The following is a 55553-nucleotide window of genomic DNA, read 5'->3' as shown; positions in this document are numbered from 1 at the left end:
CTGCCCAATTAGATTGGGGCGCAACAGCTACCGAACGGCTGATGCGGCTGCCCGGCGATGACATCGTCGGGGACGTGATGAGTCATCACACCAGGGCGGTGACCATCAACGCAGCGCCGTCAGCGGTCTGGCCCTGGCTTATACAGATGGGGGACCACCGCGCCGGCTTCTACAGCTATGACTGGGTTGAGCGTTATTTGTTCCCCGGCACCGTGCACTACGTCGAAGGGCACCATTCCGCGACACGCATTCACCCAGAACTGCAGGATCTCCGGGTGGGCGACCGGATCAACACCGGGTCGATAGGTCGGGTGCGGATCGGAAACGCGGTGACGGTTCTCGAGCCGAACCGTGCACTGGTCATCGGGACCTGGGCATTCGTCCTCGTGCCGATCAATGAAAGTCGCACCCGTCTGCTGGTTCGCGAGCGGGACGCCGGATGGTTGCGGCTGCTGGCCCCGCGAGGCTCCGGACTGCTGCGCGCACTGGGTGCGGTCATCGACTACGCGGTGGGGGAGCCGCTGCACTTCGCAATGGTCCGCGGGATGATGCTGGGCATCAAGCAACGCGCCGAGACTACCTACGGCGACGGATAGCTCAGTTGCCCTGGGCCGCAACGCTTGCCGGACGCAACCGCGGAAACAGCAGGCCGGTTCGGGCCTTGTAGGCGGCAAAGCCGGGATGGTGCGTCATCGTCCGGTCCTTCTTGATCATGTTGCGGACGAAGAATCCGAAGATCCACGCCGCGTTAACCAGAAACGGTATTGGGTTCCAGGAGATGACCGCAAAGCCCAGGTAGGTCAGGATCTCGCCCAGGTAATTGGGATTTCGGGTGTAGGTGAACAGGCCATCCTCGATGAGGCCGGGGCGAACCCTCAGCGTGTAGTACTTCTGGGCGTCCGAAACGTAGTGCAGAAAGATCCCAAATACGTAGAAGGTGACTCCGATGCAGACGGCGTAGCCGGGGACATCTGGTTTGAGCCAAGCCAACAGAATTGGCGCGGCGTAGTAGCCGGCGAGCGGCAGGAAAACGAACACGATCCCAATCCAGATGGCCACCGGTTCGGCGAACCGCCGGTCGGGATAGGTGCGGCCTTTGATTAGCCACAGGATTGAGTAGGTCCCGTGCATGGCGAGGTAGAGCCAGACGATCGTGCCGTAGTTGGCAAAGGTAACCATCGCTGCCACCGTCACCGGGATGACGAGGGCCTTGTGCAGGTTGATGAAGAAGCCGGTGGGTTTCATGATTCCTCATTTGGTGCAATCTCGCGGGGTCCCAGCCGCCTCAACTCGAAGGGGAGAGGATCGGGGTCCCTGGTGCTGGATAGTAGTACTATCCAGTCTGCTGACACAAGTGTCGACCGAGTGTGCTCCCATCGCGGCGGTAGGAGGAACGACTGTGCGGGTATCCGAATTGGCCAACGAGGCGCAGGTCTCGGTGCCAACCGTGAAGTACTACATCCGCGAAGGCATGCTCGCGGCCGGTGATGCGGCCGGCCCGCGGCGCGCGGTGTACGACGACTCGCACGTGCGGCGTATTCACCTCATCAAGGCGCTGACCGGTCCGGCGGGCCTCTCGCTCTCCCAGGCCAAAGCCATCCTGCGGAGCATCGATGAGCCCAACTCGGGCCCGATCGATCGGCTTGCGAGCGCCACCCGGGTGATAGCCGACGCGGCAGGCGCAGATATGGACGCCGACGGCAAGTCCTATCCGCGCGCCGAGGAAGTCGTCGGTTGGCTTGGCGAACCTTACCGGGTCGAAGCCCCCGCTGCCGCACTTCTCGAGAGTGCGCTTCGCGCAGTCGAAGCGGCCGGTTTCCAACTTCACCGAGACCAATTAGCCCGCTACGGCGAACACATGCTTGCGATCGCCGCAAGTGAGATCGCAAACCTCCCAACCGATCCTGCCGAAGCCGTTCAATACGCGGTCCTAGGCACGGTACTTTTCGAACCCGTCCTAACCGCAATCCGCCGGCTGGCCCAACAGAGCCTCGTCAAAGGACGCTTCGGCCGCTAGTGACTCCGTGATGTGCCCAGTGTCCCTTGGGAAAGGGACTACCGACCCTAGGGCTGGGCAATCCTCGAATCGACAATCGCACTATGTCAACTGTTGACGCTGAAAGCATGCTGATCGAATCGGCGGTTCCGACGTTCGATGCGATGATCGCCGAGCATGTAGTCGTAGCCGCTGACCCGCCGACCACCTTCCAAGCAGCCAGGGCCCTCGACCTGCTCACCGTGCGCACGCCACTGCTGGTGGCATCCATGTGGATCCGCGGATTGCCGGCACGTTTGCGAGGACAGGCCGCGCCAAACCCACGACGCTTGGTGATCGCCGAGGACGGGCTGCCGGGCTGGTTGGTGTTGGGCGAACGACCGAACTGCGAGTTCGCATTCGGCGCGGTGGGGAAGTTCTGGCAGCCGGTGATCGAGTGGCGCGACGTTGCAGCGGTTGATTTCACCGGCTTCGCCGAACCCGGATGGGGAAAGATCGCGGCTAACTTTTCGGTGGCGCCCTACGGCGAAAGTCACACGCTCCTCAGTTACCAATGCCGAACTGTGACAACCGATCCCGTCGCACGTCAGCACTTCGTGCGTTATTGGTGGCTGATCCGGCCGTTCGTCGCACATATCATGCGCGCGACGCTGAACACGATCAAAGCGAATGCCGAGGCGGCTGCGGGACTAGGGAGCAGATGATGCGCGTCCTGGTAAGTTTCGGATCTAAGCGAGGCGGGACAGCGGGGTTGGCCGCGATGATTGGTGAAGCGTTGACCGCGGCTGGTTGCGAGGTGTTCGTAAGCCCCGCCAAAGACGTTGATGACCTCATCGGTGCCGACGCGGTAATCGTGGCCGGCGCGTTGTACGCGAACCGGTGGCACCGCGACGCGCGACGCTTTGTCCGCCGAAATGCCGCAGCGTTGCGCGAGCTGCCGGTGTGGCTGGTGAGTAGCGGACCACTGGACGGCTCGGCGGAGGACAACGACGTCCCACCCACGGCACAGGTCGCGAAGTTGGCCCGACGTGTCGGCGCACGCGGACACGTCACGTTCGGTGGTCGGCTGGCACCCGATGCAAAGGGGTTTCCCGCCAGTGCGATGGCGAAGAAGAAAGCCGGTGATTGGCGCAGTCCCGCGCATGTTCGGCGCTGGGTCGCCAGCGTGGTCGGCGAGCTAAACCGGCCGAAGGTCAGCCGCCCGACATAGCGGGGCCGCGCCCCGGTGCCCGGCGGAAGGCGGCGTTCATCCGTCGTTTGAATGCGTGGTCGAACCGGCGGTAAGTGGTGCGCAACGCGCCCCCCGGCCACGGCTTTGGCAGTAGAGCCAGGGGTAGCAGCGGGTCGCGCTGAAGATGGCGGACCACGGCGATCGATAAGTTGAAGTCGTAGGTGAGGCTTTCGGTCAAATCCTGGCCTGGACGTGACTTGAGCGCGACGTCCATCGCCTCGATGAGCACCGTGGCATCGTCCGTCCAGCCATCGAGGGCAAACACGGCTCGGACATTGTCGGGGGGGATATCGGTCTTCGCATTGTGAAAGTGTGTGCACTGCTGATCCAGTATCGCCCGCGACGCTGGAAGTCGCTGCGGATCAAGGTTTTCCGGACGTATCCAGACACCTTCCCGAAGCTCCGCGAGGTGGAGCTCCGTCGCTGCCTTCCGTAGCTCGAGGCGATCAGCCGCGGAACGGCGATCGAGCGAGACGATCGCGAGCTCCCATGTTCCGTCCCACCGGGGGTCGGCCGCATCGCCGATCCGGGACGCTTCGTCTACGCGCCGACGCCGCTCCAGCAAGCGCCCCGCGAGCGCGTAGCTGCCGTCGTCCGCGGTGAGTTCGCCGTTCGAGACCATCCGCCACAGGCAGGTGCGGGCCGCACCGGCGCTGATGCCGAACAGGGCGGCCACGGCGACCAACTCCGCCACCGGGAGGCGAGCATCCTCGGACCCCAGCAGTGCCGACGCGAGTACCGATCGCGCGCTGAGCGGCCGGATGTCGAGCAGATCGCCGATGCGAGGCTGGGAAGCGGCGGGCACGCAGCAAACTTTATCACCAAATTATTGACGCGTGACATCCTTAGTGTGATACTGGCGCGTATGAGCGCTGCCACGGAACCGCTGATCGCGGATGATGTGGAAATCGCCAGGCGGATCTTGGCGCATATCGATGCCGGTACCACCGATGAGGGTGAGAGCTGGCGTGAGCCCGTCGAAAACTACATGAGCCCAAACAGATTCGCGGACGAACTGCGGATGCTGCGAACGATGCCGAGTGTATTCGTTCCCTCGGCGACCATCCCGCACCCCGGCGATCACGTCGAACGAACCGTCTTCGGTGTGCCCTTATTCGCGGTACGGGGACGCGATCAGCGCGCCCGGGTATTCCGCAATGCGTGTCGGCATCGCGGGTTTGCCCTTGTCGAGGGGGCCGGATGCTCCCACGCGTTGGTGTGCCGCTACCACGGCTGGACGTATCGTCTTGATGGCTCGCTGTCGCATGTGCCGCACGCAGAAGCGTTCCCTGATCTGGACCTGTCCACCCGCGGTCTGGTCGAGGTCACCAGCCGCGAGGTCGATGGCCTGATCGTCATCGGTCCGCTGGACTCCGCTGATGCGGGCTCGCCAGAGTCCGACGAAGCGATGGCGTGGCTCACCGACGGAAGTCCGTGGCGGGACAAGTTGGTCCCGGCTGAGAAACTCATCGTGGTGGACTCGACGCCGCGAGCGATGAACTGGAAGGTGCTCGCCGAGCAGTTCCTGGAGGGCTACCACATCCGGTCGACGCATAAGGAAACCTTTTTCCCGGTGCAGTACGACGATCTCAACGTGGTTGAGAGATTCGGACCGAACAGTCGAATCACGTTCCCGTATCAAAACATTGAACGGCTTCGCGGTCGTCCGGAAAGCACCTGGACGACGGATGCTCGGGTGACGTATCTGTATCAGTTGTTCCCTAATGTCATGTTGGCTACCTTTCCGGACGTGATATCCATGGTCGTGATCGACCCGGTGGATGTCGACCACAGCACAGTCACAACCTATTCGATGGTCAGGCCAGACGTTGCCGCGCGTGCTTCGCTCAGTCCGACCGACAGGCTGGTGGGCGCGGGTAGCTTCATTGAGCGCGGTCTGGTGGAAGACAACGAGATGTCCGCGGGTGTGCAACGCGGCTTACATTCCGGCGCAAACGAATTCGTGGAGTTCGGGCGACACGAGAGCGCGATTGGACACTTCCACGCAACACTGGACGAGCGTCTGGCTCGATCGGCGACCGCAACGGCGCCCACTCGACACTGACCTCACGAGTCGAATGGGGCCATCCGTACCGCTAACGGCAATCCACAGCGGACCAGGAGTCCAAAGCGTCCGCGCGGCACCGCCGCTGCCTCGGCGCGCATCATGCTCGCGAGCTCGCGTTTGAAATCGCCTCGTGGGTAACGTCGCAACACCTCGGCAACATTGCCTGGAGCGATGTCCCAAATGCGCAGTCCGGCGCCGTCGACCATCGCTCCCCACTGCAGGTAGCAGCCCATCGCACCGTCGACGTCGACCGTGATGCCCGGTGTCGTATGCACACAGATGCCGTCGGCCAGCAGGTCCGCGCGCGGAGCGTCCACGCCCGCAGCCTGTGCGCAGGCGAACATCCGTTCGGCGCTGCCCAGTGTGAAATCGCGCTCCGGCGTTGGCTTTACGATGCCGTAGTCGTGCAGCAGCGCCCCGCAATAGAAGAGCTCGTCGTCGAGTTCGCAGCCGTCCACCGTCGCGAGAGCATGCCCGAACAGCCAGGTGCGGTAGGAGTGGCCCAGCAGCGTCGGCGGCAATTCCGCGCACGCCTGTTCGGCCTCCCGCGCGAACCTGGAATCCGGTACCCGCAAGGTGTTCAGATCGACGCGCGTGGCCGCCTCCGGAATTCGACCCAGCGCCAGCTTGGCCCGACCCATCGCGTTCGTCCATTGCCCCACCGCAGTGGCGAGCAGTAGGCGGCGCCGCTCCGCTCCGGAGAGCCGGCCACCGGTGCGGCGCGCCCAGCCAAGCCCGCCAAGCCGCTGCGGGTCGGGCATATTGACAGCCAATCGTGTTGTCGCTAGGGCGTTCTCAAGAACACGTCATTGAGCGTGACAGTACGCAGGTTGCGGTCCCGGATCGTGTCGATGAGTTGCGGATACACGTGCGTGACGGGCAGGTGATTCAGATGGCCGATCACAATGTTCTGGGGTGTGAAGTACTCGTCGATCATCTTGAGGATGTATTCCTCGGTGATCAAGGTCGAGTCCGACAACGACCCAGACCACAGGGTCGGGACGGTGTAGCCGAGCTCGTTCGCCACGGCGTCGACGGTGCCGTTGTGCTTGCCATAGGGCGGTCGGTAGTACGGTTTGGCGCCGACGCCGTAGGTCTTCTTGAGGAACTCGTCATTGCGCTTGAGCTCCTCTTCGACCCTGCTCTGCGGCACCGTCGTCAAATCCGGGTGCGACCAGGTGTGGTTGCCGAGCTGGATCTGCCCGGACTCCACCAGTGGTCGCAGCAGATCCAGATTGTCGGTCCAGGAGTTATAGATCCCGTTGACGAAAAACGTCATTCGCACGCCGGTGTCCTTGGCGAGCTGCGTGTAGGCGCGCACGACGTCGCTGTTCACCCCGTCATCGAGGGTCAGCGCGAGCAGGTCGCCGTCGCCGGGGAGCTTCATCAGTGCGCCACCGCCGGGCAGCGGAATGCGCTCGCTGAGCGGCGGGGGAGGCAACAAGCCTGCCTGTGATGGTGCCGCGGGCCCGGGGGTCGGCATCGAATCCAGGGGCACCTGGGCAAAAGTTCGTGGTTGGGGATCGACGATCAGGCGTGCCGCACCGACCGCGGCGACCGTAGCTGCGGCGAGCGAGCCGAGGAAACGGCGGCGCTTCATCTCCGCGTCGTTTGCGGTGCTGTGGCGACGAGGCGAGCGCGCGTACCGGTCGCCTCTCCTGCCAAACTCCGCATCCACAGGAGCGAACCGTACCACTGCAAGCTGGGATATGTCGGTTTCGTTACGGGAGGGTCAGCTGTGAATTCCCGCCGAAAAAAGGCGTAGAGCTGCGAAGGTCACGATGCGATCACGACGCGCTATCGGATCAGTTCGGCTGGCCGCTGCCCCGCTGCGGTAACGGCACCGGCTCGACGTTCGGAGTTCTCAGCGTCGAGGCCAGCCAGGGCAACGATGCATCGAACGCCTCGGCGGCGAACGGCCAGTCGTGTTTGCCTGGCTGGGTCACCACCGCGCAGTTGATGCCGTTGGCTTCGGCGATGGTGCACAGCGCGTGGGCGGCCGCGTCCTGGCCCTCCGGATTGGCCGCGGCGGTACTCACCAGCGCGGGGTTGGCCGCCTGCGGGACGCTGTGCGCACCGGGCGGGGCGGGGATGTCGAACCATCCCGACAACCCGGTGTAGCGGCCGTGCCGGGTCATCACGGTGAGCGGGTCGTAATCGGCCCAGGCGGCGGTGTTGCCGCCGAACAACTCGGCGATGGTCTGTTCATTGCTGCCGATGTTGGGCCGGAAGTCGCCGGCGATGTCCACGAAGGCGCTGAACAATTCCGGGTGCATGACGGCCAGGGTGACGGCGCAGGTGCCGCCCATCGACCACCCGGCGACACCCCAATTCGCCCGGTCGGCGCTGACGCCGAAGTTCGAGACCATGAATGGCACCACATCTTTGGTCAGGTGATCGGCGGCGTTTCCGCGGCTTCCGTTTACGCACTCGGTGTCGTTGTCGAACGCGCCGGTGGGGTCGGGAAATACGAAGACCGGGGAGAAACCGTGATGGCGGGCGGCGAAACCGTCGATCGCGGTGAAGGCACCGCCGGGCCCCAGCCAGTCGCGGGGCAGATTGAACGCCGAGCCGAGCATCATGACCGTCGGGAGCCGGGGCGGCGGGTTGGTGTTGAACCACGCCGGGGGCAGGTAGACGAGTTCCTGGCGGTGCGGGAAGTGGGATGCGTTGGAGTCGATGTTGACCGGCACGACGACACCCTTGTCCGGCTTGGTCCCGGCGATCTGCATCGCGGTGACCTGCAGCCGGTCGATCTGGTCGGGAAGCGGCTCGGACGTCAGCTGATTCCACGCGGCGAGCACGGTGGGGAAATAGCCCACCCAGAGGTTCAAGGACATGCTCGCGCACACCACACACAGCGGTACCGACACGAAGGCGAGTCCGCGCCGCCACCAGCGGGCGCCTTTCCAACCCAGTACCAACACCGCGGCGGTCAATCCGCTCAGCGCTATCCACAGCCACAGGGACTTGGGTGCCGGGTCGCCGGCCACCCCGAGCGACACGATGTACCAGTACGCCAGCGCGGCGACCGCGGCCGCGACGACCAGGGCCACCGGCAGCGCGCGGCGCAGCCAGCTCGGCCTGCGCCAGTCGATCACGATCAACGCCACCAGCAGCGCGAGTGCTTGCGTCGCGAGGGGCAGCCAGCCGTGCAGCAACGACAGTTGTCCGAGGAATTGGGGCAAAACGTGCAGACCTTAAAGCTATGGAACCCGGTAGGCCAGACCAACTATCCCATATCGCTCGAGCGGATCGTGCTCGTGAAAGAGCGCAGTCGCAGGCTGTTGCCGACGACAAAGACGCTGGAAAAGGCCATCGCGGCGCCCGCGAGCATCGGGTTGAGCAGGCCCAGCGCGGCCAGCGGGATCGCGGCCGCGTTGTAGCCGAAGGCCCAGAACAGGTTCATCTTGATCGTGGCCAGCGTCTTGCGCGAGAGCCGGATCGCGTCGACGGCGGCACGCAGGTCGCCGCGGACCAGCGTCAGGTCGGCGGCCTCGATCGCCACGTCCGTGCCGGTGCCCATCGCGATGCCGAGATCGGCGGTGGCCAGTGCCGCGGCGTCGTTGACCCCGTCGCCCACCATCGCGACGACCTTGCCGTCGGACTGCAGACGTTGCACCACGGCGACCTTGTCCGCGGGCAGAACCTCGGCGATGACGTGCGCGATCCTGAGCTCTCCGGCGATGCGGTCGGCCACGACCTCGTTGTCCCCGGTCAGCAGGACCGGTGTCAGCCCAAGTTGCTTGAGCTGCCGGATGGCATCGGCGCTGGTGGGCTTGACGGTGTCGGCGATCACCAGGATCCCGCGGGCGCTGCCGTCCCAGCCCACGGCGACGGCGGTTTTGCCTTCGCTCTCGGCGCGAAGTTTGGCCTTGGAAAGCTCGGGGGTCAGTGCCGGATCCAGGTTCGGCGCCGAATCGGCCAGCAGGCTTACGCGGCCGACGACGACGGCGTGACCGTCGACGGTGCCTTGGACGCCTTTGCCTGCCACGTTCAGGAAGCCCTCGGCGGCCGGCAGCGAACCCAGTTCCGCGGTGGCGGCCTTGGCGATCGCTTGGGCTATCGGGTGTTCGGAGGCGTCCTCGAGCGCTCCCGCGTAGCGCAGCAGCGTGGCGCGATCGGTGTCGGGCGCCGCGATGACGTCGACGAGCGTCATCTTGCCGGTGGTCACGGTGCCGGTTTTGTCGAGCACGATCGTGTCGACCTTGCGGGTGGACTCCAACACCTCGGGTCCCTTGATCAGCACGCCGAGTTGGGCCGCGCGACCCGTGCCGACTAACAGCGCGGTCGGCGTGGCCAGACCCAGTGCGCACGGGCAGGCGATGATCAGCACCGCGACCGCGGCCGTGAACGCCGCGGCGACCGGGAATCCGGCGACGAGCCACGCCACCAGCGTGACGACGGCGATCGCGATGACGATCGGCACGAAGACCGCGGACACCCGGTCCGCGAGCCGCTGGACCTTGGCCTTGCCCGCTTGCGCGGCTTCCACCAGCCGGGCAATCTGCGCGAGCTGGGTGTCTTCGCCGACCCGGGTGGCGCGCACGACGAGACGCCCGCCCGCGTTGACGGTGGCGCCGGTGACGACGTCGCCCTCCCCCACCTCGATCGGCACCGACTCGCCGGTCAGCATCGAGGCGTCGACGGCCGACGACCCGGCGACGACGACCCCGTCGGTCGCGATCTTCTCGCCGGGACGCACGACGAACTCGTCGCCGACCTTGAGCTGCTCGACGGGGATGCGGATCTCGAGGCCCGGACCGTCGGGGCGCAGAAAATCGGGCCGCAGCACCGCGACGTCCTTGGCGCCGAGCTCCAGCAGGGCGCGCAGCGCCGCGCCGGCCCGCCGCTTGGAGCGGGTCTCGAAGTAGCGGCCGGCCAGAACGAACAGCGTCACACCCGCGGCCACTTCGAGATAGATGTTGCCGGCGCCGCTGCCGGGCGCGGTGGTTCGTGCCAAGGTCAGCGAGAAGCCGTGATGCAGGTGCGGGTGGCCGGCCGTCCCGAAGAACAGGGCATACAACGACCACAGGAATGCCGACAGGGTCCCGATCGACACCAGCGTGTCCATCGTCGCGCCGCCGTGCGTGAGGTTCCGCCACGCGGCGGCATGAAACGGCCACCCCGCCCACAGGACCACCGGCGCGGCCAGTGCCAGCGATGCCCACTGCCAATTGCGGAACTCCCATGCCGGGATCATCGCCATCGCGATCACGGGCGTGGCGAGCACGATCGCGGCGATCAGGCGGCTACGCAGCGAAGCCAGCTCGCGGTCGTTGTCGGCGGGCGCCGCCTGCGATTGCGGCAATGCGGCGGTGTAGCCGGCCTTTTCGACCTCGGCGACCAGCGACTGCGGGTCGTATCCCGCCGGGACCGTGACCGCCGCTCGCTCCAGGGCGAAATTCACGCTCGCCGTCACGCCGTCGAGTTTGTTCAGCGCCTTTTCCAGCCGGGCCGCGCAGGAGGCACACGTCATCCCGGCGATGTCCAACTCCAGGTTGCTGACCGCACTCGTGGTCATGACGCTCCTTCCGGATACCCCCAGGGGGTAGCCAAGCTCTACCACACTTATACACCCCTGGGGGGTATAGCCGTCAAGGCCGTGTGACCCGCGCCATTCTGCCTCGTCGGCGACTTGGGCCCGGGAGGGGGCGTCGGACCGCTACGGCTGCGACAACAACAGCATCACCCGGCCCTCCGATGGCGCCTCGGGAAAGGCGTTCGGATCGAAACCGTAGTACTTGCGCTGATCGGCGGTGATGGCGTCGATCACTTTGCCGCTGGCCGTGAGCCGGCCGCCGTGGACGCCGGCCATCATGCCCTTGAAATCGGGCACCGAAAGCGATTCGGCGAGTAGCAGCGCCTCACCACCGGAGGTCAGGGTGACCAGCACCCCGGCGCCCGCGTAGTTATTGCCGCCGCGGCCGGTGCCTCGCGGCGCCCAGTAGACGGGCTCGGACGCCACGGTGCCTTTCACCCGCCGGTATTCGCCCGGGTGGTCGGTGTCGGCAACGGTCACGACGGGCAGCGCGGCGATCGTGCGCTGTTCCTTGAACCACATTGCGCCCAAAGGGATGCAGACGATCGCGTACATCAACACCAGCAGGACGAGCACCGGCTTCCACGCGATCTCCCAGCCGAGCCGGCGTTGCGAGATCGGCAGGCCCTCCAGCCGCGCATCAAGCTTGTTGCGCCCGAGGCGAAAGACGTACCAGGCCAAGACGCGCGCCAGCGCCATGCAGCCGAGGATGATCAGGCCGACGATGCCGCAGATCCGCCAATAGAACGTGTCGTCGCCCTGATTGGTCGTAGCCGCCAGCATCACGGCCGGGATCGGCGCCGTAATCAGTAGCAGCAGTGCATAACTCGGGTGGCTGGTGAGATATGGATAGGTCACGGTCCACGCGCGGTTGCCGCCGTAGACGGTCAGCCCGCCGATGTCGGCGTGGACCGTCGGAGTCCACGACCCCTCCAACACCCGGGGCTTCACCAGGGAGCGCACGAAGAAGAAGCCGAAGACCAACGAGACCACCAGCGCGCCCCAGAACACCCCGTCGAGCCGCTCGCCCGTCCCCGGCACACCAAATGCCCCGCGAATGTCGATGACTTTGCCGATGAAGAACGTCAGCGGCATCACGAAGAAGAACTCAGTGAGCCAGATCTGGATGAGCTGGGGAATCCGCGAGCCGATCCGGTCGAACGCCAGCACACGTTGCCAGACGAAGCGCAGGACGCCCATGGCGGGTGACTTTACCTGGCAGTTGTGCCGTGAGGACTAGTTGAGCATCATTGCCGCAGATGCGATCCACCGCCGATGTACCACACCTGACCGGTGATCCACTCGGCCTCCTCGGAGAGCAGGAACGTGGTGATTGCGGCGAGGTCATCGGGTTTGCCCAGCCGGGTGGTCTTGCCGAACATCAGGAAGGCCTGCTGCAGCTGGAGGTCGTTCTGCCATTCCTGTGTCTCGCCCATCACCAGACCGGGCATCACGCCATTGCTCCGGATGTTGTGTTTGCCCCAGTTGACGGCGACGTGACGGGTCAGGTGATTCACGGCGGCCTTGGAGGCGCCGTAGGCGACATGTTGCGGGTCGCTACCCAGCGCGGCACCCGAGGAGGTGTTCACGATGCTGCCGCCGCCTGCATCCAGCAAGTGGGGCAGCACCGCTTGGATCGTTCGGACGTAGCCCAGCAGGTTGACGTCGAGCGTGCGCTGCCAGACATCCATGCCGGTATCGAGAATCGTGGTGTCGCGGCCGAGGTTGTCTTCCGAGAGATCGGCGCCGACGTTGTGAAGACCGTGGATTCCACCGAACTCGCGGATGGTTCGGTCGACGAGATCCTGCACGGATCGCGCGTCGGCAAGGTCGAATTGGATCGCGATGGCCCGGCCGCCGGAATCGGTGATCTGTTCGGCCGCGGCGGTGGCGCCGTCGATGTTGATGTCACCGATGGCCACCCGGGCGCCCTCGGCCGCAAGGCGTTTGGCGGTGGCAGCGCCGATCCCCGTGGCACCGCCGGCCACGATGAAGGTCTTGTCTATCAACCCGCGCATCAGATGTATCCGACGCCGATGTCGACGGAAACCTGGCTTGCGGTAACGAGTCTGGATTGGTCGGAGGCCAGCCAGGCGACGGCGTCGGCGATGTCTTCGGGCTGCGCGATGCCTTCGGGCAGCAGCGGCTTGTGCAAGCCGCGCAGATGCGGATAGTCGTCGGCCGCCGATTCCAGCGCCTCGCGCATCCGCCCGGTGCCCATCGGAGTGGCGACTGCTCCCGGGTTCAGGCTGTTGACGCGGATGTTGTACCGGCCGAGTTCGGCGGCGAATGCCCGCGCCATCCCCACGACGGCGTGTTTGCTTGCCGTGTAATGGATCATGAACGACTGCATCTTGATGCCGGCGGCCGATCCGATGAGGATGATCGACCCGCCGCGGCCGCCGTCGATGATGTGCTGGGCCCCGGCCATCACGGTGTTCCAGGTGCCAATCACGTTGGTGTCTATGGTGTCTCGAAACGCCTGCGCAGTGATCTGATCCCATGGGGCCGGGCAGCAGATCCCGGCATTGGCGACGATGACGTCGAGGCGACCCAGCTCGCCGACGGCCTCATCGACCGCGGCCTGGAGTGCATCGAGGTCGCGGATGTCGACCGCCGCGGTGACGACCTTTCGCCCGCTCGCGCTGACCAGTCGCGCCGTCTCCGCCAGGTCGTCGGGTGTCGGCGAATCGTAGGGAACGCTCGACGGCAACGGGCCGGCGATATCCACCGCGATGATGTCGGCTCCTTCGGCGGCCAGCCGCACGGCGTGCGCTCGGCCTTGCCCGCGTGCGGCGCCGGTCACCAGGGCGACCTTCCCTGGGATCAGTTGGCTCATGGGCCCTTCCTAGTCACGGGCGATCTTGTCGAGCGGGTTGGACCGTTCGAGCATTCCGTAGGTCTGTTCGCCGTCCCACGCATAGCGCACGCCGGCCTGCTGCAGCGCCGGAAAGCTCGGCATCTCCTGCTTGAGGGCGTTCATCGAGTACATGTCGTCGTCGTGGTGGATGTCGTGCGTGGAAAATACTGTTTGCCCGGCGATTTCGACGGTTCCGTCGACCGTCTCCAGCACCAGCGAGACGTCCTCGCCGAGTGGTTGCAGCCGGGTCAGCCACGGCGCCTGCACCACCCGTGCGGGTATCAGGGGGCCGTCGCCGGTGAAGACGAACCCCTCGTTGAAGGTGGGCTTCCCGTCGGGCCGCGGAGGATAGGCGATGTAGCCGAACGCCTTCCCGCTGGGAAACACGGCGGACTGCCAGCAATGTCCCCAGAATCCGGCCAGCTTGCGTACGCCGGTGCGACGTATGCGCAGCCCGCTGCCGGTGAACTTGTACTGTCGGCCTTCTGCACGCAATTCACCTATGGCGGTGAACAATTGCTCGTAGCGTGGCCCGCCCATGATGGCGCCCACGGAAGTGGTTTTCAGCTGGGTGTCGGCGTCGGGCTGCAAAGCTCCTTGCACCCACGGAGGCACGGTCATCTTGGCCTCGACATGGAATCGGACGTCGACGCCCGGACCGCCTTTCTTGCCTGTCACCAAATCAGCCGACGACGTCTTCACCGCCGGACCGTCGTAGGACATGGTCCAGGTGCGGAAGGGCTCGATGCATTGAAACGCCAGTCCCCCGGCGCCCAGTACGCTGGCGCGCCCGTCGGGACCCTGGGCAGCCAGAGACGGCTCGTTGGTGCGTAGCCGATACACCCGGCCGTCGGGAAGGGCGACGTTGACTTGAACGTCGTGCGAATCCCAATTCGCACCCACCGCTTCGATTCCGATGCGCGGCAGGCCGATCTCGCCGCGGTCATCGACAACCCAGAAACTCACCGAGTCCCGCATCTCCGGGTCCTGCGGTCGATGCGCCAGCATGTACTCGCGCGCCGGATCAATTCCCCCGGTCAGATCAACAGCCATCGAATTTCCTTTGCTCGTAGGCGTTTCAGTGCGCGGTCCAGCGTCGCGCGCTGGCCACGTAGCGGGCGAATCGGGGACGCACCTCGTCGAGATCGATGCCGAATTCGACCGGATCGGCATGCGAACTGGGTTCACGCTGGGCGCCGGCGTGCTCCCACCAGCTTTGCATCTGTGCTTTGAACCGGGCGCCCACCGGGATGCCCAGCCACGCATAGAGTCCCGTGACCTCGCCGATCGGATCGTCCTGCATGGAGCGAAAGTCGATGTCGTAGAACCGATTATCGGCGCCGTCGGCGCGGAACTGCAGAGCCCGCTGCATGCCCAGCGACCAGTGCTCGACATTGAGCCGTCCGATGTAGCGGCGGTCGATCTCGGAGCTGAAGGTCCCGATGATGTCGGCATACAGATCTGCGACGGACAAGATGACATCGGTCGGATCGCGATGCGTCATCACGAAGCGTGCGTCCGGGAACGCCGCATCCAGAGCGTCGAGCCACAACACATGTGACGGGCATTTCAGCCGCCAGGGTCGGTGCGGTTCGCCCCACGCCAGCAGCTTCATCACCCGGCGCTGATACCGCAAGGCGGGAGTGAGATCGGCGTGTTGGACCAACCATGTTGAATACGAGGGTATTTCGGCGAAAGACTGGAAGATGTGTGATTTGAAATCCAATGCCATCAGTTCATGACATTCCATCGGCCCATGCGTATCGCCGGGTACATGGCGGCGGGTGCCGACCATTTCGCCCTGATCGAGCGGGATACGGGGATCGACACCCTGCACCGTGGCGGGCGGTGGACACGGTTGCGACGATTCCCATCGCCGCAGATACCGCACGTCGGGATCCTGCGCCAGCAGCATCGACAGGGCGGTCGACCCGGTCCGGGGTAAACCCAAGCCGATCAACGGCGCAGTGATCGCCACCTCGTCGATCTCCGGATGGCGGCGATACCAATCCTCAACCTGCAGGCGCTGCGACAGGTAGCCCACGATGCGCTGATGCAGGAACGCTTGGCCGCGCTCGTTCAGCCGCGCCTCATCGCGCAGCGCGGCGAGCAGGACATCGAGGCCTTCGGCGTAGGAGTCCTCACCGAACTGGGCCAGCCCGGTCTGCGCACTCGCCTCTTCCAAAACCTGAGGGCTGGTTAGCATCTCAGCCCATCCACTGGCCGCCGGCGACATCGATGGTCTGGCCGCACATGTAGTCGGCGGCCTCGGAGGCCAGGAACGCGACCATGTTGGCGGCTTCCTCCGGCAGCGAGGCGCGCCCCAGCTGGACCTGGTTGGTGATCGCCTCGTGAATGGCGCCGCGGCCGGCGCGGTGCTGGTCGTTCTGCGGGTCGAGCAGGTACTGGCGCATATCGGCTTTGATCATGATGCCCGGGGCCACGCCCAACACGTTGACGCCGCGCAGGGCGACCTCGTGGGCCAGGTTGCGAGTGAACCCGATGACCCCGGCCTTGCACGCGTTGTAGACGACCAGACCGCGCTGCTGAATGCGCCCGCCGACCGATCCGATGTTGACGATCTTTCCCGAGCCCTGCGGCAGCATGTACTGCAGCGCGGCATGCGCGCCGTACATCATCATCGTCAGGCTGCCCAGGACGGTGTAATCGATCTCCTCTTTGGTCTGGTTCTCGAAGGGGCCGGCCGCGACCATTACGGGATTGTTCACCATGATGTCCAGACCGCCGAGTTCGTCGTGCGCCCGCGTGACGGCGCCGTGCACCTCGTCCCAATCGGACATGTCGGCCTTGACGGGGATGGCTCGCACACCCCAGCGCTGCTCGACCTCCTTGGCGCGGCGCTGCACCTTCTCGAACGTCCGGCCGATCAGCGCCACGTCGGCGCCGCAGCCGGCCAGCCGGTTGGCGATCGCCTGCCCCAGGCCGTCGCCCCCGGCGCCGGTCACAAACGCCCTTTTGCCGGACAGGTCCATCAGCTCGGTGACCCGCTTTCCGATGATGTGCTCGGGAAGCCGGTCCAGCCCCAGCAATTGCACCCAGTCCTGTTCGTCTTGCAGTTGCATTGAAGCCGACCTCCCAGCCAGACCCACACGGCATCGCATCAGGGCGCCATGCCCACATCGCCGACGATATGGCCGGATCGGAGGCGTGAGGTAATACCAATTCGGGAAACCAGTCATGCCGGTTTTGTATGGCTGGTAGATCTGGAAGCGATGGATACCCACCGGCTCAAGTACTTCCTGCGGATCGCGGAGGAAGGCTCGATCTCCCGCGCGGCCACCGTGCTGGGCATCGCCCAGCCGGCGCTCAGCCGCCAGATCCGGCTGCTGGAGGAAGACCTCGGCATCACCCTGTTCGAGCGGACCCGCCGCGGCGTCCATCTGACCGAAGAGGGCGAACGCCTGCGGTCGTCGACGGCGGCGCCGCTGCGTCAGCTGGAGCTTGCGGTTCGCTACGCGGGATCACCGCTGGCCCGCATCGAGCGCGGACTGCTGTTCGGCATGGTGCCCACCGCCGCCGGTGTCCTGGCCGCACCGCTGATGGCCAGCCTCGGCACCGCGTTTCCGAACGTGCACTTTCACCTCGCTGTCGCCGAAACCGACGACCTGGTGCAGCGGATGCTCAAAGGCGCGATCGATCTCGCGGTCGTCAATCCGTTCTCCGACGACCGGCTGTTCTACCGTCAGCTCCTCGTCGAGGACCTCATGCTGGTGGGCGGCCCGGCTTCGGATCTCTCGCCCGCGAATCCCGTTCACTTCAGCGAGTTGGCCAGCGTGCCGCTGGTCATGCCCAGCGCGCAGACCGGCATCCGCAACACCTTGGAGAACACCGCGCTGCGCGTGAAAGTAGCCCTTACGGCGCGCTTTTCGACAGATTCACTGGAGGCTGCCAAGCATTTGGTGGAGGCGGGCCTCGGATATGCGGTCCTGCCGCCGGCGGCATGCGGCGCGGAGGTCGAAGCCGGGCGGCTGCGCAGCGCGCCGATTTGCGATCCGGAGATCAACCACCAGCTCGGCGTGGGCGCGACCGCGGCGCTGGAACTGCCGCGCGAGTTTGCCACCAAAATCGGGATAGTGCTGCGCGAAGAGGTCGCCCGATTGACCAAATCGAACTTTTGGCCCGCCCGCTTCGTGCCCTCTCCCGTGTGGGACCCCAACATCCCGGAACCGCAAGACTAGGCGGGTCTAGGCTTCCGGCTAGGCGAAAGGAGACATCATGACTGTCACCGTTGTCGACGCAGGACCCCGACAAGTGAGCCGATCGGTCGAAGTGGCCGCCCCGGCCTCGGAGCTGTATGCCTTTGCGGCCGATCCCAGGCGCCATTGCGAGCTCGACGGTTCGGGCACGGTTTGCGACAACATCTCCATGCCGGCCGAAATGGTTGTCGGGTCCAGGTTTTCGACCAAGATGAAGATGTTCGGCGTGCCCTACCGCATCACCAGCACCATAACCACGCTGAAGCCGAACGAAGTGGTCGAATGGCGCCACCCGGTGGGCCACAGCTGGCGTTGGGAATTCGAAGCGCTCTCGCCGACCCTGACCCGGGTCACCGAGACCTTCGACTACCGCGACGCGGGTCCGATCAAGAACAGCCTGAAGTACTACGAGCGGATGGGATACGCGAAGGGCAACGCGTCGGGTATCGAAGCAACGTTGGCCAAGCTGCGCGATCGCTACGCCGGGAGATCGTGAACGCGATCGCGGTCTGAATCGTGGCTCCTTCGGAAGGCCAGCCCACCGAAGGACGTAAATGATGACCCGCAGCGCCGTCCCCATCGCAGCAACGCACTCCCTCTCGGAATCGCTGATCCGCTTGGGCCACCTAATCAGTCGCTACGGGCTGGTCGTCGTCTTGGCCTGGATCGGGTTCGGCAAGTACGTGAAGATGGAATCCCGGGTGCTGATCGAACACAACCCACTGATGAGCTGGGTCTATGACGTATTCAGCGTCACGACCGTTGCCCGTGGGCTGGGGACGATGGAAATCGTTGCGGCCCTTCTCATTGCGGTACGCCCATTATGGCCACGCGTGTCAGCGGTGGGAAGCGCGCTGGCGGTGGTGCTGTTTCTTGGGACGCTGAGCTTTTTGTTCACCACGCCCGGTGTGGTCTCGACGCACGCCGCCGGCCTGCCAGTGCTGTCGGCACTGCCGGGCCAATTCCTGCTCAAGGACCTGGTGCTGATCGGGGTGGCGCTATGGACGCTCGGTGACGCGTTGCGCGAACAGCGTTCCCCGGATGAGGCTTTTGGCTGAAACCAGCGCGGCTTGGTAGGTCTGCGGCGCCAAACTGTCCGCTTGCTCCGACAGCCCCCGGGTCAGCGCGCAGATCGCTTCGACCGTCGACCGGGTGTCGGTCTCGCCGGACAGTGACCCGCGTTGCCGGGCATCGTCGACGATCTCGAACACGACGTCGTGCAACGCCTTGGATCCGGGCGATCTCGTTGTGCCCGCGGCGCGCAGGGCTCGCAAGAACCCGGTCAGGTGGGGATAGTCGCGGACCAGGCGCGTCGACTCGTCGAGCACCGCGTCTAGCCGGTCGATGACGTTCTCGTGCCGCGCGGCGGCCGCCCACAGCCGCGGCGCGACGATCGCCTCGATCTCCTCGCCGGTCGCGGTGAGCAGTTCGGACTTGTTCGGAAAGTAGTGATACAGGCTGCCGCTGGTCATCTCGGCGGCCCGGGCGATCTCACGGATGGTCGCCTGCGAGTAGCCGACCTCGGCCACGCAGCGCATTGCGGCGGTGATGATCCGTCGGCGGGTCTCCTCGCTGTCCGCCCCAACCGGGCGCCCGAGCTGAGTCACCGGTCGTCGGGGCGGCGCGCTCGCCTGCTGATCCGGATGCGCCACGTCCGCTTCCGCCGTGTCAGGTAGTAGTCGGTGGTAAAACTCTCTGCGAGTCGCCAGCCCCGCCATCGAGCCAGCAGGCACAAGCCTGAGCCGACGACAATCCCCGCCAATTCACCCAGCGGCGCCTGACCGTACCGGGAGAGCAGCACCACGGTGCCGCTCGCCGCCACAGCGGGTGTCGCGTAGAGCGTATTGCCGCCGAAGATCGCCGGAGTGCGGTTCACCGCCAGGTCTCGCAGTGCGCCACCGCCGACGGCACTAATCGTGCCGAGCAAAATCGCTGGGAGCCAAGATAATCCGGCTGCCAACGTCTTCTCCGCGCCCGCCACCGCCCAGGTGCCCAACGCGAGCGCATCGACTACCGGATAGGTCAGCGACCACAGCCGCGCTCGCAGCGGTATCAAGAACGCGACCGCCGCTCCCGCCAGCGCAACCACCACGTAAAGGGTGTCCGTCAATGCCACCGGCGGCCCGTGCTGCAACAGCGTGTCTCGGATCAAGCCGCCGCCGAGTCCCGAGAGAATTGCGAGCGCAACGAATCCCACAGGGTCCATGCGGAATTCGCGCGCCACGACGCCACCGAGTACGGCGTTGACGAATACGCCGGCCAAGTCGATAGCGCGCGAGAACTCCCCCAACGCGAGGTTCACGGCCGCTCACCTCCGGATTCATCGGTCGGTCAAATATATTCGACGTTGTACTGCGCCCGCGGTCGAAGGGTGGGCAACCATGCGAGCGAAGACACAGCTGGGTCGTCCCGTCGGCGCCAGTGGCGAAGAGACCCGCCGCCGCATCATCGTCGCGACGATGAAATGTGTGGCGCAGGCGGGTTACCCCAAGGCGACGATCCGCGAGATCGCCCGCATGGCCGACATGACCAGCGCCAGCCTGTACAACTACTTTCCGAACAAATCCGAACTGATCAAGGCGGCCGTCGCGGCCAGAACCGACACGGCCATGCCCCGGCTGCGCCGGGCCGCGGAAGGACCGGGCAACATCGTCGAACGGATCGAAGCGGTGCTCGACGAATCCGGCCAATTGATGCATGAGTACCCGGACCTGGCCGCGTTCGAGTTCGCGATCCGGGCAGAAACCGTTGCGGCGCCGCTGCGGCCGAAGTCCCGCGGGCGACCGGGAAACCCGGGGTTCGAAGCGTTCCGCGAGATCATCGAGGGCGTCGTCGAGGACGCCCGCCAGCGCGGCGAGCTGGGTGATCATCCGGATTCACGGGCGGTGGTCGCGGCGATCTACGCGCTGGTCTATGGCCTGACGGAGCTGGCGGCAACGCTCCCGCCGCAGGACTACCACGCCGCTTTGAGGTCGGCGAAGGTGCTGGTCAGGGGTGCCTTATTTGGGGAACAACCGCCGAGTCCTTGATATGATCAAGCGATTGATTATAGAGTCGACGCACGAAGAGCGGAGTCGGGAGTTGACCGAAACTGTTGGGTGCGCGTTCGACGTCGATGCGCTGCGGCGCAAGTATGCCGAGGAACGCGCGCGCCGGTTGCGGCCCGACGGGATCGACCAGTACGTGGAGATTGCCGGTGACTTCGCCCGTTTCGCCGAAGATCCTTGGGTCGACGGGGAATTTACCCGCGAGCCGCGTACCGACGAGGTCGACGTCGCGATCGTGGGAGCCGGCTTCGGCGGGCTACTGACCGGCGTGCGGTTGCGCGAGCTCGGCGTGAAAAGTGTCCGGTTGATCGACCGGGCGGCCGACGTGGGCGGCACCTGGTACTGGAATCGGTATCCGGGAATCGCCTGCGACGTCGAGTCCTACGTGTACATCCCGCTGCTGGAGGAACTCGGCTACATCCCGGTGGAGAAATACGCCAAGGGCGCCGAGATCTTTGCGCACTGCCAGCGCATCGCGCAACAATACGACCTGTACCGCGACGCTTGCCTGCGCACCGACGTGCAGGAGATACGTTGGGCGCCAGGTGAATCCCGCTGGATCATTCGCACCAATCGGGGCGACGAGATGCGGGCCAAGTTCGTCTCGATGGCCAACGGGTATCAAGCCAAACCCAAACTGCCCGGCATTCCCGGTCTGGGATCGTTTCGCGGCCACACGTTCCACACCAGCCGCTGGGATTACGGCTACACCGGCGAGAAGCTGGAGAACCTGGCCGGCCGGCGCGTCGGGATCATCGGCACCGGCGCGACCGCGGTTCAATGCGTGCCGCATCTGGGGGCCGCCGCGCAGCAGCTGTACGTCTTCCAGCGCACACCTTCGTCGGTCGACGTGCGCGCGAACGCGGCCACGGATCCGCGGTGGGTCAACACATTACGGCCGGGCTGGCAACGCGAGCGCATCCAGAACTTTCAGATCCTGACCGCGGGCGGGCAGGCGCCCGAGGACCTCGTCGCCGACGCCTGGACGAGCATCACCCGCAAGCTGCCGGTGATGCGTCACGACGGCGACGGGTCGGTGGACCCGCAGCAGCGCGGCCGCGACATCGAGCTCGCGGACTTCGCCAAGATGGAGGAAATCCGGGCCCGAATCGACGGCATCGTCGCCGACCGGGCCACCGCCGAGGCGCTCAAACCCTGGTACGGATACTTCTGCAAGCGCCCCTGCTTCCACGACGACTACCTGCAAACCTTCAACCGGGACAACGTGACACTGGTCGACACTCGCGGTCTCGGTGTGGAGCAAATCACCGAGTCCGGCGTTGTCGTCGACGGCGTGGCCTACGAGCTCGACTGCCTGATCTTCGCCACGGGTTTCGAAGTCGGCACCGATTACAGCCGCCGCACCGGCTTCGACCTGATCGGCCGGGACGGCGTGAGCCTGACCGAGCGCTGGAGTGACGGCGTGCGCACCTTCCAGGGCTTGTGCGCCAACGGTTTCCCCAACTGCTTCATCGAAAGCATCTCGCAGGCGGGATTGACGGTGAATTTCCCGTACCTGCTTGACGTGCAAGCCACCCACGCCGCCTGGATCATCGCGTGGGCCCTCGAACACGGCGTCACCGAGGTCGAGGCGTCGTCGGCCGCCGAAGCAGCCTGGGTCGACACGGTGGTCGCGCGCTCGACCGCGACCGCCGAACGCGCCAAGACCTGCACGCCCGGTTACTACAACCGGGAGGGCAAGGCGGACGCCAAGACCCGGCAGGGCAGCTTCTTCTTCGGCACGCCAACGGAATACGCCGACATCCTGGAGTCCTGGCGGGCGCAGGGCGATCTGGCCGGGCTCGACATTCGCCGAGCCGGGCCGTGAAGTATCTCCTCGGCCGGGTCCGCGCGGCGACCCGGCGGCGACGCTCACCCAGGGTGGCGATCATCGGCGCGGGATTCGGCGGGCTGGGTGCGGCGGTGGCACTGCGCCGGGCCGGTATCGACGACCTGGTGATCATCGAGGCCGACGACGGCGTCGGCGGTACCTGGCGGCGCAACACCTACCCCGGCGCGGCGTGTGATGTCCAGAGCCACCTGTACTCGTTTTCGTTCGCGCACAATAAGTCCTGGAGCCGGACCTACGCTCGGCAGCCCGAGATCCTTGCCTACCTGGAAACTGTGGCCGACGACTTCGACTTGCGCCGGCACCTGCGGCTGGAGACAAGGGTGCGATCGGCGGAATGGAATGCGGATACCTGGAGCTGGGAGTGCCGGCTGGAACGCGATGGCCGTACCAGCACGCTGACCGCCGACGCGGTGGTCTGCGCGGTCGGATTGTTCGGATCGCTGAAGCTGCCCGATATCGCGGGGCTCAACGATTTTCGCGGCTTCGTCATGCACACCGCCCAGTGGGATCACGACTTCGCGCTGGCGGGCAAGAAGGTGGCGGTGATCGGCACCGGTGCCAGTGCGATACAACTCGTTCCCGAACTGGCGAAGGCCGCCGCGCACGTGACGGTCTTTCAACGCACCCCGCCATGGATGGTTCCCAAGGAGGACCGCCCTTACAGCGCAACCGAATTGGCGGAGTTCCGGCGCAACCCGCTGGCAGTACGCCGCGCCCGTTGGCAGATCTGGAAACTGCTGCACGACAACACCGCGACCTTCGCCGACGACCCGGTGGTCACCGCGCGCACCCAGATCGCTACCTCGTTCCTGGAGCGCACCGTAGCCGACGAACGGCTGCGGCGCGCCCTGACGCCGGACTATCCGTTCCGCTGTAAGCGGGTGCTGCTCGGCGACGACTACTACCGGGCGCTGCAGCAAGACAATGTCGCGCTCGTCACCGACCCGATCGATCGGATCACCGAGACGTCGGTCGTTACGGCCGCGGGGGAGGTCGTCGAGGTCGACGCGATCGCGCTGGCGACCGGATTCGAGACGTCGCGCTACCTGTCGGGGATCGACGTGGTCGGCAGTGCGGGGCAGCGCCTGCACGAGCGTTGGGGCGACGATCCCACCGCGTACCTGGGCGTGGCGGTCAGCGGCTTCCCGAACTTCTTCATGTTGTACGGCCCCAACACCAACCAGGGCGGAAACTCGATCGTCTACATCCTGGAAGCCGGCGCGCGCCTGGTGACCAGCGCGGTCACTCGGTTGGCGCGCCGGGGCGGTTACCTCGATGTGCGCGCCGAAGCCGAAAATCGTTACAACGAGCAGCTTTCCGCGGACTTGGAGCGCACCATCTGGACTCGGTGCGACAGTTACTTTCGCTCGCCGACGGGCCGGATCGTCACCCAATGGCCTTACACCGCACTGGAATACGCGCGCCGGACCTGGAGACTGCGAACCCGCGACTGGCTGCACCACACCGGCGTTGCTCCGCGGCGGCTGACCAATGCCGAAATCGATTACCCCGCGGATCAATTCACCGGCGGCTAGGTCGGAAGCTATCGCGCGGGGTCCTCGGCGACTTCGATTTCGCCGGCCGCGGCCGCCGCGCGCAGTTGATGAAAGTCGTCCAGGGACTTATCGGCGTAGGCGTAGGACCATTCGGCGACCGCTTCGTGCACCGTATTGCTGGTGCCGACGTAGCCACGCAGGATCGAGGCATTCGCGCTCTGCGCGTGCGCCCGCGCCAACAGCACCGCGCACGCAGTGACGTAGTCCGTGAAGGTGGACGGCGACATGCCTTCGGTCTCGATGGTGCCCTTCATGTCGTGGAACTGACGAACGTAATAGTCACGACCGTCCTTGCGGGTCGATCCGAGGAACACATCCGACATGGCCTGCAGGATCAGTTGACCATCGGTGACGCGCACCCCGTGGCCATTGGCCTCGATCGCCGCGGTGAGGCTCTCCGGTTGATGCCACCCGCCGTATTCGTCGAGCACCGAACGCGTAGCCTCCTTGATCTGCAGTATCAGTGGCGTGTCGTTCGGGCCCACCAGAATGACCAAGTAGCAACGGGTCCCGACGCTGCCGACACCAACCACGCGGAGCGCGACGTCGGCGACCCGGAAGTGCGACAACAGCAGCGCGACGTCGGCCGGCACCAACGTCAGATACTCCTGAATCGACTCCACCAGCGGCGCCTCGACATCCTCGTCGACGTGCTGCAGCACGGGCGGCGCTTCCCGCAAGCGCGGCGTCCCGTCGGGCCCAATCTCGGTGATTTGCTTGAAGACTCGCGCCGACGTTCGGGTACGCGCCCGCGATATCGTCTTCTGGATCACCGCCTGCAGGCCCTTGGACATCGTCCCCGTGTAATGCTCGGGCTCCACCCGTAGGTAGTAGCGCTCCAGAACGTCCATCTCCTCGAGCATCGCCTCCAGACTGTGTTGGTAGCCCACCAGTGCCTGCTCGACGCAACGCCGGATGGCCTCGGCGGAGTATTCGGCGTGACGGCCGCCGATGACCGCGCTGGTGATCAGGCGCTTGACGTCCCACTCGGCTGGGGCGACCGCGGCCTCGTCGAAGTCGTTCAGGTCGAAGACGATCGAGCGATGCGGGGCGGCATACAGGCCGAAGTTGGAGATGTGCGCATCGCCGCAGCACATGATTTCGATCCCCGTCGACGGGCTCGCGGCGAGATCGGCGGCCATGACCGCCGCCGAACCGCGGTAAAAGGCGAACGGGTCGGCGAGCATTCGGGCGAACCGCAGCGGAACGAGTTCGCTTATCCGGCCCGCATTTTGGGCGACGAGGATTTCCGTCGCGGATCGCGACGAGGGAGTCAGCTGCGCGAGGGAGCGTCGGGGGACGGTCTTGCGCAGGGCCCGGCCGCGGGCCACATCTTCGCCCGGAACTTCGAGTTCGATCAAGCGGTCACGCAACACCCGTTGCGGCATTCGCTCAGCATACGTAGGGCGTCGTGGCCGCGGTAGCTGTCGATCGTCAAAAGCAAACTTAATCTCAGGCTGATTCTCAACGATGCCACCCGGTGGCCTGATCGTTAGCATCGTAAAAATGTGGGATGCCAGACCGAATCGTCTGGTGATCAGTGTGAGGGGACGCCTGGATGTTGAAAGCGCGTCCGGCTTTGAGGCGTTTTCTTCCCCGCATTAGCTGGCTCAACGTCCTCGGCGTGGTGGCCCTCGTTTTTGCGACGGTTGCACTCGGGGTCAAGAACGTTCCCGATGCGGGATCCAATCAGATCCTGAACGTCTCCTATGACCCCACGCGCGAGCTGTACGGCGCGATCGACCGGGCGTTCGTCCCACACTATCGGGCGCAGACCGGTGTCACCCTGGACATCAAAGAGTCGCACGGCGGTTCGGGCCGTCAATTACGAAGTGTTCTCGATGGTAGTCAGAAGGCCAGCGTGGTGTCGCTGGCGTTGATCAGTGACATCCAGACGTTGAGCAAACACGGGCTGATCGCGCCCAATTGGCAACAGCGGCTGCCGCACAATTCGGTGCCTTACACGTCGACCGTCGTCTTCGTTGTCCGCAAAGGCAATCCGCGAGGCATTCGTGACTGGCCCGATCTGGTCAATGCGGGTGTGTCCGTAGTGACGCCGAACCCTCGCAGCTCCGGCAACGGTCAGCTGAGCGTTCTGGCGGCCTGGGGATCGGTGACCACCCGCGGCGGCACCCCGGCCCAGGCGAAGGCCTACGTGAAGTCGCTGCTGTCCCACGTGGCGGTATCCGACAGCGGAGCGCGCGGGGCGGGCGACAGTTTCACCCTGGCCAAGATCGGTGACGTCCAATTGACTTGGGAGAACGAGGCGCTGCGCGAGGTCGCCGCCAACTCCGACGATCTCGAGCTCGTCTACCCACCGGTCAGCATCCTGGCCGAGCCGGCGGTGGCCTGGGTCGACGCAAACCTCGCGGAGCCCGACACCGCGACCTATGCCAAGGCGTATCTGGAGTATTTGTTCACCGACGTCGCACAAGAGCAAGCGGCGCAATTCGGCTATCGGCCGTTCAAGCAGGAGATCCTCGCCAAACACGCCGATCGACTGCCGCCGCTCGCACTCTTCGGAATCGGCGAGATCGCCAAGGATTGGAGCGACGCGCGCGAGCAGTTCTTCGGCACCAACGGAATCCTCGACACCATCTCGGCGCCGCCCGCGGCGGCGTCGGGAACCTAGCGGAAAGACGTCGGCACGGTGGGCTTCGCGCTGAACTACGACGCGGTCAAAGGCAGGCATGACGTCATTGCCGGCCTCACCGTCGCCGCCATCTCCTTCCCCCAGGCGATGGCGTATGCGTTGATCGCCGGGGTCGACCCGCGATTCGGGGTGTACTCGGCGATCGTCGTCACGATCGTCGCCTCGATATTCGGGTCGTCCTCGCATCTGATCAACGGCCCCACCAGTGCCATATCGCTGTTGGTATTCACGGCGCTTGCCTTCATCGATTCGGAAAACAGCACCGAGCTTTTCGAAGGGCTGTTCCTGCTGGCTGTGCTGGTGGGCGCGTTTCAGATCGTGATCAGTTTGTTCAAGCTCGGCAACCTGACCCGCTACATTTCCGAGTCGGTCATCATCGGCTTCATGGCGGCTGCGGCATTTCTGCTGGCCGTCGGACAGTTGGCCAACGCGCTGGGCGTACGCGACAAGGGCAACGGGCACATGCAGGTCTTACATCGGGTCTGGCTCACCCTCTCGCATGGCGATCACGTCAACTACCGAGCTGTGGTATTAAGCACGGCGGCAGTGGTTTTGGCGGTTGTGCTGCGCAAGCTGGTGCAGCGTTACCGTTGGCCGCAGATCGACATGCTTGCGGTGCTGATCATCACTTCGGTGATCGCCTACCTCGCGGGATGGTCGATCCCCGGGGCCGGCGGTCATACCGCGGTGTCGGTGGCCGCCAAGATCCCACGGAGCCTGCCCACCGCGCATGTCCCCGAAGTCCACACCGAGTGGCTACCACACCTGTCGACCGGCGCGCTTGCGATTGCGTTCGTCGGCATCATCGAGGCTTTGTCCATCGCCAAAGCCATTGCCTACCAAACCCAGCAGAAGATCGACTACAACCGGCAGATCATGGCCGAAGGTCTCGCCAACCTTGCCGGCGGTTTCTTCCAAAGCCTGCCCGGCTCGGGTTCGCTGTCGCGGTCGGCGATCAACTTCCAGTCCGGAGCCAAGACGCGATTCTCCGGAATCGTTTCGGCCGCAACGGTTGCCGCCGCGCTGCTGTTGTTCGCCCCGCTCCTGCGTTACGTGCCACAGCCCGCACTGGCGGGCCTGCTGCTGGTGACCGCCGTACGGCTGGTCGACTTCAAGCGGCTGATCTATACCATCAAGGCGTCGCGCTACGACGCGGGACTGGTGATCGTCACCGCCTTCACCGGCGTGGCTATCGATTTGGACAAGTCAGTCCTGCTCGGTGTGGTCCTGTCGATCCTGCTGTTCGTGCCGCGTGCGGCCAAGCTGAAAGCGCGGGAGCTCATCGTCACACCCGAACGTGTTGTCCGCGAGCGTATTTCGGGCGAGGCCGCGGACGAGTTCGTGGTGATCTATGACCTGGAAGGCGAGCTGTTTTTCGGTGCCGCACCGGAATTGGATCGCTACCTGTCCGAGATCAGCAAACGGATAGTCGACGACGACATCAAGTTCGCGGTATTGCGACTCAAACGGGTTCGCCACCCGGACGTCGTGTGCATCGAGCGCATCGAGCATTTCCTGCGGGAAGAGACCGCACGCGGTGTCACCGTGCTACTTGCCGGGGTGCGTGCGGACACGCTCGCGGTGCTGAACAACGTCGGATTTAAAAGTTGGTTCACCGCAGAGCATGTCTTCCCCGAAGAGGACGAGGATTTCTCCGCGACGCTCAAGGCGGTGCGCTACGCCCACGGCAAGCTGGCTGACTTGAAGCTGAAGGAACCGTCCCCGATCGCACCGGAACTCACGAACTTCTACTACCTGGTCTAGCCGTCGGCGGCCACCCGGGCCCGCTCGGTCATCGAGGCGATCACGCCGCCGTCGTTGAGGATGTCGGTGCCGGTGAGGTAGCCCGCCTTGTCACTTGCGCAGAAGGCGAGTAGCTCGGCCATCTCCTCCGGCTTGCCCCAGCGCGGGACTGCGGCGTTGGCGACCATCGCGCCGGCGCCGGCCTGTTCCTCGAGTCGGCCCATCTCGGTGTCGATGGATCCCGGAGAGACCGAGACGATGCGCAATCCGCGCGCGTTAAAGCGCTCCGCCTGTGACTGGCTGTACCACTTCACGAAACTCTTGCTCAACGCGTAGGCGATTCCGGATCGCGCGTCTTCTCCGGCGATCTCGCACGCCGTCATCATGGCGTCCCAGAAGACATCGCCGTCATCGATCGCCGACGGAAACGCTGCCGTCGGAATCAGTTCCGCGGGCAGCATGTGGGCCGCCATCGATGCCACATTGACGATCACCGAGCCTTCGGCGCCGGTGGCGTAGAAAGCCTCGTTGACGTTGACGGTGCCGATTGCATTGGTGCGCATTACGTACTCCGCGGAGCCCATGCTCGGGCTCACTCCCGCGGTGTGGATCACCGAGGAGAGGGTGCCGAGGCCCGTTGCGGTGTCGAGCAGCTCGGTGACGGCACCCCGGTCTGTCACGTCGCAATTCATGGCGGTAACGGTGATCCCGAGGTCTTTCAGGGTTGCTGCCGCCGTATCGAGCCGGTCCTGCCTGACATCGCAGAGAACCAGCGTGTGGTCGCCGCCCACAATTTTCGCCGTGGCCAGACCCATGCCGCCCGCGCCACCCGTGATCACCGAGACTCGATTCATACCGCGACGTTATACGCAGCCCTTCGAGCGGTCGGCGCGTACTACCTCGGGAGGGCCGCTTCCTCGGCCGGGTGGTGCGGAGGACCGGCGTGCCGGACGGCTGTTCCGAGGAAAGGCGCCTTCAGCGTGGCGGTCACGTAGCCGCGGTTGACGATGAATCCGCCGACGGCGATCGCCGCGTAGATGCCGCAGAGCACCAGACGCTCCGGAGTCGAGGTGAGCGGGAACTGAACGATGAACAATCCCAGCAGCGTCCAGGCGGCGGCCCGGCCGAAGCGCAGCGCCAGGATCACCGCGACCCCCATCAACGTCTGGCTGGCGGTGAGCAAGACTTCCTCGACTTGGCGGGAGTCGAGCGCCAGGGAGAAGCCACCACCGCCCAGCATGTGGGCCACCGGCAGCGATCCGATCAGCAGCGTCCACTGGTTGACCTTGGACGAGATCAGCGTGGCGATGGCCGCGGTGCCCTTGCCGCGGGCGGCGAAGATCGTCGCGATGATGAACTCGGGCGCCTCGGAGGCCAACGGCGCGAGCCACTGCACCAGCAGGAATCGGTCGATGCCCAGCTCGGTGCCGGCCGCGACCAGATTGTCGGCAAAGGGCTTGGCACACAACAGGATCACGGCGCCGGACAAGGTGAACAGGCTGACGACGATGATGCGGCGGGTCCGATCCGAGAGCTCACCGACAGCGGCGGCGGTACCGACCAGGTCGGGTTCTTCGACATCGCCGTGGCTGACCTTGTACAGGTAGAAGCCGAACCAGGCCAATAGTGCCAGCCCCATCGCGAAATGGATCTCGCCGCCGACCGGGATCGCGAACGCGGCCAGGCCGGCGATCAACAGGAACCCGAGTTCGACGCGATTGGCGGGCTCCAGAGCCAGGCCCGTCGTCTTGCCGGCACCGATCCGGCGCGCCGCGACGACGCTGACCAGCACCACGACCGGCCACCCCAGGCCCATCAACAGCCGATTGGATCCGGTCATATTGGCCGCCGCGTACTGCGCGTATTCCGGGTTATGGCCGGACACAAACGCGTAGTAGAGGTCCACCGCGTATTCGGGCAGCACCGCGACCAGGGCGAGCACCGCGATCGCCAGTCCGCCGGAGACGTCGATCTGTGCGGCCTCGGCGGCCCACGCCAGCAGGAAACTGGCCGAGACCACCGCGGCACCGAAGATCAGCAGGGCGACAACCGGGTCCGGATGCAGGCCGATGATTCGCACCACGACCGCGGGGGCGATGAATATCGCGGTGATCAACGCCGAGCGGAAGAGCGTTCGCCGTGGCGAGCGTGCCGCCGCCGTCGGAATCGAGCCGGCGGGCCTGTCAGTGGCGAGCATCGTCGTCCTTCACTCAGGGCTTCATGGTTGTTTGGCTCGCGGCCGTGGCTTGACCTGTCCGCCAAAGCTACCCTGGCTACCCTTATCCAGCAACATTGTGAGAATGCCGATCGATGCCGATCGATTGCATATATTTGCTGGCCAGAGCCATCAATCTAAATTGTTAGGCTCGACTAACTTCTGATTGTGGCAAACCGATCTAGCGGTCTTGCGGGGACTCTGGGGGCTCGGGGACGCGTGCGGGGGAGTCTGCGGTGAGTCAGCGGAGTAACCATGGAACACCAACATCCACTACGACACATTGCTGGAGTCCGGGGTTAGCGATCGGGCCCCATCGCCACGGCCGCGGCCTGGGTGAACATTTCGACGGCCTGCTTGCGGGGCAATGACGCCACGAATTGTGCGGCGGCCTTCATGACGTCACCCGCCATCAACGTCGGGCCGTTCGTCAGGTTGTCGAAGGCCTCCGCGATGACGTCGTCGACGGAGGCGGCACCCTCGGGCACCTCGTCTGGCGAACCGATATTGCCGCGGCTGTATTCGAGTTCACGCAAGGCGGGAGTGTTGGTCTTGCCCAGAATGAGGCCCAGGACGTCGACGCCCTTGTCGTGCAACTCGGCCCAGAGCGCTTCGGCGAAAACCATGTCGAACGCCTTCGTCGCACCGTAGGCGACCATGTTGGGTCCGCCGGCCAATCCCGCTCCGGACCCGAAGATGACAATGCCGCCGCTACCCCGCTTGACCATCGCCGGGGCGAAGTGATGGCACAGCTGCATCGGCACCATGCAGTTGCGCTGCACCATCGCCTCGGCGGCGCCGATCGGATTATCAAGGAAGGGTTTGTAATTGGGATCCGCACCGGCGCAGTACACCAAGAAACCGATCTCCAGGTCGCTGGTGGCTTCGGCCACCTTGGCGGCCGCGCCCGGCTCGGCGAGATCGACGGCGAGGGTTCGGGTTTGGGCATCGGTTCGGGATTCGATCTCGGTGGCGACCTGATCGAGCACCGCTTGGCGGCGAGCCAGCAGTACGACGTTGACGCCGCGTTCGGCCAGTCCCGCGGCGAATGCCGCACCCACGCCGTCGGAGGCACCGGCGACCAGCGCCCACGGACCGTACTTCGTGGCGAATGTCATGAGCGCTCCCTAGGGGCCGAATGTGGTGATGCGAACCTGAGTGAACCGGCGGCGTGCAATGCGCCAGCCATCAGCGGTCCGGACGATCTCGTCGTCGTAAAAGCCCCACGCGTTGACGCCGGATTGGTTGTCGCCGAACATGATTACCGCATCGACGTAGGTGCGGGCCGATGCCTTGTCACCCTCGAGCGTGACGGCCTGATTGGACAAGCGGTGCAGGGTGTGGCCCGCCATCGCGTGCGTGGTGTCCATGAACTCGGTTACTTCGTCCACGCCATGCCAGGTGCCGATCTCGCCATAGTCGAGCTCACAGTCGTCGGTGAACACGGTGCGAAACAGCGGCCAGTCGCGGCGGTCGATCCCGGTCGCGTAGCGCACCAACAGGTCGGAGATGTCCTGGCGGTCTTCTCGTTCGGTCACGTCTGCCTCAATTCGGGTCTCCGTTCGGGTGGACAACGATGCGCGGCGGCCCGTCGGATCGGCGGGCGAGATCGAGCGCCTCGGGAACGTCGTCGAGCCCGATGACCTTCCCCACGCTGGGGAGCGGATCCAGCTTGCCCGCCGCGATGGCCTCGAGGGTTCCGTACCAGTCCTGGGGATGCGGGCCGCCGCCGAATTGGATTGTGACGCCTTGGCGGGTCGCGGTGGTGATGTCCAGGGTGTCTCCGGTGTACCAGCCGCCCGCGCAGTAGATGCGAGTCATCATCTCGGCGGACTCGACGATGTTCTGGATCAGGCCGGCGGCGCCCACGCATTCGAATACCACGGCCGGCCCGGGCAATCCGCGCTCGCCGCGAACCTCCCGGAATGCGTCCGCCCACGGCTGCTCCGCAGGGTCGACGACCACGTGTGCGCCGAAGCGGTCCCGGGCCAGAGTGCGCCGGTCGGCCTTGAAGTCGGCCACGATGATCGGTTCGACGCCGCGGGATGCCAGGGCGGCGACGGCCGACAGGCCGATCGCCCCCGCACCGATGACGACGGCGATCTCGCCCGGTTGGATATCTGCCGATCGCACATAGAACTCGCCGACCGCGAAGGCATCGACCATCGCGACGGCATCACTGGCAACGTCGCCGGAGACGGCCTTGGCCGCCGCCTCCGAAATCACCAGCAGCTCAGCGAAACTCCCCTGCGCTTCGGGGTGCTGCCCGATGATCCGCACTCCGCCGGCGCCGCCGTCGACCAGGCGTATCGGTATCGAGGTCACCCGGGTGCCCACGGCGAACTGATCCGAGCAGCCGGGTCCGTGTCCGAGGACCTCACCGACGAATTCGTGACCGAGCACGATATCGCGATCGGGGTCGTACAACGAGCGTCCGGTCGGATCGTCGACGGCGAGTTCGGGGTGGTCCATGAAGTGCACATCCGAGGCGCAAATCGCGGTACTCAGCGTGCGTAGCAGCAGTTCACCGGGCCCGGGTTCGGGGTCCGCCGTCTCGCGGACCGTCAGCCGACCGTCTCTCAAAACCACAGCGCGCAAAGCGTCTGCCTCATTTTCTCGAATAATCGAGTTAATCTGTCGAATGTTCGCTATAACTGTAGGAACCCGATCTCAAAGGAGTCAAGCCATTCGCGGATCCACCTCGGCGCCGACCGCGCGGGTGCTCGACGTTGTCGAGTTGCTGGCGCGGTCCGGAAACACGCGGATGCGCTTCTCCGACATTGTGCGTGAGCTCGGCCTGACGCAGGGAACGGTGCACGCGATCCTCAAGACGCTGTGCGATCGCGGCTGGGCGAGCCGCGACCCCGTCACGAAGACCTTCTCGCTGGGCCCGGCGCTCGCCGTAGTGGGTGCGCGAATGGACACCGCTCGGCCGCTCGCACACGCCGCGCGTTCGGCAGCGCTGCGACTGTCCCGCGAGGTCGGCTACGCCGGCTCGGTGGTCGAACGGTTCGGTGACTCGTTGGTAGTCACGGCTTTTGAGGGCGATCCCGCCACCCAGCCCGCGGGGATACCGGGCGATCGGATTCCGTACGCGCCGCCATTCGGCGTCGCGTTCGCCGCCTGGGACACCGACGAGGAACAGCGTGCGTGGATTCGCCGCGGCGCGGGCAGCAACGCCGATCGCGTCCAGCGCCTGGAACACGTCCTGGCGCACACCCGCGAGCGTGGGTTCGACGTCGACTGGACAACGCCCGCGCTGGCCCAGGCCGTCCATGTGGTCGGCACACTGGACAGCAACGAGATGCCGACCCCGGTGCGCCACATCCTCGACCAGCTGCTCGTCGAGTTCACCACGATCGGCTTCCTGTCCGACGACAACCCCGGTCGCCGCAAACAGCCCGTCGTGACTATCGCCGCACCGGTTTTCGACCACCGCGGCCACGTCGCCATGATGCTCGCCGTGCATCCGCTGTCTCCGCTGAGCGCACGACAGATCCAGGTCATCGGCAACAAGCTCACCGCGGAAACCACGACGATCAGCGAAGCCCAGCAACATCCGGCGGTGGTCGATCTCGAGGAGCGCAGCGCTTCCCGGGGGGCGCGCTAAGTTTCGTCGGAGCCCGGTACCGGAACGTCAAAAGCGTTGAGCGTTACCGCGACCATCGAGAAGCAACCCACCAGAAACACGATCTCGGCAGCTCCCGAATCACCGAAACGTCCAGCGGCGCAACGGTATGTCGCCGTGGGAAGGACGCCGCCGCGGTTGAGCGCGGCTGCCATGTCGTAGGCGGCGCGTTCGTCATCGGTCAGGTCGGTCGGACGTTCGCCCGCGCTGATCGTCGCGATCTTCTGCTCGGCCAGGCCGGCGCGCTGCGCGAAGTACTCGTGCCCGTAGATCGCATAACGGGCACCGAACTTGGCAACCGTGACCAGGATGACCAGTTGGTGGACGCTGCCGGGCAGCACGCTGTGGTCCCACAGCGATCGGTTGAACGCCCATGCTGGCGAGCCGAATTGGGGAAAGTGCAACCAGCCGTTGAATGGCCCGATCAGTGCGCCGTCACCGCGGTACGCGACGAGGTCGCCGAAGCCGCTGTCGATTACGGCCCGCATGTCCGCGTAGAGGGCTTGCTGCGTGGTGGTCAAACTGGTCGGTGGCAGCAGTGGAAGTCGCACTGCGCTTCTCCTTCGATCGCGGCTGTTTAACCCAGCCAATCGCCGGCGAGCGGACAAGTCCACGACACCCTTCCAATCACTGGTAAGTTGCGACTCCTACCGCAGGTAGACCCGCCTATGCTGGTCGCATGGAACTGCGGCAGCTGCGCTACTTCGTGGCGGTTGCCGAGGAGTTGCACTTCGGCCGGGCCGCCAATCGGATACACATCTCAGGGCCTGCCCTGTCGCAACAGATCATTGCGCTGGAACGCGAATTGGGGGTCGACCTGTTCGTGCGGGACCGGCGTAGCGTCCGGTTAAGTGAAGCCGGGCGCACCCTGTTGCCGGATGCGCGCCGAATGCTGGCTCTGGCCGACGACGCCAAAATTCGATTGCAGCGGGTGGCCGCCGAGAGCGCTCCGGTGCGGCTCGGTTACGTCAGTTGGTTGCCCGACGACATCGTCACCGTGCTGGGGCCGGCCGGGTCACTGCGACTCGACGAATGGGTGCTGCCGTCACACGTGCAGGCCGATCGCGTGGCAGAGGGCAGCCTTGATCTCGCGCTGACCTGGGTGACCGCGCAGCAGGCCAGGGAGCGTGGACTGACGACATGCTTGGTCTACGCCGAGCCGTTGCACGCGGTGCTTCCCGGTGTGAGCTCAGCGGACCCCATTGCGGCGCGGCGTCTTACGGTTCTGCTCGATGCCGACGAGTCGGCCTGGTCTTCGTGGAATCGCTTCGCCGGGGAGTTCGCGGCGGCAACCGGAGCACGCGTCGTCCGGATCGACGACGGCGGCATCACCGGCGACGCGTTCTACGTCCATGTGCGCCGGATCGCAGCCGCGGTTCTCGCTTCGCCCAAGCGGCACACCGCGATAACGCCACCCAGCCTGGGCCGACGTCCCGTCGCAGACCCACTGCCACTCTGGACGTGGTCACTGGTGCACCGTGAAACCGAGGACCGGGTGGGAGTCTTGCAGATCGTCGAGTCGTTGCTGAGGGTGGCGGACAGCCGACGTTGGCGGACGCCGCCGGCCGAACATTGGTGGATCCCCTCCGGCGACCCCCACAGGAGCGTGCTCGACGGCGCTGAGCAGCATTAAGAAGCTGAGTCGAACACACGTAGGCGACTGGTCCTGGACGGTGGATCGTCGCCGCGCTTGACTGGGAGTCAACTGCGGAAGGACGAGAAGACATGGGGCACAGCCACGTTGTGGACGATCTTGCCCGATTTGTCGTCGGTGCAAAGCCATCGGATTTGAGCGCACACTCGCGGGCCTTGCTCAAACGTAACGTGCTCGACAGCATCGCCTGTGCGATCGGCTCGCTCGACGGTGAACTGATCCCGACGATCCGCGAGCACACCGGCCAGTTCAGCGGTGCCGCCTCGGCGACACTCGTCGGCGGCGGTCGCGCTTCGGTGGACCAGGCCGCCTTCTTCAACGCCGTGCTGGTGCGCTATCCGGACCTGCTCGACACGTATCTGACCGTGGGCGGCCTGTGTCACCCGGCCGACAACTTCGGTGCGGTGCTGGCGGTGGCCGAGCATGTCAGCGCTACCGGGGCCGACTTCCTGCTCGCCCTCGCGGTCGCCTACGAGGTCCAATGTCGTTTCAGCGCACAGGTTCCGGTGATGGCGCGCGGCCTCAACCACGCGCTGCAGCTGGCGATGTCGGTCGCGGCCGGATCGGCGAAGTTGCTGGGCCTGGACGCCGAGCGCACCGCGCACGCGATCTCCTCCGCCGCGACCGACAACGTCTCGCTGGCCGTGGTCCACACTGAGCCGGTCTCGAACTGGAAGGGCATCTCCCCGGCCATCACCGCCATGCGCGCGGTCTACACGACGATATTGGCCGGCCGTGGGATCACCGGGCCCAAGTTGTTGTTCGAAGGCCCGAACGGACTCGTCCAACTCTTTGATCAGCCAATCGATTTCAACACCTCCGACCGCGGACTGACGGCAGTCGACCAGACCTATCTCAAGCAGTACTGCGCATTGATCCACGGACAGGCCATCATCGACGCGCTCTTGGCGATCCGGACGGACAACAAGCTGCGCGGCGACGACGTCGCGCGGGTGACGATCGAGGTATTTCAGACCGCGTACGACATCGCCGGCGGGGGAGCTTACGGCGACAAGGATCACCCGCAGACCAAGGAACAGGCCGACTACAACCTCAAGTACCTCAGCGCCGTCGCGCTGCTCGACGGGGGAGTGGGCCCCGAACAGCTGGAGAACGAACGTGTTCTGCGCCCCGACGTGCAGGAGCTGTTGGCGCGAGTGGACGTCGTCGCGGCGGCCGACCTGACCGCAAACTATCCGCACCGCACCGCGACGCGGGTGCATGTCCGCACCTGCGACGGGCGGGAATTCAGCCGCGAGGAAAGCGATTACGAGGGATCACCGACCCGGCCGATGACGTGGTCTCGGGTGGTGGACAAGTTCGGATGGCTCGCCGAACCGTTCTGCGATGGCGCGCTACAGAACGACATCGTCGCCGCCGTCGGCCATATCGACGATATCGCCATCGCCGAGCTCACCGCACTGCTCGGCGCGGTGAGCCCGGTACCGCGACGTCCGCGCAGCCGGCCGCGGTTCTGACATCTGCGGGCGCCCTCTTGCGTCGTTTGCTGCCCGCGTTGAATGATCGGCCATGCGCAAAGATCGCGGCATCAACCGCTGGGAGTTGGTCACCTGCGCGCTCGCAGGCCATGTGACATACGCGCCCGAGGAGCAGGGACTTGCCGAGCGGCTCCGTGGCACGACCGGACTCGGCGAAGTGTGGCGGTGCCTGCGCTGCGGGGAGTTCGTCGTCGGCGCACCTCATGGCCGGGGCCACGCCGAGGACGCCCCGATGATTATGCGTGGCAAGGCTTTACGGCAGGCCATCATCATTCGCGCCCTCGCGGTCGAGCGAGTGTTCCGGGCGGTGGTGATCGCGCTCGCGGCGTACGCGGTGTGGACGTTCCGCGGCGCACGAGGATCCATCCAGGCCACCCTCGATCGCGACCTGCCGATCTTTCGGGCCGCCGGGTTCAAGGTCGACCAAATGACGCTCGTGCACGAGCTGGAAAAGGCGTTGGCCGCCAAACCTTCCACGTTGGCGCTGCTGACCCTGATGCTGACCGCTTACGCTCTGGTCGAGCTGCTCGAGGCCGTCGGCCTGTGGTTACTCAAGCGCTGGGGCGAATACTTCGCGGTGATCGCCACCTCGGTGTTCTTGCCGTTGGAGATCCATGACCTGGCCAAGGGCATCACGATGACGCGGGCGGTCACCTTCAGCATCAACATCCTGGCGGTGATCTACCTGGTGGTCTCCAAACGCCTGTTCGGCGTGCGCGGTGGTCGCAAAGCCTACGACGAGGAACGACGCGGTGAGCAGCTCCTCGACGTCGAGCGGGCCGCTATGACGACGTGATGCTCACGCCTTCGGGGTGATGAACACGCCCTCGGCTTCTACGGTGACACCGTCCGCGTCGGCGATGTGACCGACGGAGAACGTCTTGACCCCTTCGATGCGGTCGATGTGTGCTTCGGCCCGCAGCGGACGGCCGAGCGCCGTGCGGCGCCGGTAACGCGAGGTCAGGGTGCCGGTATAGGCAGGTCGGCCCGGCTGGTGCGCCGTCGCCCCCAGCACGTGGTCGAGGATCAGGGCAGACACCCCGCCGTGCACATGCTCCGGCGGACCTTCGTATGCCGCACCGAGATTGAACTCTGACCACACCAGTCCGTCGGCTTCATGATGCAGCACCAGCGGTGGGGCAACCGCGTTGCGCAGACCGACCACCGCATTGCCCCATGCGACGGTGTCGCCGTCCGGCATCGTGTGCACGCCAAAGGTCCCCGGTCGCACCGATGCGCTCAATTCGTCTGCGGCACTGTCGATTTTGGCCTTTGCCGCCGCTACGGTCGCGGGGTCCGCTTCGGTCCGGATGCTGAGATCGATGAGCCGACGGACCGATTCGGCCAGCGGGCCGTAGATCGATTCCAGCCGGCGGTAGTCCATGCAGAGTATCTCGTCAGACATATAGGCAACCTAACAGTCCGCTGGCGGCGTACTGCCGGCGGATGTGGCAGACTGGAGCTGCCCAGCGTTGGGCTTAGGGGATTTCCCTTGTGGCAGCGACATTTTCGCCAGCGTGAAGCTAACCGTTATCGCCAGGGCACCACGATGCCGTGGGTCCCGCGTTGCTGCGCCGTAGACCGGATTAGTGCTGGTCACAGACGTGGTGACGGGAATAAATGCCCGGGAATGTGCGCTACGACACAAGCCGGATTATCACTGCGTTTACCCGCTTGCTGCACACTTGTAAAACAGCTGCGGTGAAATTGACGAGTCGGCTGACTAGGCCGGCGAAGGAGGGGTCGAGACTGTGCCTACACTGCAGACCTTGATCAACCAGAGCTCTACCAACCTCGATGTAGTTGCCCCGATCAAGGCTCGCGCCTGCGATGCGCTGAATCTTGTGCTGAGGAACAGGCCGCGCGGGCAGGGAGACGAATCACGCGTCATGCGCAGGGGTGCGGAGCGCTGCTGACACCCTGACCGGGTCGATAGAATCGCCGGCGGTACCAGAGCCAAATGGCCGGCGATTGGAGTTCGAGTTGCCCCCCACCGGAGCGCGGTGACGATCGGCGTCATTTGTGCGATCCCGCAAGAGTCGGATTATCTGCGCAGTGCGCTGTCCGGGGCGCGGCGCGAACAGATCGCGCAGATCACCTTCGATACCGGCGAACTCGATGCGCAGCGGGTCGTCCTGGCCGCGGCCGGCATGGGCAAGGTCAACACCGGTCTGGTGGCGACGCTGCTGGCCGATCGATTCCGTTGCCACACAATCATTTTCACCGGTGTCGCGGGTGGACTGAATCCGCGGTTGCGCATCGGTGACATCGTTATCGCCGACCGGGTGGTACAGCACGACTTCGGGGTCATCGAAGACGAGCAGCTGGCGCCCTACCAGCCCGGGCACGTCCCGTTCATCAACGCGACCGAGCGTTTCGGCTATCCGGTCGAACCCGAACTCTTCGACCGCGTCAGACGCAGTCTCGAGGGATTCGTCCTTCCGGTGTTGCCACCGGCGGCGGGCGGCACCGGCACGCCGCCGCGGATCAGCTACGGCACCATCTTGACCGGCGACCAGTACCTGCATTGCGAGTCCACCCGTGACCGGTTGCACGACGATTTCGGGGGCCTGGCCATCGACATGGAGGGCGGTGCGCTGGCCCAGGTCTGCGAGGCGTTCGGCATCCCCTGGCTGGTGATCCGCGCGCTGTCCGACCTGGCCGGCACCGACTCGGGTGCCGATTTCAACCAGTTCGTCGAGGAGGTCGCGATCAGCTCGGCGCGCGTCCTGCTGCACCTGTTGCCGGCGCTGGGCTGAGTCGGTTGTCCTGCGCGGCGCGGTCGCGTTCGCGCCGCCGTGCTCGTGAGGCCCGCAGGTTGGCGACGTTGCCGCACGTCTTCGCGTTGCACCAGACGCCGCTGTTGTTCTTCGAGCGGTCGTAGAAGGTCGACACGCACGGTTGGTGATGGCAACTCTTGAGCCGCCGCCAGGTGCCGTCGCGTTGGCCCAGCACGATCTCACCCCACAGTGCCGAGGCCAGCCAGCGCCAGCCACTGCCTGCGGGTTCCAGTCGGACTTCGCCGGTCTCGGACACGGCGAACGACGCCGAGATCGCCGCTGCGCCCGTCCCGGCCGCCGCCTCGCCGCGCACCAGCTGCGCGATCACCGCGCGCAAGGCGCGAAGCTTCGGCAGATCCGCGTCCGTGATGGCAGGCGGGTCGGCCGGCACACCGCGCAGCTCCGCCCAGGTCCGTACCGCGTCGCTCACCCAGTCCCGCGCGAGCGTGGCGTCGTCCAGTAGATCCGAGCTGTCGCGCTTCACGTCGATCGTGTTGAGGAAATCCTGGACCAAACCCAGTCCACCGGGCGCGGTCGCGAGTTTGAAGCGCTGTGACGCAGACCATGAAGACATGACCAAATGCTACTTGACTATGTCGCAAGCAGCAACTAACTTGACAGAATCAAAGTTATTTCACCTAAGTCAAGGAGTGCGGATCATGGTCAACATCAAGGGGTCGACGGTCGTGGTTACCGGCGGACAGCGCGGACTCGGCAAGGCCATCGTGGACGAGTTCCTGCGCCGGGGCGCGGCCAAGGTCTATGCCACGGCGCGCACACCCAAGCCCAGCACCGATCCTCGCGTCGTAAGCGTCGCGCTCGACGTCACGAAGCCGGAATCGGTTGCGGCGTTTGCTATTACGGCAGCCGACGCCGATATCGTCGTCAACAACGCGGGCGTGCTCGGCGCGGCCAAGCTCCTGGACAGCGACATCGAGGAGGTCCAGGCCGTCTTCGAGACCAACTACTTCGGCGCGCTGCGGGTCGCGAAGGCGTTCGCGCCGATCCTCGCCGAAAACGGCGGGGGCGCGCTGGTGAACATCAGCTCGGTGCTGTCCTGGGTGGGCGGCTTCGGCGGCTACGGCGACTCCAAGGCCGCCATCTGGTCGCTGAGCAACTCCTTGCGGGTTGAGCTGGAGAAGCAGGGCACGCTGGTCACCTCGGTACACCTGGGCTACACCGACACCGAAATGACCACCGGGTTCGACGTCCCGAAGAACGACCCGCGGGACGTGGCCCGTCAGATCGTCGCCGGCGTCGAGAACGGTGACGCCGAGGTGCTGGCCGACGACATGACCCGCCACTACAAGGCGGCGCTGTCCGGGCCGGCCGAGTTGCTCCGCGCCGATTGATCCTCAGCCGGTTTGGGGGTCGGCATAATGCCGGCCCCCATTGCCGTAGGCGACGTGTTTGGATTGGCGTATGGCTGATACGGACCCCGAAGGCATTGTGAGCGCCACCCGCGTCATCTCGGCCAGCGCCGAGCGCATCTTCGAATTGATCGCCGAGCCGTCTAGCCAGCCGAGCTGGGACGGCAACAACAACCTCGCCTCGGCGGCTCCCGGGCAGCGCGTCCGCGCGGTCGGTGACGTTTTCAAGATGACGCTGACCAACGGTGCAGTGCGGGAGAACCACGTCGTGGAATTCATCGAAGGCACCAAGATCGCTTGGCGCCCAGCCGAACCCGGAAAGCCGCCGCCCGGTCACCTGTGGCGCTGGGAGCTCAGTGGGATCAACTCCACACTGACCAACGTCACGCACACCTACGACTTCACCGCGCTGACCGACCCGAAGCGGTTGGAGAAGGCGTATTCGACGACGTCGGAGATGCTGCGCGATTCGATGGACAAGCTCGCGATGCTCGCCCAGCGCCTCGGGTAGGGCCCGGTATGCCCCTTCCATCGCCGGGAAGCGATCGCGGCGCGATCGTCACCGGCGCGTCTTCGGGCATCGGCGAGCAGTTCGCCGAGATGCTGTCGGGGCGCGGCTATCAGGTCGTGCTGGTGGCCCGCAGCGCCGACCGACTCAGCGCGCTCGCCGGGCGCCTGGGCCCCAACGCGCACCCGCTGCCCGCCGACCTGTCGGATCGATCGGCGCGGGCTGCTCTGCCGGACCGCATCGCCGCCCTCGGCCTGACTCCGGACATCCTGATCAACAACGCAGGGCTGTCCACCCTCGGCCTCGTCGCGAAATCTGTTCCCGAGCAAGAAGTTAACCTCGTCGAGGTCGATGTGGCCGCCGTGGTCGATCTGTGCAGCAGGCTTTTGCCCGGCATGGTCGAGCGCGGTCGGGGCGCCGTGCTGAACGTTTCGTCGGTGGCCGGGTTCGGACCGCTGCCGGGCCAAGCGGCATACGGCGCCGCCAAGGCGTTCGTGTTGTCCTACACGCATAGCCTGCGCGGCGAACTGCGTGGCACCGGCGTGACCGCGACCGCGCTGTGTCCCGGGCCGGTGGATACCGGCTTCGGTGAAGCAGCGGGCTTCAGCAAGGAGGAAGCCGAGGCCGCCCTACCGCGGATCATGTGGATTTCCGCCGACAAGGTCGCACAGGCGGGAATCGACGGGCTGGCCGCGGGCAAAGCCGTCGTGGTCCCGGGCCGGATCAACCGGATCGCGGCGGCGTTCTTCCGGATCGCGCCGCCCGAGTCGCTGTTGCCATTGCTGGTGCGCAATCACCCGGCTTTCAAACGGGACTGAACCTCAGCCGTTTTTGGCGCGCACCCACTGGAACGTGCCGACGTTTTTGACCCGCACGCTGAGGAAGCCGTTGTCTTCGAGGATGTCGCCGATTTCGTCTTCGCCGAAGATGTGCGCGCCGATGTTGGGCAGCAGCCGCCACGCCCACGCGGCACGCCCCGCGGTCGGGACCATGATGGCCAGCCGTCCGCCGGGTCGCAGCACCCGCGCCATCTCGGCCAGCGCTGCGGCCGGATCCGGAATCAACTGCAGCACCGCCATCGAGACCACCGCGTCGACGGTGTCGTCGCGCAGCGGAAGTCGTTGTGCGTCAGCCCTTATGAAGCCGACATGTGGGCCTGCCTCGTTGCGCACGGCCCGGGCCAGCATCGCCTCGGAAATGTCGACGCCCAAGGCCAATCCGTCCTTGCCCGCCGCACGTGCCAGCGACGCCGTGACGGTGCCCGGCCCGGAGCCCACGTCCAGCGCGGTACCGCCCGGCGGGATGTCCAGCCAGTCGGCGGGGTGCTGCAGCGCGGCGATCAGCCGTCGGGAGATAGCCTGCGCGTTGTCGTAAAGCATTGAGCCGATGGGAGATGCCCACGCCGCCTGGATCGGGCCGGTGTTCTTCGGGATGTCCTCGTCGCCGAGCAGATCGAGATACCCCTTGCTGGCATCCGGAATCGCCGGCGGATCGGCAAGCAGATCCAGCGCTCGGCGCAACGCGGGCGGCAGCGAAACGTGCACATCGGTCATGCGTACTCCTTCGATCAAATATCAAGCTGTACGCCGAGATCCGGGAGCCGCGACGCGGCCAGTCTCCCCAAAGCAGCCTACGCGCGACGGCACGCCACCTCGCCCCGGCGAGATGTGGCCATGGTTAACGCCTGACGACCGCGTGCTCGCTTACCAGCGCATACAACCGCCACTGGCCCGGAACGCCCTTGAGCGCGGTCTCGCCGCGGTCGGTGAACCTGTGCCGTGAGCCGGTGACGATGTCGCGCAGCGTCGACGACACCAAGACCTCGCTCGGGCCCGCCGCCGCGGCGACCCGGGCGCAGATGTGCACCGCCATGCCGGCGATGTCGTCCTTGAGCGCGCCGCCGCGTACCTCCACCTCACCTGCGTGGATGCCCGCCCGCACCTCGATGCCCAGCACCCGAACCGCGTCGACGATGGCGTCCGCGCAGGCGATCGCCGCGCTCGGGCTGCTGAACGTGGCGACGAATCCGTCTCCGGCCGTGTTGACTTCGCGGCCGGAGAAGCGCTGCAGTTCCTGGCGCACGATGGCGTCGTGGTTGTCCAGCAGATCGCGCCAGCGATCGTCACCGAGCAGGGCGGCCCGCTCGGTCGAGCTGACGATGTCGGTGAACACGATCGTGGTCAGCAGGCGTTCGGCGTCCGAGCCGCCGCGCAGGCCGGTGATGAACTCCTCGACCTCGTCCAGCAGCGGAGCCGTGTTGCCGGTCCAGTACAGGGCATCTTCGCCCGGTAACTGCACGAAACGCGACCCGGCGATGTGCTCGGCCAGGTAGTGCGCGTGGCCAATCGGGCTGAACTCCGGATTGTCGCGATGCAGGATCAACGTCGGTGTGGTGATGCGCGGCAGGATGTCGCGCACGTCGGAGCGCCGGATGGTCTCGATGACCACGCGCGCCATGCTCGGGGATGCGGCCCGGTTCCCGGAGTGGTCCCACCACGCGCGGAATGCCTCGTCGCTGGCAACCGAGGGCGCAATGATGCCGAGCATGTCGAAGCCCTTCTCGACGGCGTCCGGCTCGACCCCCACCGTCGTGTACGGCTGGGCCTCCACCTCGTCGCTGCCAATCGGGTAGTCAGGACCACGCAGCGTTCTCGCCCCGCCGTTGAAGATCACCAGGTTGCAAACCCGCTCGGGGAATTCGGCGGCGAGCACCAGCCCGGCCAACGAGGTGAACCCCGGGGCGAACACCGTCGCCCGATCGCACCCGGCCGCGTCCATCACGGCGATCGCGTCCTGCGCCCAGGACCTGGGTCCGATCATGTCCAACGAGGGAACCCGCGACGACATGCCGATCCCACGTTGGTCGAACCGGATCACGCGGCTGAAGGACGCCAGCCGTCGATGAAAGCGGTACATCGACGGCTCACTGTCGACACAGTCAATCGGAATGAGGGGGCCCGGCAGCACCAGCAAGTCGATCGGGCCATCGCCGAAGACCTGATAGGCGATGTCGAGTTCGCCGCAACTGGCGTACCGGGTCCGCGGAACCGGCGCCACGTCACCAGGCTAATGCAGGGCTACGACAAACCCGGGGCCAAGCCGCCGATGATGGGCACCAGGTAGCGCCCGGCGTACTCCCGGACGGCGGTGTGATCCGAGGTGTCGAGCCGATCGGTGGGGAAGACGATGATGCCGAGCGCCACGCGCAGCAGCACGTCGGCGATGTTGGCCAGGTCGGCGTCGGGTATGCCCGCCCCGCATCTGCGCAGGGTGTGAGCGATCCCGGCGGCGAACTGGCTGATCGGGAAGACGTGCGACCGGGAGAACAGCCCGAGCAGCTCGGGTTCGCTTTCCACGATGCGCGAGTACAGCGGGGAGTCCTGGACCAGGCGCACACCCAGCGTGAACGCCTCGACCACTGCTTCCTGCGGATTGCAGCCGGCGGTGGCCCGGTCCAAGGTGGCGAAGAAGCGCTCGCCCTCGCGGCGGACCACCCGTTCGACCAGGTCGTCCTTGGTGGGAAAACGCCGATAGAGCGTGCTGCGGCTGACTCCGGCCCGGGCAGCGACATCCTCCATGTTCGCGCGGCGCACGCCGTAGGTCTCGAAGACCGCGCGCGCGGTGTCCAGGAGGGCATCGTCGGTTTCGCCGCCGTCGACGAGGGCGCCGTCCAGGCCGTGTTCCCGCATGGATGACGACCTCCTCGGCAATGTCGGTGCCAGAATGCTACGTTGAAACAAAGATACAACTTTGTGTCACTGATTCAGGGGAGGCCGGCATGACCGCCCAGAACGACCAGTTGGCCGGCCCGACGGCCGGAACCCGCTTCGACACCGGTGTTCGGGAAGCGGTCCCGGTGTTAGTCGAGGAGCCGGTTGGCGACGAGACCGCCGGGGCTGCGCCGCGGCTGGGGCCCGATTCCCTGATCTGGAAGTTCTACGGCGATCACCGCACGCAATTCTTCGGGTTCCAGCGCGTCGCCGGTGTGGAGAACTGCATCGAGCAGCTTGCCCAGGGAGTGCTCGATCACTCGGTGATCTTCAGCGACACGTTGGGCCGTGCCAAGCGAACCGCGCCGCCGTTGATGAAGACCGTCTACTCCGACCGCCCGCACGAGTGGGGTCGCAAGGTCCGCGACTTCCACAAACCGATCAAGGGCACGATCAGCGACGGTTCGCGGTATCACGCGCTGAACCCCGAGTTGTTCTATTGGGCGCACGCGACTTTCGTCGACCAGGTCATCTACAACACCGACACGTTCATCCGGCGGCTGTCGGACGCGGAGAAGGAGCAGATCTTCGACGAAGGCAAGGTCTGGTACGGCCTCTACGGCGTCAGCGGGCGCGGCCAGCCGCAGACCTACGCCGACTTCGTCAGCTATTGGGACGACATGCTCGAGCGGTTCGTTCCGCACAAGACCGTCCTGTACGGCACCGGCTACATTCGCAAGGGGATTCCCGGACCGCGTTGGATACCCACGGGCATCTGGAAGGTCCTATCCGCGCCGCTGAACGCCTACACCCGTCTGGTATTGGTCGGGACTATGCCGCCACAGATGCGCGAGGTGTGCCAGCTCGAGTGGGATGCCAAGAAGGAGAAGCGGTTTCAGCGCTTTGCGGCGGTCGTGCGAGGGCTGAATCCAGTGCTCAACCGGTTTCCGCTCTGGTTCCTCTACACGCCGTGGGCGGTGACGGCGTGGCGCCGGGCGGACGTCGACCCGCGCCGGCTGCACAACCGCGCCGGAGCATGACCGTGCGCGCAGCGCTAGACCGCTCGCATCAAATCCGCAGCAGCCGTTCGGCATTGCCGTGGGCGATCTTCTCCCGGTCGGTGGCGGACAGCGTCGTCTGCTCGAATCCCTGGACGGCTTCGTAAGAGGATTCGTAGGGGTAGTCGATGGAGAACATCAACGCGTCGGCCCCGACCTCCAGCACGGCTCCGAGCATCACCGCGGGGGAGAACACGCCACTGTTGGTGAAGACGATGTTGGTGCCGAGGTAATCCGACGGGGCGCGCCGCAACGTGCTGGTTTCCGAGAGCGACGTCGACGCGAAGCGGGAGTCGATGCGGCTGCGCTGAAACGGCAGAAACTCGCCCATGTGCCCCAAGATCATCGTCGCCGCGGGATGGCGGTCGAATACGCCGCCGAACAGAATTCGCAGTGCATGCCCGCTGACCTCGGCGGCCCAGCTCCAGGTTGCGCCGTACAGCTCGGGCCGCCCCTCGATGACCTGCCAGCGATCGGCCGGCGGTGCGCCGGGGTGCAAATACAGTGGCACACCAAGGGATTCCACCGCCGCCCACAGCTCGTCGTATTCGGGCGCATCGAGGTAGCGGCCGCCGGGTCCGGTGATGCAGTCGTTGATCAGGGCGCCGCAGAATCCGTCTTGGGTGACGGCGCGTTCGAGTTCGATCACCGCCGCGGCGGGATCCTGCAAGGGCAACGCCGCGAATCCGCGGAAGCGATCCGGATTTTCGCTGATGGCCTTCGCCAGGTAGTCGTTGACGAAGCGCGCGTTGTCACAGGCTTGTTCGGCGTCGATGTCGACCTGCAGACCGGGAGATGTCAGCGAAAGCACCTGGATGTCGATGCCGGCATCGTCCATCTCGGCCAGCCGGTGTTCGCCGAAGTCGGGGAGCCGGAGTTCACAGCGCTGGGCCCATTCCGTCGTCATGCGCTGCTGCAGCTGCTGATGCTCCGTGGTGGGCTGACGCTCGGCCAGCTCGGGGATGAAAAATGCTTCTTCCAAGGCGATGTAGCGCATCGGCGTTCCTCACTGTTGGATTGCTCTGTCTCCCTTCGACTCTGCCCGCGCGCTACCTATTTGTGAAATGAATATATTGCATAGCGGGTATGTCTACCGTGCATATTGATCCGACTTGGTCTGAGGGTGGTGACTCAGGCGGAAACTCGTGGTTACCTCAAGGCATATTGAGGCATCCCGCTACGTCAGCCCCAGCGTGAGGAGCACAACCGATGCAAATGACGGGTAATACCGTTCTGGTCACAGGCGGCGGCACCGGAATCGGCCGCGGTTTGGCGGAGTCGTTCCATCGGCTCGGCAACCAGGTAGTGATCGCGGGCCGCCGTCGTGAGCTGCTGCAGGCCGTCGTCGAGGCCAACCCCGGCATCGGCTGCCTGTCGCTGGATCAATCCGACGCGGCCGACGTCAGGCGGTTCGCCGTTGAGCTGACGGACCGCTACCCGGACTTCAACGTCTTGGTCAACAACGCCGGCACGCAGCGTGTCGAGGACCTCACCTCCAGCAACGTCGGCCTGGCGGAGCAGAGCATCGCGATCAACCTGCTCGGCCCGATCCGGCTCACCTCGGCCCTGCTCCCGGCGCTGTTCAGAAAGCCGCGTGCCACGATCCTCAACGTGACGTCCGGCCTGGCCTTCATGCCGAGTGCGCTCACGCCGACCTATTGCGCCTCCAAGGCCGCGTTGCACTCCTACACGCAGTCGCTGCGCTTCCAGCTTCGTGATACCGCGATCCAGGTCATCGAGATCATTCCGCCACACGTGCAGACCGCGCTGCAGGGCGGCGAGCGCGGATTCGACCCGAGGGCGATGCCGCTGGATGAGTATGTCGCGGAGACGATGTCCCTGTTGCGGACGGAGCCGCTGGCCGAGGAGATCGTCGTGGAGCGCGTCAAGAACTTCCGCTACGCCGAACGCGACGGCACCTACCGCGACATCTATCCGGCCTTCAACGAGGCGATGACGGCCTGGCTGCGCAGTGCGGGCAGCACCCAGGGGGCCCGCTAAAAACCTTGCGGCCACGCAGAATTCGCTGCGCGATGGGCTAACGTTCAGTCTTTGTATGCCCGGTGGGGCCCGAGCCTGCGTGGCGGCCGGAACCGGCATAGGACAGGATCGAGGGCATGGCCGATATCGACTTTTCGTTGTTGGACGTCCCGAGATCGGCACCGGTCGACGACCCCGAGGCTTACTTGCGGGCGGCGATCGCGTGGCACTTCGGTGCGGACACCGGCTCCGCCTTTTGGCTCCGGACCGCCGAGAAACTGGACTTCGATCCATTGACGGACGTCAAGACCTTCACCGATTTGCGGCTGTTTCCCAATCTGCTCGGTGAGCTGCGCAATGTGCCGGTCGAGGATCTGATCCCGCGCGGATACGGCTCGCCGCCGCCGGTGCCGCAGGTTTTCGAATCCGGTGGCACCACCGGAGCTCCGAAACGTACTGCACAGCTTCCGGATTGGGTCGCCCAGATCGTCGAATGGCAGACCGAGGACTTCGCCACCGGCGGCTTTCAGCGCGGCCGGGGCTTTTTGTGCCTGATGCCGAGCGGCCCGCACGGCGTGGGCTTCTTCTCACGGCTGGTCGCCGAGCGGCTCGGCTCGGCGTTTCACGCGATCGACATCGATCCGCGCTGGGTGAAGAAGATTGCCGCGCGCAATGCCGCCGGAGAAGTCGCCGCCTACGTCGACCACGTCCTCGAGCAGGCGGTCCATGTGCTGCAAACGCAGAACGTCGCGAACCTACATGCCACTCCGCCGCTGCTCGAGGCGATCGCTCGCAACGACGACCTGGTGGACTTGGTGAACGCCAAGATTCGCTATCTGTTGCTCAGCGGCGCGCACGTGGACGCCGACACGCTGGACCTGTTGCGCGACATCTTCCCCGAGACGACGATCACGATGGCCTTCGGCAGCACGATGATTCTGTCGCAGGCGGTCACCCGAATCGAGGGCGACACATTCGTTTTCGATCCGCGGACACCGTACGTGGTGTTCTGGGTGATCGATCCCGACACCGGAGAACAAGTGCCCTACGGGCAGCTGGGCCAGGTGGTGATGAACCACGTCAGCAAGGGCATGTTCCTGCCGAACAACCTGGAACGCGACATGGCGATCCGGATGCCGGGGCCCGCGGGGCAACTCAGCGATTCGGTCAGCGCGGTACGGCCGGTCGCCACTTTCGAGGGCGAGGCAGTCATCGAGGGCGTGTACTGAGGTGCCCGGCGAAAACCCGAGCATGACAGCCGATTTGGTGCTGCTCGACGCGCTCGGACCCAGCGGCGAGTACCGGGCCCGCAATCGAGAGGTCGTCGCTACCACGGCAGGGGTGCCGGTCGCCGAGCTGAGTTTGGTACCTGCGCTCTATGTGTCGCGCGCCATCGGCGCGCAGCGCAAGGTCGCGCCGCTGCCGGTCGCCGAGCGGGAAAACGCATTGGCCGCCGCGGCCGACATCTTCCGTACCGCGGAGATCGGCGGCCTGGGCTTCGACGCCTATGTCGAACTGGCCAGCCGGATTTCGGGCGTACCGATCGTGGTCACCCGCACCGGGGCCCGCAACGTCGCAGCCGCCGTTGCGCACGCCTTCGACGCGGTGCACCCGGCCCAGCCGATCGGCGCGGCCCGCGACTGGCGCGAGGAACGCACCCGTGCCGGCAGTGCGGTCTGGACGCGGCGCGGCGAGATATTCGCGGTGCACGCCGCGGGCAACGGCCCGGGCGTGCACGGCCTGTGGCCCCAAGCGCTCGCCCTGGGCTACCGGGTCGCGGTGCGCCCGTCCCGGCGCGAGCCGTTCACCGGACACCGACTGGTTAGTGCCCTGCGCCAAGCCGGATTTCGGGCCGAGGATGTCGTCTTCCTGCCCACCGATCACGGAGCAGCCGACGAGATCATCCGCTGCGCCGACCTGGCGATGGTGTACGGCGGCCAGGACGTCGTCGACAAGTATGCCGTCGATCCGACGGTGATGGTGAACGGACCGGGCCGGGCCAAGATCCTGATCACCGCCGATCGCGATTGGCGTGACTACCTCGACCTGATCGTCGACTCGATCGCGAATCTTGGTGGTATGGCATGCGTCAACACCACCGCGGTGCTCTATGAGGGTGATCCGGCCCCGCTGGCCGCCGCGATCGCCGACCGGCTGGCGACGATCGAGCCGTTGCCCACCGAGGACGAGCGGGCGATCCTGCCTACCCAACCCGTCGACAAGGCGCAGGCGCTGGCCGCCTATCTGGCAACCAAGGCCGCCGGCACCACCGCGCTGCTCGGCGCCGATCAGGTCGTCGCCGCGGTGGGTGACGGCTACGCCGCCCTGCGTCCGGCCGTGCATCTGCTGGCCGAGCCGGATGTCGACAAGCTCAACGTCGAACTGGCGTTCCCGTGCGTGTGGGTGTCGCCGTGGTCGCGCGCCGACGGCCTGACGCCCCTGCGACAATCGTTGGTGATCAACGTGATCACCGGCGACGACGACTTGATCGACAGCGTGCTCGGCGACCCGACCATCAGCAACGTCTACCGTGGAAACCACCCGACGTTCTACGGCGCGCCCGAGATCCCGCACGACGGATTCCTGGCCGACGTGCTGATGCGCAACAAGGGTTTCATCCGGGACTAGCAGCCGGCGATGTAAGGCAACAGCGCCATCTCGCGGGCATTTCGGATCGCGGTGACCACCTGCCGCTGCTGGCGCACCGTCAGGCCGGTGACCCGGCGGGATCGGATCCGGCCCCGTTCGGAGAGGAACATTCTCAGCGTCGTAATATCCTTGTAGTCAACGTATTTGATACCAAGGCTGCTGAGCAGGTTCTCCTTTGTCTCGACCGGCTGGGTACGGCTCGGATGGCTGTTGTTGGCGGCCATCTACCAACTCGCCTTTCGTACGCCGGGAAGTTGCCCCGCGTGGGCCAGCTCGCGCACCCGCACCCGGGACAGCCCGAACTTGCGCAGATGCCCGCGGGGACGACCGTCGACCGAGTCGCGGTTGCGTACCCGCACCGCGCTGGCATCGCGAGGCTGGCGGGCGAGCGCCGCCTGTGTGGCCAGACGCTGATCGGGATCAATTGCCGGAGAACGGATGATCTGTTTGAGCAGGGCGCGGCGCTCCGCATAGCGGGCCACGATCGCGCGACGCTGGTCGTTCTTGACGATCTTGGATTTCTTGGCCATTCAGCGTTCCTCCCGGAACTCGACGTGGCGGCGGACCACCGGGTCGTACTTGCGCAGCGTGAGCCGGTCGGGGTCGTTGCGCCGGTTTTTGCGGGTGATGTAGGTGTAGCCGGTGCCGGCCGTGGAGCGGAGCTTGACGATCGGGCGAATCTCGTTGCGCGCCATCAGATTCGCTGACCTTCTCGGCGCAGGCGCGCGACAACGGCTTCGATGCCGTCGCGGTCGACGACCTTGATGCCCTTGGCGCTGACCCGCAGCGTGATGCGCCGGCCCTCCGACGGCAGGTAATACGTCTTGATCTGAATGTTGGGCCACCACCGTCGCGAGGTTCGGCGATGCGAGTGCGACACCGATTTACCGAAACTCACGGTGCGGCCGGTGACCTGACAATGCTTGGACATGACGCCTCCCGCCCACGGTTATTGAAAATCATTGTCGACAAGCACTGTACCGGGGCGGAGGCGGTATTGAAAATCATTTGCAATAAGTCGGAGGTGCCGATCGCCGCTCGGAGCGGTACCGGGCGTTCGCCCGGTAAGGGTGGTCTGGTAGCTGTAGGTTACGAGTCGCACAGCGTTGGGAAAGCAGCGCTGCACCAGGACTCGGCACGCCATCTCGGTGAATGCGGTGTGAAGGTGAACTTGATAGGCCAGGCCATTAAGACGGCGACGGACCGATTGGCCAACCCGGCGCGGGTGGGCGATCCCGACAAACTGCGTGCCGCGGTTTCGGGCAAGACGGTGCTGGTCACCGGCGCCTCGTATGGAATCGGGGAGGCGACTGCCCGCAGGCTGGCCGCGGCCGGGGCGACGGTGCTGGTCGTCGCCCGCTCGGTGGAACGGCTCGACGACCTTGCCGCGGCGATCAATGCCGGCGGCGGGCACGCCGTCGCCTACCCGACGGATCTCAGCGACGAGGACGCCGTCCACGCGCTGACCAAGCAGATCACCGAGAACCACGGCCCGCTCGACATCGTCGTCAGCAATGCCGGTAAATCGCTGCGCCGTTCGCTGCACCACCAGTACGACCGCCCCCACGATTTCCAGCGCACCATCGACATCAACTACCTGGGACCGATCTGGCTATTGCTGGGACTGCTGCCGGCCATGCGGGAAAACGGCGGGGGCCTCGTGGTGAACGTGTCGAGCGTCGGCGTGCGCGTGGTGCCGGGGCCGCAATGGGGCGCGTATCAGGCGTCCAAGGGCGCCTTCGATCGCTGGCTGCGCAGCGTGGCGCCGGAACTGCACGCCGACGGGGTGGACGTCACGTCGGTCTACTTCGCCCTGGTTCGAACCCGGATGATCGCCCCGACGCCGATCCTGGGCCGCCTTCCCGGTCTGTCGCCCGGCCAGGCCGCCGACGCCATCGCCAAGGCGATCATCGAGCGCCCGCGCACCAATGAGCCGCCCTGGGTCTTTCCGGCGGAGCTGGCTTCGGTGCTGCTGGCAGGTCCCGCCGATTGGGCGGCCCGATTGTGGCATCGTTCGCTGGCCAGCCGGTATTTCGCCGATTCGCGCGGGCGAAAGGACCGGGGATGACCGACGGAGTGGTCGCCACGACGGCCCGGGCCCTGGTGTCGTCACGGCTGCTCATTGTGCCCACCCCGATCGCGGTGCTGCGGCTGATCCGCGAGCTATATCGCGGCGGCACCAACCTGTCCACGCTGTTGGCTGTCGCGGCGGCGCGCTGGCCGGAACGCACGGCGATCATCGACGACGACGGGGCGCTGAGCTACCGAGAGCTGCAGTCCAAAACCGAGGCGCTCGCGCACGAGCTCGTCCGCGACGGTGCCGGACCGGGCGAGGCGGTGGGGATCATGTGCCGCAACGGCCGTGACTTCGCGGCGTCCGTGTTCGCCGCGTCCCTGGTCGGAGCCGACGTGGTGCTGGTGAACACGGAGTTTCGCAGCACCGCTCTCGCGGGTGCGCTGGGTTCGCACCAGGTCAGAAACATGTTCTGCGACGACGAATTTACCGATCGAGTCGCAGAAGCCGCACCGTCGGTGGGCGTGGTCGATCCGGCGAGGGTGCAGAGTCAGCCGGGCGTGCGGCGTCCACGCGTCGTCGAGTCCGGGCGACTGATCCTGCTGACCTCGGGTACCACCGGTGTGCCCAAGGGCGTCCCGCGGATGCCGCGGATGAGTTCGGGCGTCGGCGTCGGCATGACGATTCTCGAACGCACCGGGCTGCGCGTCGGGTCGCGAATCGCGGTGGCGGTACCGATGTTTCACGGCCTTGGCCTGGGCATGCTGATGCTCACGATCAGCCTGGGCGGCACGGTACTGACGCATCGGCGCTTTGATGCCGAGGCGACGCTTGCCCAGGCATCGCTGCAGCGTGCCGATGCGCTCAGCGTGGTCCCCATCATGCTGGCGCGCATCTTGGACCTGCCGAAACGGGTCCGGATGCGAAACCCGTTGTCGCTACAGGTCGTGATATCCAGCGGCGATCGGCTCGACCCGAGCCTCGCGAGACGCTTCATGGACTCCTACGGCGAGATCCTCTACAACGGATACGGTTCCACCGAGGTTGGGATCGGCGCCCTGGCAACACCTTTCGAGTTGCGTCATGCCCCGGACACGGTGGGAAGGCCCGTCGCGGGATGCCCGGTTCGCATCTTCGACAAAAACGGGCGAGCCGTCGGGCCGCGGGTGACCGGCCGCATCTTCGTGGGCGGCGAGCTGACGACCGAGGGCTATATCGGCGGTGCTGACAAGACCGTCATCGACCGGATGACCAGCACCGGGGACATGGGCTATCTGGACAACTCGGGTCGGCTGTACATCGTCGGCCGCGAGGACGACATGATCGTGTCGGGCGGTGAGAACGTGTATCCGCGTGCGCTGGAAAACGCGCTCGCCGCGCATCCCGACGTCGCCGAGAACGCGGTTGTCGGGGTGCCCGACGAGCAGTTCGGCCGCCGGCTGGCGGCGTTCATCGTTGCCCGTGCCGAGCGTCAGATCGATGTGACGGCGTTACGGGAATACTTGAAGGACAAGGTTTCTCGCTTCGAACAGCCCCGCGACATCCACGTCGTCGACAGCATTCCGCGTAATCCCGCCGGCAAGGTCATCCGAAAGGAATTGGCGACCTAGGCGTCCGGTCCGTGTTCGTCCTCGCCGTCGGGCTGGATGACACCGATGGCCTTGTTCAGCCAGTTGGGTGCCAGCCACGAGATCGCGGTGGCACCGGCGGTGGCTCCCATCAC

General features: G+C 65.7%; 59 protein-coding genes (2 of these 59 running past the window's edge). 27 read left to right on the top strand and 32 right to left on the bottom strand.

Translation table 11 applies throughout. The features are described 5' to 3' along the window. A protein-coding gene (locus SKC41_RS06635; protein WP_330976901.1) for a hypothetical protein crosses the window boundary here: on the top strand, positions 1-596 show its 3' portion. It extends 61 nt beyond the left edge of the window; 596 of the gene's 657 nt are visible here — the last part of the coding sequence; its start codon lies beyond the left edge, outside the window; it ends in the stop codon at positions 594-596. 1 nt (position 597) lies between these two features. Here the strand turns inward: SKC41_RS06635 and SKC41_RS06630 are convergent, their stop codons facing one another. Next, complete coding sequence (locus SKC41_RS06630) at positions 598-1245, bottom strand: methyltransferase family protein (protein ID WP_330976900.1); 648 nt, start codon at positions 1243-1245, stop codon at positions 598-600. 154 nt (positions 1246-1399) lie between these two features. Here SKC41_RS06630 and SKC41_RS06625 point away from each other — a divergent pair, with 154 nt between their 5' ends. From SKC41_RS06625 to SKC41_RS06615, 3 genes are all read left to right on the top strand, one after another. Continuing rightward, positions 1400-2017, top strand: coding sequence for a MerR family transcriptional regulator (locus SKC41_RS06625; protein WP_330976899.1), 618 nt, complete (start codon positions 1400-1402; stop codon positions 2015-2017). Between the two features lie 83 nt (positions 2018-2100). After that, on the top strand, positions 2101-2700 hold the full coding sequence (locus tag SKC41_RS06620) for a hypothetical protein (RefSeq protein WP_330976898.1): 600 nt from the start codon (positions 2101-2103) through the stop codon (positions 2698-2700). Continuing rightward, the gene (locus SKC41_RS06615) at positions 2700-3206 is read left to right on the top strand and encodes a flavodoxin domain-containing protein (RefSeq protein WP_330976897.1); all 507 of its coding nucleotides are present in this window, start codon (positions 2700-2702) and stop codon (positions 3204-3206) included. The genes SKC41_RS06620 and SKC41_RS06615 overlap by 1 nt, the downstream gene beginning before the upstream one ends. Here SKC41_RS06615 and SKC41_RS06610 read toward each other — a convergent pair. Next, a complete protein-coding gene (locus tag SKC41_RS06610) occupies positions 3190-4032 on the bottom strand; it encodes a PaaX family transcriptional regulator C-terminal domain-containing protein (RefSeq protein WP_330976896.1) in 843 nt (280 codons plus the stop codon). The genes SKC41_RS06615 and SKC41_RS06610 overlap by 17 nt on opposite strands. A gap of 60 nt (positions 4033-4092) precedes the next feature. On the opposite strand from SKC41_RS06610, the gene SKC41_RS06605 reads away from it, so the two are divergent. Further along, entirely contained in the window at positions 4093-5292 is a 1200-nt protein-coding gene (locus SKC41_RS06605) for an aromatic ring-hydroxylating oxygenase subunit alpha (protein WP_330976895.1), read from the top strand. Positions 5293-5294: 2 nt separating this feature from the next. Here SKC41_RS06605 and SKC41_RS06600 read toward each other — a convergent pair whose 3' ends face one another. The 10 genes from SKC41_RS06600 to SKC41_RS06555 form a co-directional block, all read right to left on the bottom strand. Then, the gene (locus tag SKC41_RS06600) at positions 5295-6056 is read right to left on the bottom strand and encodes an HD domain-containing protein (protein ID WP_330976894.1); all 762 of its coding nucleotides are present in this window, start codon (positions 6054-6056) and stop codon (positions 5295-5297) included. A 23-nt stretch (positions 6057-6079) separates the two neighbouring features. After that, positions 6080-6895 (bottom strand): polysaccharide deacetylase family protein, encoded by an 816-nt coding sequence (locus SKC41_RS06595; RefSeq protein ID WP_330976893.1) that lies wholly within the window; start codon positions 6893-6895, stop codon positions 6080-6082. Between the two features lie 205 nt (positions 6896-7100). Then, entirely contained in the window at positions 7101-8483 is a 1383-nt protein-coding gene (locus SKC41_RS06590; protein WP_330976892.1) for an alpha/beta hydrolase, read from the bottom strand. A gap of 44 nt (positions 8484-8527) precedes the next feature. Beyond that, positions 8528-10819, bottom strand: coding sequence for a heavy metal translocating P-type ATPase (locus tag SKC41_RS06585; protein ID WP_330976891.1), 2292 nt, complete (start codon positions 10817-10819; stop codon positions 8528-8530). Between the two features lie 141 nt (positions 10820-10960). Beyond that, on the bottom strand, positions 10961-12037 hold the full coding sequence (locus SKC41_RS06580) for a hypothetical protein (RefSeq protein ID WP_330976890.1): 1077 nt from the start codon (positions 12035-12037) through the stop codon (positions 10961-10963). Positions 12038-12084: 47 nt separating this feature from the next. After that, on the bottom strand, positions 12085-12855 hold the full coding sequence (locus SKC41_RS06575; protein ID WP_330976889.1) for an SDR family NAD(P)-dependent oxidoreductase: 771 nt from the start codon (positions 12853-12855) through the stop codon (positions 12085-12087). Further along, complete coding sequence (locus SKC41_RS06570) at positions 12855-13676, bottom strand: mycofactocin-coupled SDR family oxidoreductase (protein WP_330976888.1); 822 nt, start codon at positions 13674-13676, stop codon at positions 12855-12857. Before SKC41_RS06570 ends, SKC41_RS06575 begins: the two co-directional genes overlap by 1 nt. A 9-nt stretch (positions 13677-13685) precedes the next feature. Next, positions 13686-14750 carry a hypothetical protein gene (locus tag SKC41_RS06565; RefSeq protein ID WP_330976887.1) on the bottom strand — a complete coding sequence of 355 codons (1065 nt, stop codon included), beginning with the start codon at positions 14748-14750 and terminating at the stop codon, positions 13686-13688. Between the two features lie 25 nt (positions 14751-14775). Continuing rightward, positions 14776-15903 (bottom strand): sulfotransferase family protein, encoded by a 1128-nt coding sequence (locus SKC41_RS06560; protein ID WP_330976886.1) that lies wholly within the window; start codon positions 15901-15903, stop codon positions 14776-14778. A 1-nt stretch (position 15904) separates the two neighbouring features. Then, entirely contained in the window at positions 15905-16780 is an 876-nt protein-coding gene (locus SKC41_RS06555; protein WP_330976885.1) for an SDR family NAD(P)-dependent oxidoreductase, read from the bottom strand. A gap of 150 nt (positions 16781-16930) precedes the next feature. Between SKC41_RS06555 and SKC41_RS06550 the strand changes: the two genes are divergently transcribed. The 3 genes from SKC41_RS06550 (at position 16931) to SKC41_RS06540 (ending at position 18972) form a co-directional block, all read left to right on the top strand. Then, the gene (locus SKC41_RS06550) at positions 16931-17896 is read left to right on the top strand and encodes a LysR family transcriptional regulator (protein ID WP_330976884.1); all 966 of its coding nucleotides are present in this window, start codon (positions 16931-16933) and stop codon (positions 17894-17896) included. Positions 17897-17933: 37 nt separating this feature from the next. Continuing rightward, positions 17934-18410: an SRPBCC family protein gene (locus SKC41_RS06545; protein ID WP_330976883.1), complete on the top strand. Its 477-nt coding sequence runs from the start codon at positions 17934-17936 to the stop codon at positions 18408-18410. Positions 18411-18471: 61 nt separating this feature from the next. Further along, the gene (locus tag SKC41_RS06540; RefSeq protein WP_330976882.1) at positions 18472-18972 is read left to right on the top strand and encodes a YkgB family protein; all 501 of its coding nucleotides are present in this window, start codon (positions 18472-18474) and stop codon (positions 18970-18972) included. On the opposite strand, the gene SKC41_RS06535 is transcribed toward SKC41_RS06540, so the two are convergent. Continuing rightward, entirely contained in the window at positions 18913-19521 is a 609-nt protein-coding gene (locus SKC41_RS06535; RefSeq protein WP_330976881.1) for a TetR/AcrR family transcriptional regulator, read from the bottom strand. The two genes, SKC41_RS06540 and SKC41_RS06535, sit on opposite strands and share 60 nt — an antisense overlap. Beyond that, entirely contained in the window at positions 19518-20216 is a 699-nt protein-coding gene (locus SKC41_RS06530) for a trimeric intracellular cation channel family protein (protein WP_330976880.1), read from the bottom strand. Before SKC41_RS06530 ends, SKC41_RS06535 begins: the two co-directional genes overlap by 4 nt. A gap of 79 nt (positions 20217-20295) precedes the next feature. On the opposite strand from SKC41_RS06530, the gene SKC41_RS06525 reads away from it, so the two are divergent. From SKC41_RS06525 to SKC41_RS06515, 3 genes are read left to right on the top strand one after another with little or no spacing between them, the layout of a single operon-like run. Continuing rightward, the gene (locus SKC41_RS06525; protein ID WP_330976879.1) at positions 20296-20943 is read left to right on the top strand and encodes a TetR/AcrR family transcriptional regulator; all 648 of its coding nucleotides are present in this window, start codon (positions 20296-20298) and stop codon (positions 20941-20943) included. 52 nt (positions 20944-20995) lie between these two features. After that, a complete protein-coding gene (locus SKC41_RS06520) occupies positions 20996-22789 on the top strand; it encodes a flavin-containing monooxygenase (protein ID WP_330976878.1) in 1794 nt (597 codons plus the stop codon). After that, entirely contained in the window at positions 22786-24348 is a 1563-nt protein-coding gene (locus tag SKC41_RS06515; RefSeq protein WP_330976877.1) for a flavin-containing monooxygenase, read from the top strand. Before SKC41_RS06520 ends, SKC41_RS06515 begins: the two co-directional genes overlap by 4 nt. An 8-nt stretch (positions 24349-24356) precedes the next feature. Here the strand turns inward: SKC41_RS06515 and SKC41_RS06510 are convergent, their stop codons facing one another. Next, positions 24357-25757 carry a DUF2252 domain-containing protein gene (locus tag SKC41_RS06510; protein WP_330976876.1) on the bottom strand — a complete coding sequence of 467 codons (1401 nt, stop codon included), beginning with the start codon at positions 25755-25757 and terminating at the stop codon, positions 24357-24359. Positions 25758-25927: 170 nt separating this feature from the next. On the opposite strand from SKC41_RS06510, the gene SKC41_RS06505 reads away from it, so the two are divergent. Then, positions 25928-27001 (top strand): sulfate ABC transporter substrate-binding protein, encoded by a 1074-nt coding sequence (locus SKC41_RS06505; protein ID WP_330976875.1) that lies wholly within the window; start codon positions 25928-25930, stop codon positions 26999-27001. Positions 27002-27019: 18 nt separating this feature from the next. Next, on the top strand, positions 27020-28786 hold the full coding sequence (locus tag SKC41_RS06500; RefSeq protein WP_330976874.1) for a SulP family inorganic anion transporter: 1767 nt from the start codon (positions 27020-27022) through the stop codon (positions 28784-28786). Here the strand turns inward: SKC41_RS06500 and SKC41_RS06495 are convergent. The 5 genes from SKC41_RS06495 to SKC41_RS06475 form a co-directional block, all read right to left on the bottom strand. Then, positions 28783-29619: an SDR family oxidoreductase gene (locus SKC41_RS06495; protein WP_330976873.1), complete on the bottom strand. Its 837-nt coding sequence runs from the start codon at positions 29617-29619 to the stop codon at positions 28783-28785. The genes SKC41_RS06500 and SKC41_RS06495 overlap by 4 nt on opposite strands. A gap of 41 nt (positions 29620-29660) precedes the next feature. Then, positions 29661-30962 (bottom strand): sodium:proton exchanger, encoded by a 1302-nt coding sequence (locus tag SKC41_RS06490; protein WP_330976872.1) that lies wholly within the window; start codon positions 30960-30962, stop codon positions 29661-29663. A gap of 317 nt (positions 30963-31279) precedes the next feature. Further along, positions 31280-32098, bottom strand: coding sequence for an SDR family NAD(P)-dependent oxidoreductase (locus SKC41_RS06485; protein WP_330976871.1), 819 nt, complete (start codon positions 32096-32098; stop codon positions 31280-31282). Positions 32099-32107: 9 nt separating this feature from the next. After that, a complete protein-coding gene (locus tag SKC41_RS06480; protein WP_330976870.1) occupies positions 32108-32518 on the bottom strand; it encodes a nuclear transport factor 2 family protein in 411 nt (136 codons plus the stop codon). Positions 32519-32525: 7 nt separating this feature from the next. Beyond that, positions 32526-33569, bottom strand: a complete 1044-nt coding sequence (locus tag SKC41_RS06475; RefSeq protein ID WP_330976869.1) for a zinc-binding dehydrogenase — start codon at positions 33567-33569, stop codon at positions 32526-32528. Positions 33570-33699: 130 nt separating this feature from the next. Here SKC41_RS06475 and SKC41_RS06470 point away from each other — a divergent pair, with 130 nt between their 5' ends. After that, positions 33700-34590 (top strand): IclR family transcriptional regulator, encoded by an 891-nt coding sequence (locus SKC41_RS06470; protein WP_330976868.1) that lies wholly within the window; start codon positions 33700-33702, stop codon positions 34588-34590. Here the strand turns inward: SKC41_RS06470 and SKC41_RS06465 are convergent. Beyond that, complete coding sequence (locus SKC41_RS06465) at positions 34587-35159, bottom strand: carboxymuconolactone decarboxylase family protein (protein WP_330976867.1); 573 nt, start codon at positions 35157-35159, stop codon at positions 34587-34589. The two genes, SKC41_RS06470 and SKC41_RS06465, sit on opposite strands and share 4 nt — an antisense overlap. 128 nt (positions 35160-35287) lie before the next feature. On the opposite strand from SKC41_RS06465, the gene SKC41_RS06460 reads away from it, so the two are divergent. The 3 genes from SKC41_RS06460 to SKC41_RS06450 all read left to right on the top strand — a co-directional run bounded on the left by SKC41_RS06460 (position 35288) and on the right by SKC41_RS06450 (position 38557). Further along, a complete protein-coding gene (locus SKC41_RS06460) occupies positions 35288-36241 on the top strand; it encodes a LysR family transcriptional regulator (RefSeq protein WP_330976866.1) in 954 nt (317 codons plus the stop codon). A 110-nt stretch (positions 36242-36351) separates the two neighbouring features. Continuing rightward, positions 36352-37740 carry an MmgE/PrpD family protein gene (locus SKC41_RS06455; protein WP_330978774.1) on the top strand — a complete coding sequence of 463 codons (1389 nt, stop codon included), beginning with the start codon at positions 36352-36354 and terminating at the stop codon, positions 37738-37740. 52 nt (positions 37741-37792) lie between these two features. Further along, positions 37793-38557, top strand: a complete 765-nt coding sequence (locus tag SKC41_RS06450; RefSeq protein WP_330976865.1) for a DUF2127 domain-containing protein — start codon at positions 37793-37795, stop codon at positions 38555-38557. Between the two features lie 3 nt (positions 38558-38560). Here the strand turns inward: SKC41_RS06450 and SKC41_RS06445 are convergent, their stop codons facing one another. Further along, positions 38561-39166, bottom strand: a complete 606-nt coding sequence (locus tag SKC41_RS06445) for a PaaI family thioesterase (protein ID WP_330976864.1) — start codon at positions 39164-39166, stop codon at positions 38561-38563. 598 nt (positions 39167-39764) lie between these two features. On the opposite strand from SKC41_RS06445, the gene SKC41_RS06440 reads away from it, so the two are divergent. Further along, a complete protein-coding gene (locus tag SKC41_RS06440) occupies positions 39765-40520 on the top strand; it encodes a 5'-methylthioadenosine/adenosylhomocysteine nucleosidase (RefSeq protein ID WP_330976863.1) in 756 nt (251 codons plus the stop codon). On the opposite strand, the gene SKC41_RS06435 is transcribed toward SKC41_RS06440, so the two are convergent. Further along, positions 40474-41115, bottom strand: a complete 642-nt coding sequence (locus SKC41_RS06435) for a CGNR zinc finger domain-containing protein (protein ID WP_330976862.1) — start codon at positions 41113-41115, stop codon at positions 40474-40476. The genes SKC41_RS06440 and SKC41_RS06435 overlap by 47 nt on opposite strands. An 85-nt stretch (positions 41116-41200) precedes the next feature. Here SKC41_RS06435 and SKC41_RS06430 point away from each other — a divergent pair, with 85 nt between their 5' ends. The 3 genes from SKC41_RS06430 (at position 41201) to SKC41_RS06420 (ending at position 43237) form a co-directional block, all read left to right on the top strand. Next, positions 41201-41893, top strand: coding sequence for an SDR family oxidoreductase (locus tag SKC41_RS06430; protein ID WP_330976861.1), 693 nt, complete (start codon positions 41201-41203; stop codon positions 41891-41893). 70 nt (positions 41894-41963) lie between these two features. Next, positions 41964-42422, top strand: coding sequence for an SRPBCC family protein (locus SKC41_RS06425; protein WP_330976860.1), 459 nt, complete (start codon positions 41964-41966; stop codon positions 42420-42422). 8 nt (positions 42423-42430) lie between these two features. Beyond that, on the top strand, positions 42431-43237 hold the full coding sequence (locus SKC41_RS06420) for an SDR family NAD(P)-dependent oxidoreductase (protein WP_330976859.1): 807 nt from the start codon (positions 42431-42433) through the stop codon (positions 43235-43237). A gap of 3 nt (positions 43238-43240) precedes the next feature. Here SKC41_RS06420 and SKC41_RS06415 read toward each other — a convergent pair whose 3' ends face one another. From SKC41_RS06415 to SKC41_RS06405, 3 genes are all read right to left on the bottom strand, one after another. Then, on the bottom strand, positions 43241-43972 hold the full coding sequence (locus SKC41_RS06415; protein ID WP_330976858.1) for a class I SAM-dependent methyltransferase: 732 nt from the start codon (positions 43970-43972) through the stop codon (positions 43241-43243). A 124-nt stretch (positions 43973-44096) separates the two neighbouring features. Next, positions 44097-45476 carry an adenylate/guanylate cyclase domain-containing protein gene (locus SKC41_RS06410; RefSeq protein WP_330976857.1) on the bottom strand — a complete coding sequence of 460 codons (1380 nt, stop codon included), beginning with the start codon at positions 45474-45476 and terminating at the stop codon, positions 44097-44099. 20 nt (positions 45477-45496) lie between these two features. Then, positions 45497-46108 (bottom strand): TetR/AcrR family transcriptional regulator, encoded by a 612-nt coding sequence (locus SKC41_RS06405; RefSeq protein ID WP_330976856.1) that lies wholly within the window; start codon positions 46106-46108, stop codon positions 45497-45499. Between the two features lie 89 nt (positions 46109-46197). Between SKC41_RS06405 and SKC41_RS06400 the strand changes: the two genes are divergently transcribed. Beyond that, a complete protein-coding gene (locus tag SKC41_RS06400; protein ID WP_330976855.1) occupies positions 46198-47169 on the top strand; it encodes an oxygenase MpaB family protein in 972 nt (323 codons plus the stop codon). A 28-nt stretch (positions 47170-47197) separates the two neighbouring features. Here the strand turns inward: SKC41_RS06400 and SKC41_RS06395 are convergent, their stop codons facing one another. Further along, on the bottom strand, positions 47198-48184 hold the full coding sequence (locus SKC41_RS06395; protein ID WP_330976854.1) for an amidohydrolase family protein: 987 nt from the start codon (positions 48182-48184) through the stop codon (positions 47198-47200). 212 nt (positions 48185-48396) lie between these two features. Between SKC41_RS06395 and SKC41_RS06390 the strand changes: the two genes are divergently transcribed. The 3 genes from SKC41_RS06390 to SKC41_RS06380 all read left to right on the top strand — a co-directional run bounded on the left by SKC41_RS06390 (position 48397) and on the right by SKC41_RS06380 (position 51795). Beyond that, positions 48397-49188, top strand: a complete 792-nt coding sequence (locus SKC41_RS06390) for an SDR family oxidoreductase (protein ID WP_330976853.1) — start codon at positions 48397-48399, stop codon at positions 49186-49188. A gap of 116 nt (positions 49189-49304) precedes the next feature. Beyond that, complete coding sequence (locus tag SKC41_RS06385) at positions 49305-50396, top strand: phenazine antibiotic biosynthesis protein (RefSeq protein ID WP_330976852.1); 1092 nt, start codon at positions 49305-49307, stop codon at positions 50394-50396. Positions 50397-50430: 34 nt separating this feature from the next. Then, positions 50431-51795, top strand: coding sequence for an aldehyde dehydrogenase family protein (locus tag SKC41_RS06380; RefSeq protein ID WP_330978773.1), 1365 nt, complete (start codon positions 50431-50433; stop codon positions 51793-51795). On the opposite strand, the gene rpsR is transcribed toward SKC41_RS06380, so the two are convergent. From rpsR to rpmB, 4 genes are read right to left on the bottom strand one after another with little or no spacing between them, the layout of a single operon-like run. Further along, positions 51792-52040 carry a 30S ribosomal protein S18 gene (rpsR, locus tag SKC41_RS06375; protein ID WP_330976851.1) on the bottom strand — a complete coding sequence of 83 codons (249 nt, stop codon included), beginning with the start codon at positions 52038-52040 and terminating at the stop codon, positions 51792-51794. The genes SKC41_RS06380 and rpsR overlap by 4 nt on opposite strands. Continuing rightward, positions 52041-52346, bottom strand: coding sequence for a 30S ribosomal protein S14 (rpsN, locus tag SKC41_RS06370; protein WP_330976850.1), 306 nt, complete (start codon positions 52344-52346; stop codon positions 52041-52043). Further along, positions 52347-52511 (bottom strand): 50S ribosomal protein L33, encoded by a 165-nt coding sequence (rpmG, locus tag SKC41_RS06365; protein ID WP_036465848.1) that lies wholly within the window; start codon positions 52509-52511, stop codon positions 52347-52349. After that, positions 52511-52747, bottom strand: a complete 237-nt coding sequence (gene rpmB / locus SKC41_RS06360; protein ID WP_330976849.1) for a 50S ribosomal protein L28 — start codon at positions 52745-52747, stop codon at positions 52511-52513. Before rpmB ends, rpmG begins: the two co-directional genes overlap by 1 nt. Positions 52748-52981: 234 nt before the next feature. On the opposite strand from rpmB, the gene SKC41_RS06355 reads away from it, so the two are divergent. Both SKC41_RS06355 and SKC41_RS06350 read left to right on the top strand, forming a co-directional pair. Next, entirely contained in the window at positions 52982-53884 is a 903-nt protein-coding gene (locus SKC41_RS06355) for an SDR family NAD(P)-dependent oxidoreductase (RefSeq protein ID WP_330976848.1), read from the top strand. Continuing rightward, the gene (locus SKC41_RS06350; RefSeq protein WP_330976847.1) at positions 53881-55440 is read left to right on the top strand and encodes an AMP-binding protein; all 1560 of its coding nucleotides are present in this window, start codon (positions 53881-53883) and stop codon (positions 55438-55440) included. Before SKC41_RS06355 ends, SKC41_RS06350 begins: the two co-directional genes overlap by 4 nt. Here SKC41_RS06350 and SKC41_RS06345 read toward each other — a convergent pair. Further along, positions 55437-55553, bottom strand: partial view of a cation-translocating P-type ATPase gene (locus tag SKC41_RS06345; protein ID WP_330976846.1) — the 3' portion only. The gene runs 4740 nt beyond the window's last position; 117 of the gene's 4857 nt are visible here — the last part of the coding sequence; its start codon lies beyond the right edge, outside the window — the gene reads right to left on this strand; it ends in the stop codon at positions 55437-55439. The two genes, SKC41_RS06350 and SKC41_RS06345, sit on opposite strands and share 4 nt — an antisense overlap.

The organism is Mycobacterium sp. 050128 (assembly GCF_036409155.1).
GTDB lineage: Bacteria > Actinomycetota > Actinomycetes > Mycobacteriales > Mycobacteriaceae > Mycobacterium.
This window is presented reverse-complemented; position numbering and strand designations above follow the sequence as displayed.

What these genes read in the sequence shown, in the direction of transcription:
- SKC41_RS06490 (WP_330976872.1), bottom strand. Translation starts at nt 30,962, where the DNA reads ATGCTCGCCACTGACAGGCCCGCCGGCTCGATTCCGACGGCGGCGGCA.
- SKC41_RS06510 (WP_330976876.1), bottom strand. Translation starts at nt 25,757, where the DNA reads ATGCCGCAACGGGTGTTGCGTGACCGCTTGATCGAACTCGAAGTTCCG.
- SKC41_RS06615 (WP_330976897.1), top strand. Translation starts at nt 2,700, where the DNA reads ATGCGCGTCCTGGTAAGTTTCGGATCTAAGCGAGGCGGGACAGCGGGG.
- SKC41_RS06585 (WP_330976891.1), bottom strand. Translation starts at nt 10,819, where the DNA reads ATGACCACGAGTGCGGTCAGCAACCTGGAGTTGGACATCGCCGGGATG.
- SKC41_RS06630 (WP_330976900.1), bottom strand. Translation starts at nt 1,245, where the DNA reads ATGAAACCCACCGGCTTCTTCATCAACCTGCACAAGGCCCTCGTCATC.
- rpmG (WP_036465848.1), bottom strand. Translation starts at nt 52,511, where the DNA reads ATGGCGCGCAACGAGATTCGCCCGATCGTCAAGCTCCGCTCCACGGCC.
- SKC41_RS06600 (WP_330976894.1), bottom strand. Translation starts at nt 6,056, where the DNA reads ATGCCCGACCCGCAGCGGCTTGGCGGGCTTGGCTGGGCGCGCCGCACC.
- SKC41_RS06430 (WP_330976861.1), top strand. Translation starts at nt 41,201, where the DNA reads ATGGTCAACATCAAGGGGTCGACGGTCGTGGTTACCGGCGGACAGCGC.
- SKC41_RS06400 (WP_330976855.1), top strand. Translation starts at nt 46,198, where the DNA reads ATGACCGCCCAGAACGACCAGTTGGCCGGCCCGACGGCCGGAACCCGC.
- SKC41_RS06550 (WP_330976884.1), top strand. Translation starts at nt 16,931, where the DNA reads ATGGATACCCACCGGCTCAAGTACTTCCTGCGGATCGCGGAGGAAGGC.
- SKC41_RS06555 (WP_330976885.1), bottom strand. Translation starts at nt 16,780, where the DNA reads ATGCAACTGCAAGACGAACAGGACTGGGTGCAATTGCTGGGGCTGGAC.
- SKC41_RS06435 (WP_330976862.1), bottom strand. Translation starts at nt 41,115, where the DNA reads ATGTCTTCATGGTCTGCGTCACAGCGCTTCAAACTCGCGACCGCGCCC.
- SKC41_RS06575 (WP_330976889.1), bottom strand. Translation starts at nt 12,855, where the DNA reads ATGCGCGGGTTGATAGACAAGACCTTCATCGTGGCCGGCGGTGCCACG.
- SKC41_RS06620 (WP_330976898.1), top strand. Translation starts at nt 2,101, where the DNA reads ATGTCAACTGTTGACGCTGAAAGCATGCTGATCGAATCGGCGGTTCCG.
- SKC41_RS06545 (WP_330976883.1), top strand. Translation starts at nt 17,934, where the DNA reads ATGACTGTCACCGTTGTCGACGCAGGACCCCGACAAGTGAGCCGATCG.
- SKC41_RS06505 (WP_330976875.1), top strand. Translation starts at nt 25,928, where the DNA reads ATGTTGAAAGCGCGTCCGGCTTTGAGGCGTTTTCTTCCCCGCATTAGC.
- SKC41_RS06390 (WP_330976853.1), top strand. Translation starts at nt 48,397, where the DNA reads ATGCAAATGACGGGTAATACCGTTCTGGTCACAGGCGGCGGCACCGGA.
- SKC41_RS06415 (WP_330976858.1), bottom strand. Translation starts at nt 43,972, where the DNA reads ATGACCGATGTGCACGTTTCGCTGCCGCCCGCGTTGCGCCGAGCGCTG.
- SKC41_RS06395 (WP_330976854.1), bottom strand. Translation starts at nt 48,184, where the DNA reads ATGCGCTACATCGCCTTGGAAGAAGCATTTTTCATCCCCGAGCTGGCC.
- SKC41_RS06485 (WP_330976871.1), bottom strand. Translation starts at nt 32,098, where the DNA reads ATGACATTCGCCACGAAGTACGGTCCGTGGGCGCTGGTCGCCGGTGCC.
- SKC41_RS06580 (WP_330976890.1), bottom strand. Translation starts at nt 12,037, where the DNA reads ATGGGCGTCCTGCGCTTCGTCTGGCAACGTGTGCTGGCGTTCGACCGG.
- rpmB (WP_330976849.1), bottom strand. Translation starts at nt 52,747, where the DNA reads ATGTCCAAGCATTGTCAGGTCACCGGCCGCACCGTGAGTTTCGGTAAA.
- SKC41_RS06460 (WP_330976866.1), top strand. Translation starts at nt 35,288, where the DNA reads ATGGAACTGCGGCAGCTGCGCTACTTCGTGGCGGTTGCCGAGGAGTTG.
- SKC41_RS06570 (WP_330976888.1), bottom strand. Translation starts at nt 13,676, where the DNA reads ATGAGCCAACTGATCCCAGGGAAGGTCGCCCTGGTGACCGGCGCCGCA.
- SKC41_RS06595 (WP_330976893.1), bottom strand. Translation starts at nt 6,895, where the DNA reads ATGAAGCGCCGCCGTTTCCTCGGCTCGCTCGCCGCAGCTACGGTCGCC.
- SKC41_RS06385 (WP_330976852.1), top strand. Translation starts at nt 49,305, where the DNA reads ATGGCCGATATCGACTTTTCGTTGTTGGACGTCCCGAGATCGGCACCG.
- SKC41_RS06525 (WP_330976879.1), top strand. Translation starts at nt 20,296, where the DNA reads ATGCGAGCGAAGACACAGCTGGGTCGTCCCGTCGGCGCCAGTGGCGAA.
- SKC41_RS06495 (WP_330976873.1), bottom strand. Translation starts at nt 29,619, where the DNA reads ATGAATCGAGTCTCGGTGATCACGGGTGGCGCGGGCGGCATGGGTCTG.
- SKC41_RS06425 (WP_330976860.1), top strand. Translation starts at nt 41,964, where the DNA reads ATGGCTGATACGGACCCCGAAGGCATTGTGAGCGCCACCCGCGTCATC.
- SKC41_RS06565 (WP_330976887.1), bottom strand. Translation starts at nt 14,750, where the DNA reads ATGGCTGTTGATCTGACCGGGGGAATTGATCCGGCGCGCGAGTACATG.
- rpsR (WP_330976851.1), bottom strand. Translation starts at nt 52,040, where the DNA reads ATGGCCGCCAACAACAGCCATCCGAGCCGTACCCAGCCGGTCGAGACA.
- SKC41_RS06560 (WP_330976886.1), bottom strand. Translation starts at nt 15,903, where the DNA reads ATGCTAACCAGCCCTCAGGTTTTGGAAGAGGCGAGTGCGCAGACCGGG.
- SKC41_RS06420 (WP_330976859.1), top strand. Translation starts at nt 42,431, where the DNA reads ATGCCCCTTCCATCGCCGGGAAGCGATCGCGGCGCGATCGTCACCGGC.
- SKC41_RS06445 (WP_330976864.1), bottom strand. Translation starts at nt 39,166, where the DNA reads ATGTCTGACGAGATACTCTGCATGGACTACCGCCGGCTGGAATCGATC.
- SKC41_RS06405 (WP_330976856.1), bottom strand. Translation starts at nt 46,108, where the DNA reads ATGCGGGAACACGGCCTGGACGGCGCCCTCGTCGACGGCGGCGAAACC.
- SKC41_RS06450 (WP_330976865.1), top strand. Translation starts at nt 37,793, where the DNA reads ATGCGCAAAGATCGCGGCATCAACCGCTGGGAGTTGGTCACCTGCGCG.
- SKC41_RS06605 (WP_330976895.1), top strand. Translation starts at nt 4,093, where the DNA reads ATGAGCGCTGCCACGGAACCGCTGATCGCGGATGATGTGGAAATCGCC.
- SKC41_RS06540 (WP_330976882.1), top strand. Translation starts at nt 18,472, where the DNA reads ATGACCCGCAGCGCCGTCCCCATCGCAGCAACGCACTCCCTCTCGGAA.
- SKC41_RS06350 (WP_330976847.1), top strand. Translation starts at nt 53,881, where the DNA reads ATGACCGACGGAGTGGTCGCCACGACGGCCCGGGCCCTGGTGTCGTCA.
- rpsN (WP_330976850.1), bottom strand. Translation starts at nt 52,346, where the DNA reads ATGGCCAAGAAATCCAAGATCGTCAAGAACGACCAGCGTCGCGCGATC.